Source organism: Streptomyces sp. BV286 (genome assembly GCF_019090165.1).
In the GTDB taxonomy this organism is placed as follows: Bacteria; Actinomycetota; Actinomycetes; order Streptomycetales; family Streptomycetaceae; genus Streptomyces.
In genome coordinates this window covers 1-42,876 of record NZ_JAHRIB010000148.1, presented here as the reverse complement: position 1 = coordinate 42,876, position 42,876 = coordinate 1, and the positions used below count along the sequence as shown (strand labels likewise).

Genomic DNA, 42,876 nt, shown 5'->3' with positions numbered 1-42,876 from the left:
GTCGGGGCCGGCCGCGGCAGGGCGGCCCGGCCGATCGGCGGGCGGGCCGTAGAGACGTTCGGGCCCGCGTAGACGTATGTCGTGGCGGATCTGCTTCCACCCCGGACACGTAGAGAGCGCAGAGGGCTACCGATGACAGAGCCGACGTCAACGACGACAAGGCTGACGGTCGCGCAGGCACTGGTGCGGTTCCTCACCGCCCAGTACTCGGAACGCGACGGAGTGAGGCGCCGCCTGGTCGACGCCACCTGGGGCATCTTCGGGCACGGCAACGTCGCCGGGATCGGCCAGGCACTCCTCGAGTACGGCACGGTGTCCTCCGGCTCCGGGGGAACACCTCCCGGGGGAGGGCCTTCCGGAACCTCGGGCATGCCGTTCCTCCAGGGCCGCAACGAGCAGTCCATGGTGCACGCGGCGGTCGGCTACGCACGCCAGTGCAACCGCCTCTCCGTGCAGGCCGTCACGACCTCCATCGGCCCCGGCGCCACCAACCTGGTCACCGGAGCCGCCCTCGCCACCGTCAACCGCCTGCCGGTGCTGCTCCTGCCCGGCGACGTCTTCGCGACCCGCCCCGCCGACCCGGTCCTCCAGCAGCTCGAAGTCCCGTACGCGGGCGACGTGTCGGTCAACGACTGTCTGCGCCCGGTGTCGAGGTACTTCGACCGGATCACCCGCCCCGAGGCGCTGATCCCGGCCGCCCTCCAGGCGATGCGTGTGCTGACCGACCCGGTCGAGACGGGCGCCGTCACCCTCGCGCTGCCGCAGGACGTGCAGACGGAGGCCTTCGACTGGCCCGAGGAGTTCTTCGCCGAGCGCGTCTGGGCCGTGCGCCGCCCGGCCGCCGACCCGGCGGAACTGGCCGCCGCCGTACGGGCCGTACGGGAGGCCCGGCGCCCCCTGGTCGTCGCGGGCGGCGGCGTCCACCACAGCGAGGCCGAGGACGCGCTCAGGAGGTTCGCCGACCTCACCCGTATCCCGGTCGCCTCCACGCAGGCCGGCAAGGGGTCGCTGAACTGGGACCACCCGGCGGACGTCGGCGGCATCGGTCACACCGGCACGGCGACCGCCTGCGAACTGGCCCGCACCGCCGACCTGGTGATCGGCGTCGGCACCCGCTACACCGACTTCACCACCGCCTCCGGCACCCTCTTCGCCGCCCAGGGCGTCCGCTTCCTGAACGTCAACATCGCGTCCTTCGACGGCCACAAGCTCTCCGGGCAGCCGCTGGTCGCGGACGCCCGCACGGCCCTGGAGGCCCTCACGGAGGCCCTCGCCTCGCGCGGCCACCGCGCCGAACCCGCGTACGTCACCGAGTACACCGACGACAAGGAGCGCTGGGAGTACCGCGTCGACGCCACCTACGAGGCGGAGGACCTGGACATACGGCCCACCCAGCCCCAGGTCCTCGGCCTGCTCGACGAGATCGTCACCGGGGACGACATCCTCATCAACGCCGCCGGCTCACTCCCCGGCGACCTGCATAAACTCTGGCGCACCCGGTCCCGGGACCAGTACCACGTCGAGTACGGCTACTCCTGCATGGGGTACGAGATCCCGGCCGCGATCGGCGTACGGCTCGCCGCGCCCGAGCGCCCCGTGTGGGCGCTGGTCGGTGACGGTACGTACCTGATGATGCCGACGGAGATCGTCACCGCCGTGCAGGAGGGCATCGCGATCAAGGTCGTGATCCTGCAGAACCACGGGTACGCGTCCATCGGCGGCCTCTCCGAGACGGTCGGCGGCGAGCGGTTCGCCACCGCCTACCGCCACCGCTCCGAGGACGGCGCGTACACGGGGCGGCCGCTGCCCGTCGACCTGGCCGCCAACGCCGCCAGCCTCGGCATGCGGGTGCTGCGCGCGAAGACCGTCCGCGACCTGCGGGCCGCCCTCGCCGAGGCACGGGCCGCCGACACTCCCACATGTGTCTACGTGGAGACCGAAACGGCAGACAGAGTGTCGGGCGCGCCCCCGGCCCAGGCCTGGTGGGATGTTCCTGTGGCCGAGACCGCGACCCGGTCGTCGGCGGTCAAGGCACGTGAGCTGTACGAACGGCACGTCTCCACCCGACGCCGCCATCTGTGAAGGAGTTCTTGGTCATGACGAAGATCGTCAACCACTGGATCGGCGGCAAGACCGTCGAAGGCGCGTCGGGTTCGTACGGGCCGGTCACCGACCCCGCGACCGGCGCCGTGACCACGAAGGTCGCCCTGGCGAGCGCCGAGGAGGTCGACGCCGCGGTCGCCGCCGCGAAGGACGCCTACGCGACCTGGGGCACCTCCTCGCTCGCCAAGCGGTCCACGATCCTCTTCAAGTTCCGCGCGCTGCTCGACGCCCACCGCGACGAGATCGCCGAGCTGATCACCGCCGAGCACGGCAAGGTCCACTCGGACGCGCTCGGCGAGGTCGCGCGCGGCCTGGAGATCGTCGACCTGGCGTGCGGGCTCACCGTGCAGCTGAAGGGCGAGCTGTCGACCGAGGTGGCCTCCCGGGTCGACGTGGCCTCGATCCGCCAGCCCCTCGGTGTCGTCGCCGGCATCACGCCGTTCAACTTCCCGGCGATGGTGCCGATGTGGATGTTCCCGCTGGCCGTCGCGTGCGGCAACACGTTCGTGCTCAAGCCGAGCGAGAAGGACCCGTCGGCCGCCCTCAGGCTCGCCGAGCTCCTCGCGGAGGCAGGCCTGCCGGACGGCGTCCTCAACGTCGTCAACGGCGACAAGGTGGCCGTCGACCGCCTCCTGGAGCACCCGGACGTCAAGGCGGTGTCCTTCGTCGGCTCGACCCCGATCGCCCGCCACATCCACACCACCGCCTCCGCCAACGGCAAGCGCGTGCAGGCCCTCGGCGGCGCCAAGAACCACATGCTGGTCCTCCCGGACGCCGACCTGGACGCGGCGGCGGACGCGGCCGTCTCCGCGGCCTACGGCTCGGCCGGCGAGCGCTGCATGGCCATCTCGGCCGTCGTCGCGGTCGGTGCGATCGGTGACGAGCTGGTCGAGAAGATCCGCGAGCGCGCCGAGAAGATCAAGATCGGTCCGGGCAACGACCCGGCATCCGAGATGGGCCCGCTGATCACCGCGGCCCACCGCGACAAGGTCGCCTCGTACGTGACGGGCGCGGCCGCCCAGGGCTCCGAGGTCGTCCTCGACGGCACCGGTCACACCGTCGAGGGCTTCGAGGACGGCCACTGGATCGGGCTCTCGCTGCTCGACCGCGTGCCGACGGACTCGGACGCGTACAAGGACGAGATCTTCGGTCCGGTGCTGTGCGTGCTGCGCGTCGACACGTACGACGAGGGGGTGGCCCTCATCAACGCCTCGCCCTTCGGCAACGGCACCGCGATCTTCACCCGGGACGGCGGCGCCGCCCGCCGCTTCCAACTGGAGATCGAGGCGGGCATGGTCGGCGTGAACGTGCCGATCCCCGTCCCGGTGGGCTACCACTCCTTCGGTGGCTGGAAGGACTCCCTCTTCGGGGACCACCACATCTACGGCAACGACGGCACGCACTTCTACACCCGCGGCAAGGTCGTCACGACCCGCTGGCCGGACCCCGCCGACGCCCCGGCGGGCGTGGACCTCGGGTTCCCGCGCAACCACTGAGCACCCTCGCGTGGCGTCGGGCCGTCCGGATCCCGGGCGGCCCGACGCTCTTCCCGACGTCCGCGCCCCGGCGGGCGCGCGGAGAGGCACCAGGGGAACCGAGGGGCGCGCCACGACGGGCCCGCACAGGGCACCGGTGGAGGCGCCCGAACTCTCCTGCCGCGTACCGCGCCCGCGGTACGCGGCAGGGTACCCGTAGTCCTCTGGGATGCCCCCGGGATCCGCCGGACGGCTGCACCGGTTGTCCGTGGCGGCCCGTACCGTTGGGGCATGGATCTTCGAATGCCCGCACTACGACGAGGGCCGCGACGGTGGATCGCCGCCGCGGCCGTCGTCGTGGTGCTCGCCGGCGCCGGGACGTGGACCGCGGCCGCCTCCGACGAGGCACCCGCGGTGCACCGCACCGACCGGGTTCTCCCCACGGCCGACGGGGTGAGAATCGACACGTCGTACTTCACCGCCGGACCTTCGGGCCGACGGCCGGCCGTCCTGCTGACGCACGGCTTCGGCGGCAGCAAGAAGGACGTACGGGCCCAGGCGGAGGACCTCGCCCGCGACGGGTACGCGGTACTGACGTGGTCGTCGCGCAGCTTCGGCAGGTCCACGGGCAAGATCGGGCTGAACGACCCGAAGGGCGAGGTCGCCGACGTCTCCCGCCTGATCGACTGGCTCGCCGAGCGCCCCGAGGTCGAGCTCGACAAGAGCGGAGACCCCCGGGTCGGCGTCACCGGCGCCTCGTACGGCGGCGCGGTCTCGCTGCTCGCGGCCGGTCACGACCAGCGGGTGGACGCCGTCGCCCCGTCGATCACGTACTGGAACCTCGCGGACGCGCTGTTCCCGAACGGCGTCTTCAAGAAGCTCTGGGCCGGGATGTTCATCAACTCCGGCGGTGGGTGCGACACGTTCGAGAAGCAGCTGTGCGAGATGTACGAGCGGGTCGCCGAGTCCGGGAAGCCGGATGCCGAGGCCGTGAAGCTGCTGGAGGAGCGCAGCCCCTCCGCCGTCGGCGACCGCATCAAGGTGCCCACACTCATCATGCAGGGCCAGACCGACTCCCTCTTCCCGCTCGGCCAGGCCGACGCGATCGCCAAGGCCGTCAGGGCCAACGGCGCCCCGGTGGACGTCGACTGGATCGCCGGCGGGCACGACGGCGGCGACATGGAGACGGACCGCGTACAGGCGCGCGTGGCCTCCTGGTTCGACCGCTACCTGAAGGACGACAAGAACGCCGACACGGGACCCGCGTTCCGGGTCACGCGCACCGGAGGCATCGACTCGACCGACGGCGCCGCCCAGTTGAGGGGCGCGAGCGGGGACACCTACCCCGGGCTGTCGAGCGGCGACCGGCGGGTGGCGCTGAGCGGGCGTGAGCAGGAGTTCTCCAACCCCGCGGGCGCCAGCCCGCCCGGCGTCTCGGCCCTCCCCGGGCTCGGCAGTTCCGGCGGCCTCTCCCAGCTGTCCTCGCTCGGCGTCGGCGTGTCGCTCGACTTCCCCGGCCAGTTCGCGCGGTTCGAGTCGAAGGCCGTGACCGGGGACCTGCGGATCACCGGCTCGCCCACCGTCACGGTGAACGTGAAGTCGACGACCGGCGAGGCCGTGCTCTTCGCCAAGGTGTACGACGTCGGTCCCGGCGGCAGGCAGCAGGTCCTGCCGTCCCAGCTGGTCACCCCGGTCCGGATCGCGACCGGCGAGAGCGGCAAGGACGTCCGGCTCACCCTGCCCGCCATCGACCACGAGGTGCAGGAGGGCCACCGGCTGCGTCTGGTCCTCGCCTCGACCGACCTCGGCTACGCGTCGCCGACGGCACCGGCCGAGTACACGGTCTCCCTGAAGAGCGACCTCGCCGTGCCGACCGCGCCCGGTGTGACGACCGGGGCCGCGTCCCTGCCCGCCTGGGTGTGGTGGCTGCCGCTCTCCGGCGCGCTGCTCGCCCTGGCCCTGCTGGTGACGGGCCGCCGCCGGACCACCGCGGTCCCGCCCGATGAGGCGCTCGCCGAAGTCCCCCTCCAGATCACGGACCTGAGCAAGCGGTACGCGAAGTCGGCGGACCGGTACGCGGTACGGGACCTGTCGTTCCGGGTGGAGAAGGGCCAGGTGCTCGGCCTGCTCGGGCCGAACGGCGCGGGCAAGACCACCACGCTGCGCATGCTCATGGGCCTCATCAAGCCCGACGCCGGCGAGATCCGCGTCTTCGGGCACGCGATCAGGCCTGGCGCCCCCGTCCTGTCCCGGGTCGGCGCGTTCGTGGAGGGCGCGGGCTTCCTCCCGCACCTCTCCGGCCGCGAGAACCTGGAGCTGTACTGGCAGGCCACCGGGCGTCCCTCCGAGGACGCCCACCTGGACGAGGCACTGGAGATCGCGGGCCTGGGTGACGCGCTGTCCCGCGCGGTCCGCACGTACTCCCAGGGCATGCGGCAGCGCCTCGCCATCGCCCAGGCCATGCTCGGCCTCCCGGACCTGCTGATCCTCGACGAGCCGACGAACGGCCTCGACCCGCCACAGATCCGTGAGATGCGCGAGGTCATGATCCGTTACGCGGAGGCGGGCCGCACGGTCATCGTGTCCAGCCACCTCCTCGCCGAGGTCGAGCAGACCTGTACGCACCTGGTCGTCATGGACCGGGGCCGGCTGGTCCAGGCGGGCCCGGTCAGCGAGATCGTCGGCTCCGGCGACACCCTCCTCGTGGGCCTCGCGGCCGACATCGCGGACCCGCTGGTGGAGAAGGTGGCGGCACTGCCCGGCGTCGAGTCGGCGGTGCGGACGGACGACGGACTGCTGATACGGCTGACGGCGCGGGATGCCGCGGCGGCCGGCTCCGACGGCCCCGCCGCCGCTGCCGCCGAGGGCACGCGCGCCGAGACGGGTGTGGGCGACGGCCCCGACGGGTCCGGCGGACGGGCCGCCGTCGGTGTGCTCACCGCGACCGCGACCGCGACCGCGCCCGTGTCCGGCCCGGTGGACGAGGCGGACCCCGCAGCGGTCACCGACGGCTCCGCGGCAGCCGCCCGGCTGCTCGTCGAGCTGGTCCGGCTCGAAGTGCCGGTGGCCTCCCTCGGTCCCCATCGTCGCCTGGAGGACGCGTTCCTGACCCTGATCGGAGGCTCCGCGTGAGCACACTTGTCGAGCGTGCCGAAGTGGCGGACGGCTACCGGGCCGGGCGGACACTGCCGCTGCGGGTCGAGCTGATGCGCCAGTTGAAGCGGCGCCGAACGCTGGTCATGGGGGCGGTCCTCGCCGCCCTGCCCTTCGTCCTGGCCGTGGCGTTCGCCATCGGCGGCCAGCCGGACGGGCGCGAGGGCCGGGTCACCCTCATGGACACGGCCACGGCGTCGGGCGCCAACTTCGCCGCGACGAACCTCTTCGTCTCCGCGGGCTTCCTGCTGGTCATCCCCGTGGCGCTGTTCTGCGGCGACACCATCGCCTCGGAGGCGAGCTGGTCGTCCCTGCGCTACCTCCTCGCCGCCCCGGTGCCGAGGGCCCGGCTCCTGTGGTCGAAGCTCGTGGTCGCGCTCGGCCTCAGCCTCGCCGCGATGGTGCTGCTGCCGGTCGTCGCTCTGGTGGTGGGCTCGGTCGCGTACGGCTGGGGCCCGCTGGAGATCCCCACCGGCGGCGCCCTGTCCGCGGGCACCGCGGCGCAGCGTCTGGTGGTCGTGATCGCGTTCATCTTCGCGTCCCAACTGGTCACCGCGGGCCTCGCGTTCTGGCTGTCGACGAAGACCGACGCGCCGCTGGGCGCGGTGGGAGGCGCGGTCGGCCTGACCATCGTGGGGAACGTGCTGGACGCGGTCACCGCCCTCGGCGACTGGCGCCACTTCCTGCCCGCGCACTGGCAGTTCGCCTGGGCCGACGCCGTTCAGCCCCGCCCCGAGTGGGGCGGGATGATCCAGGGCACGGCGGTCTCCCTGACGTACGCGGTGGTGCTGTTCGCCCTGGCCTTCCGCGGTTTCGCCCGCAAGGACATCGTGTCCTAGACCCCGTCCCGGGCAGGCCCGGCACCACCGGTGTGGATCCTCCGGACACCTTCAGGTCTCCGGAGGATCACCCACCGGTCTCGAGGGCCGCCCACCGTGGCCGCATCGAGATTCATCCGCAACACCTTGGGCCGCTCCTTCCGGCCGCCTCCGCCGTCACAGTCACATACGACGGCTCACAGAGGGCACCGAGGGGACGCACATGAGGCGCACCGAACGGCACCAGGAACAGCGGCCGCACACCCGGGGACGGCGGCGGCGCGCACGCGGCGCGCTCGTGGCCGTGAGCGTCACCGCCGGACTCCTGCTCACCGCGTGCAGCGGCGGGAACAACGACAGTTCGCGGGACCACGGAGGCACCGAGGCGCGCGAGAAGGACGGCTTCCCGGCCCCGGCCCCCGCCCTGCCGACCGCGGGCGGCGACGAGGGCGAGAAGGGCGAGTTCCGCGAGAGCGCGCCCCCGGCGGACTACCTCTCCACCTTCGCCCTGGACGTCGACACAGCCTCGTACGGCTACGCGCGCCGCACCCTGGAGGACGGCCGGCGGCCCGCCCCGTCGACGATCCGCCCCGAGGAGTTCATCAACAGCCTCCGCCAGAACTACGAGCGCCCCGAGGGCAACGGCTTCACGGTCACGATGGACGGCGCCCGCCCGAACACCACCCGGGACCCCGTGTACGACCCGAACAACCCGAAACCCAGGGAAGACACGGACGACCCGTACGAAGGCAACGCGTACGAAGGCAACGCGTACGAAGAGAACGCGTACGAAGACGACCCGTACAAGGACAACCCGTACAACGACGACCCGTACAACAACGACGACGCGTACGACACCTTCGGCGAGAACAGCCAGGACTGGCGGCTCGTCAGGGTCGGCCTCGCCACCCGTGAGCCCCAGGACAGCGGCGAACGCCCGCCCGCCGCCCTCACCTTCGTCATCGACGTCTCCGGTTCCATGGCCGAACCGGGCCGGCTCGACCTGGTCAAGGACTCCCTGGGCGTGATGACGGACCGGCTGCGCGACGACGACGCGGTCGCGCTCGTCACCTTCAGTGACGAGGCGGAGACCATCCTGCCGATGACCCGCCTGGGCGACCGCCGCGACCGCGTCCACGACGCGATCGACACCCTGGAGCCCACCCTGTCGACGAACCTCGGCGCGGGCGTCAGCACGGGTTACCGCACGGCGGTGGACGGCCTGCGCGAGGGCGCCACCAACCGGGTCGTCCTGCTCTCCGACGCCCTCGCCAACGACGGCGAGACGGACGCCGACGCCATCCTCGACCGCATCGCGGACGCCCGCCGCAAGCACGGCATCACCCTCTTCGGGGTCGGCGTGGGCAGCGACTACGGCGACGCCCTCATGGAGCGCCTCGCAGACAAGGGCGACGGCCACACCACGTACGTGTCGAGCACGGAGGAGGCCCGTACGGTCTTCTGCGACGAGCTTCCCCGGAACATCGACCTCACGGCCCGGGACGCCAAGGCGCAGGTCGCCTTCGACCCGCGGACCGTCGAGCAGTTCCGGCTCATCGGCTACGACAACCGTCAGGTCGCCGACGAGGACTTCCGCGACGACCGCGTGGACGGCGGCGAGGTGGGGCCCGGCCACACCGTGACGGCTCTGTACGCGGTGCGCACCAAGCCCGGCGCGACCGGGCATGTCGCCACGGCGACCGTGCGGTGGCTCGACCCGAGGACCCGTGTCCCGTACGAGGAGACGGGCCAGGTCGAGGCCGAGTCGCTCGACCGGCCCCTGTGGAGCACGGGGACCGCGCGGAGCGGCCTCCAGGCCACGGTCGTCGCCGCGTACTTCGCCGACGTGCTGCGCTCCGTCGACGGCCGGCCGAACGCCCTGCCCGGCACACCGCCCCTACGCGACCTGGCCCGACGCGCGGACAGGCTGGCCACCACCACAGACTCCAGGACAACCCGCCAACTGGCCGAATCCATCAACCAGGCAACAACGATCACCAACTGACCCCGGCCCCCCAGGCCCGCCCGTCAGGGGCGCGGGGAACGGCGCGCTCAACCCCCACGCACCCGCACAGAACAGCCGACCCCGCCCGGGGCGCCCCTGATAGGGGCGCGGGGAACTGCGCGACCAGCCCCCACGCACCCGCACACGACAGCCAACTCCAGCCGCCCCCACCCAACAGGCCCGCGGGGAACGGCGCGACCAACGCCACAGGTGGGCCGAACGGCGGCGGGGCCAAATTCCCCGAGCCTGTTGAAATTCCCCTACGCATGAGTAAGTTGACTCTGAAGTAAGTAGGCGTCACCCTCAACGCGAGCCGCCACCGGGAGCCTTCATGGGCATGCGCAAGGACCTCAAACAGGCGAAGAAACGCACCGACCTGGCCGACCGCGCCCAGGTCGAGGTCACCAGGGACGACCGAGGAGTGGTCCGCGAGGCACGTATGCCCGCCCTCGCACCGAGGCCCACCACGGGCAGCACCGCCGACCTGCCCTTCACCAACGCGGCCGAGGCCCCCGACGCCGTGGTCGTCCGCCGCCGTGAGCGCGGCGCCTGGCAGCCGGTGACCGCCGCCGCCTTCGCCCGCGAAGTCACCGCTGTCGCCAAGGGACTGATCGCGGCGGGCCTCGAACCGGGCGGCCGCGTCGCGGTCATGTCCCGCACCCGCTACGAGTGGACGCTGCTCGACTTCGCGATCTGGGCAGCGGGCGGACTGTCCGTCCCCGTCTATCCCACGTCCTCGCCAGACCAGATCGAGTGGATCGTCCGCGACTCCGCCGCCCGTTTCGTCGTGGTGGAGACCGCGGAGAACGCGGCGGCGGTCACGAAGGGCACAGCCGGCCACTCCGAACGCCCCCGCATCTGGCAGCTCGACGGCGGGGCCGTCCCCGAACTGACCGCCCTGGGGCGCGACATCGCAGACGAGGAGGTCACCGAGCGCCGCGGCGCCCTGACCCCCGACACCGTCGCGACGATCTGCTACACCTCCGGCACCACCGGCAAGCCCAAGGGCTGCGTCGTCACCCACGCCAACCTGCACGCCGAGGCCGCGAACACCGTCGAGCTCCTCCACCCCATCTTCAAGGAGGTCACCGGCCAGCTCGCCTCGACCCTCCTCTTCCTGCCCCTCGCCCACATCCTGGGCCGCACCCTCCAGATCTCCTGTCTGATGGCCCGTATCGAACTGGGCCACTTCCCGAGCATCAAGCCCGACGAACTCCGCCCGGCGCTCAGGGAGTTCCGGCCGACCTTCCTGGTCGGCGTGCCCTACCTCTTCGAGAAGATCCACGGCACCGGCCGCGCCACCGCCGAGCGGATGGGCCGCGGCGCCTCCTTCGACCGTGCCCACCGCGTCGGTGTCCGCTTCGCGGAGCGCCACCTCGACAGGTTCCTGGACCGCGGCAAGGGCCCCGGCCCCGGTCTCCTCGCCGCCTGGGCCCTGTACGACCTGCTGGTCTACCGCCGCATACGCAAGGAGATCGGCGGCCGCACCCGCTACGCCATCAGCGGCGGCTCCCCGCTCGACCGCGACCTCAGCCTCTTCTTCTACGCCGCCGGAATCATCGTCTACGAGGGCTACGGCCTCACCGAGACCACCGCGGCCGCGACGATCGTCCCGCCCCTGCGGCCCCGCCCCGGCACGGTCGGCCTCCCCGTGCCGGGCACCGCCGTCCGTATCGCCGACGACGGCGAGGTGCTCATCAAGGGCGGCATCGTCTTCGGCGCGTACTGGAACGACCCGGCCGCCACGGACGCCGTCCTGACCGACGAGTGGTTCGCGACCGGCGACCTGGGCTCCCTCGACGAGGACGGCTACCTCACCATCACCGGCCGGAAGAAGGACATCCTCGTCACCTCGGGCGGCAAGAACGTCTCCCCGTCCGTCCTGGAGGACCGCCTGCGCAGCAGGCCCCCGGTCGGCCAGTGCGTCGTCGTCGGCGACAACCGCCCCTACATCGCCGCCCTGATCACCCTGGACCGGGAGGACCTCACCCACTGGCTGTACGTCCGCGGGATGCCGGCCGACACCCCGCTGTCCGACCTCGTCCACGACCCGCGGATGCGCGCCGACGTCCAGAAGGTCGTGGACTACGCGAACCAGGCCGTGTCCCGCGCCGAGTCGATCCGCGAGTTCGCCCTGGTGGAGGGTGAGTTCACCGAGGACAACGGCATGCTCACCCCGTCCCTGAAGGTCAAGCGCCACGCGGTGACCGCGGCGTACGAGCGGGACATCCGGGAGCTGTACGCGGATTCGGCGCGGACACGGGAACAGCGGGCCACCCACGAGGGGTGACCCGCTGTCCGCGGAGACGGTGAACGATCAGCTGTTGCTGGCGCCGTTGCCCGAGAGCACCGGGATGTTGTCCAGGATGTGCGACAGGGGCTCGTCGCCCTTGGCCTGCGTGGAGTTCTCGGTGCACTGCTGGTTCTGCGGGGCCGACAGGATCGGCACGTCCTGCAGGACGGTGACCGGCACGACGCCGACGAGCGAGGCCAGGTTGGCCTTGACCGGCAGGCCCACACACGGCTTGTTCAGCGAGCCCTGCACGAGGGAGAGCTGGGGGCTCATCTTGCCGTGCGTGGCCTGGTTGCCGTACTTCTGGACGGAGCCGTTGCCGTTGGCGGTGGTGACGCCGTCGTCGTTGCCGATGGCCAGCGCCTGGGGCGCGGCGGCGGCCGACAGACCGGCGACAGAGGCGGCAATGGCCGCGGTCGCCATCAGCTTCTTCATGTTCGTTCCCTTTCGGAGAGTGGCCCCCAACGGAGCCGCATATTCATCAACAGAGCGGTGGACGGTGCGGTTGCGGGGTTTGCCCCGATTGGCCCACAGGCTTTCCTCGGGACCGGAGCTGACGCGCCGCCGTCGACGTGACAGGGGCAGCGGGCCGCCGGGAAGGCCGGCGGCCCGCTGGGTGGTACGGCAGATCAGCTGCCGCTGGCACCGTTGCCCGAGAGCACCGGGATGTTGCTGAGGATGTGCGAGAGGGGCTCGTCGCCCTTGGCCTGCGTGGAGTTCTCGGTGCACTGCTGGTTCTGCGGGGCCGACAGGATCGGCACGTCCTGGGCGACCGTGACGGGCACCAGGCCGACGAGCGAGGCCAGGTTGGCCTTGGCCGGCAGGCCGATGCAGGGCTTGTTCAGCGAGCCCTGGATGAGCGCCATCTGCGGGCTCATGTTGCCGTACGTCGCCTGGTTGCCGTAGATCTGCGCGGCGTGGTTGCCATTGGCGGTGGTGACGCCACCGTCGTTGCCGATCGCCATCGCCTGGGGCGCGGCGGCAGCCGAAACACCGGCGACGGAAGCGGCGACCGCCGCGGCAGCCATAACCTTCTTGATCACTTGCTGGTCCCTTCTGGAGTAACCCCGTCCACCGGAGCGACCTGGACAACTGCGCCCGGCCCGCATAGTTGCTCCGATTCACTCCGATGGCCCATTTGAGGATCCCGTTTGTACGACACATGCGCGCGAGGGTTTCCGTTAATCGCGGATCGCCGAACGGGCCAACCGGGTGACATCTCGAAACCAATCGTGGCGCCTGTGGTTGATGCGGGAGCAGGAACACGCGTGTCTGCCAGGAAAGGAACCGGATAAATGCTCAAGAAGGCAATGGCCACGGCGGCGGTCGCCGCTTCTGTCGTCGGCGTCTCGGCGGCGGCAGCCCCCCAGGCGCTTGCCATCGGCAACGACGAGGGCGTCACCACCGCCAACGGCAACCACGCCGAGCAGGTGTACGGCAATGCCAAGACCCACGGCGACATGAGCCCCCAGGGTCAGCTCGTGCAGGGCTCGCTCAACAAGCTCTGTGTCGGCCTGCCTGCCAAGGTCAACGCCGCTTCGCTCGTGGGCATCCTGGTGCCGGTCACCGTTCTGCAGGACGTGCCGGTCCTGTCGGCCCCGCAGAACCAGCAGTGCGCCGAGAACTCCACGCAGGCCAAGGGCGACGAGCCGATCTCGCACATCCTGGACAACATCCCGGTGCTCTCGGGCAACGGCGCCAGCGGCAGCTGACCGACCGTCGCAAAGAACGCCCGGGTCACCCCGCCGCCGTGCGCGGCGGGGTGACCCGGGCTGTTTGACACTATTTTCTGCTTTGCTTCTCTGCTGTTTCTTCTTTCCATATCGCGCCGGGGGTGTCCGGGGCCGTCGATTGCGCGCCGGGCGTTCGGGTGAATTAACGGAGAGCCGCACTTTCTGTAGTTTCTTCGACCGCCTTCTCCTCGTTCTACAGCCCGCAGGTCATGGTGCGAGCCGTTCAGGGTGGGCTCGTCCGGTTTCGACCGTCACAGGGCATGACCGCAGAGAAAGGGAAGTACGTGAAGCACAAGAAGAGTGCCGTCGTCATCGCCGGCGCGATCATGGCCATGGGCATGGCCGCCCCGGCCTTCGCCGACGCCGAGGCCGAGGGTGCGGCCGTGGGCTCGCCCGGTGTCCTCTCCGGCAACGTGATCCAGGTTCCCGTCCACATCCCCGTCAACGTGTGCGGCAACTCGATCAACGTGATCGGCCTGCTGAACCCGGCGTTCGGCAACGAGTGCGTCAACGACTGACGTCGTAACGCACCAGCCGACCGGCTGCGTCACGCCGGCCTTGGACCGCCTTCCGGTGCCAAGGCCGGCTTTCCCACTTCTACGAGCAGAGAAGACAACGAGATTGCGACAGACCCTGAGCAAGGGAATGGTCGCGGCCGCTGCCGCGACGAGCATCTTGTCCCTGTACGGCTCCCAGGCGTTCGCCGACACGAACGCGAACGGGGTCGCAGCGGACTCGCCCGGCGTGCTGTCCGGCAACAACGTGCAGGCACCGGTGAGCGTCCCGGTGAACGCGTGCGGCAACTCCGCGAACGTGGCAGCCGGCCTCAACCCGTCGTTCGGCAACTCCTGCGCCACCCCTTCGGGCAAGCACAGGAAGCCTGACGCGCCCCGCCACGCAGCCCCGGCCAGCCACGGCTCGGACCAAGGACACGGATCGGACCACGGGTACGGCTCGGGCCACGGCGGTGGCTCGGGCCACGGGTACGGCTCGGACCGTGGATACGGCTCGGACCACGGTGGCGGCTCGGGTCACCACGGATCCGGTCACCACGGTGGGCCGGGGCGCCACGGTGGCGGCTCCTCCACGCACGGCGCCACCCACGGGTCGCCCGGCGTCGGCTCGGGCAACAACGCCGAGGTGCCGGTGGACGTGCCGGTGAACGCGTGCGGGAACACCGCCGACGCGGTCGCCCTGCTGAACCCGTCGTTCGGCAACAAGTGCGGGCACCACGGCGGCAACGGCAATGGCCACGGCCACGGCGGTGGTCCCGGACATGGCCACGGCGGTGGCGACGGACATGGCCACGGCGGTGGCCACGGCTACGGCGGTGGCGACGACGGTGGGCCGAAGGGGTACGGCGACGATGGCGGGCCGAAGGGCTACGGCGACGACGACACTCCGCCGACCAAGCCCCCGACCACGCCGCCCACGAAGCCGCCGACCACCACACCGCCGACGGTGCCCCCCACCACGGTGCCCCCGACGACGGTCCCGCCCACCACGGGTCCGCCCGTCACCGGTCCGCCCGTGACGACGCCTCCGTCCACGACCCCTCCGGGGCCGGGGACCAGGCCGGAACTGCCGCGCACCGGCAGCGAGGGGCTGCTCGCGGCTTCGGCCGCCGGTGCGGGCCTGCTGCTCGGCGGAGCGGTCCTGTACCGACGAGGCCGGGCCGCGTCCCGTCGGTGGTGACGCGCCGGGTGCCGGACGCCACGCGCCCGGCACCCGCGCCGTCAGCGACCCGCCGCCCCCAGCACCCCGCGCCGCTCCCGCGCGCCGGGCACGGGCAGCCGGGCAGGCCCCGTACGGAGCCGGCGCCGCACTCCTCGTACGAGGGTCCGGGCCGTGAACGAGGCGCCGTGCACGAAACGCATGGCCGGGCCGAAACCGGCTGCCGTGACCAGGCCCGCCATGAAGAGGCCCGGCCAGGACGACTCGAACTCCCGCCCCACGTGAGGGGATCCGTCGGGTGACGCGGCCAGACCCTCGCGTACGTCCTCCGTCAGCAGTCCCAGGCGCTCCCGGGTCGCCCTGAACCCCGTGGCGGCGATGACGTGTTCGGTGTCGAGGGACGTCAACTGACCCGCACTGCCCAGCATTTCGAGGCGCACGCCGCCCCGGGACGCGTACGCCGCCGCGACCTCGTGGCCCAGCAGCAGGTCGACGGACCGCTCGACCCGGTCGCGGATCCACCAGGCGCCCGCGGGGCCCAGGGCGGTGGCGGCGATCCGGGCGCGGGTGGGTTCCGGGAGACGGCGGAAGGCCCCGGGGCGTTCCGCGTAGAGCCAGTTGCGCCAGCCGCAGCCCAGCCCGGTGTGCGGGGCGCGGGCCGATTGCCACCAGGGGCGCTCCCAGGGAGGCGGCACGTCGTTCCAGGCGAGCCCGGGGGACCGGACCACGACCCTCACGCGGGTGCCCTGTTCGGCGAGCAGGGCCGCCGTCTCCAGGGCTGCCTGGCCGCCGCCGACGACGGTGACGTCCTTGCCGAGGAAGCGGTCCAGGTCACCGTGGTCGCTGCTGTGGGAGACGTACTCGGGTCCCAACTCCCGGAAGGCAACGGGTACTTCGGTGAAGGGCAGGACACCGACCGCCAGCGCGACCGTCCTCGCGCGGACGGTCGCGCCGTCCGCGGTGACCGCCTCGAAGCCGCCCAGGCAGGGCCGGACCAGCGTGATCGTGCGCTCGTCCACCTCCGGGACCGCATGCTGCGCGAACCACAGTCCGTACGAGGCGAACACGTCGACCGGAATGGGCTCACCGTGCCGCGCCTGCGTGCCCTGCTCCGCGCAGTAGGCGGCCAGGCGCAGGCGGCCCTCCGGGTCCGAGAGGTCCGACGCCCATGGCTCGGACTTGAGGAACATGCCGCGGGGCATGTGGTCCCGCCAGGACGCCATGGGCCGGCCGAACACGCGCAGGCTCAGGCCGGCCGCGGCGGCGTGGGAGGCGATGGACAGGCCGTAGGGGCCGGCCCCCACCACCAGCAGGTCGTACATCAGCGGCTGTTCGCTTTCTCGTCGTCGGACAGGGGGTTCGTGTCGTGGCGTGTCGTCTGCCGTACGACACGCGTGCCGTACGCCGGTGCGGAGGCCGCCCCGCGGACGCGGTCCAGCAGGCGCCGGGCCGCGTGGCGGGACCACAGCGCCCACAGGGCGGCGCCGGGCGCGAGGTCGTCCCGGGCGTGCCAGGCCCGCTCGGCCCCGCCCCGGAAGGCGGCCGTGAGCGGCGCGTAGTTCTCCACCACGAAGGTCCGGCCCGGCAGCGGGACGGGTGCCGGCCGCGGACGGTGGGTCAGGTCCAGGTGCAGGGCCCGCACCACGTCGAGCCCCGCGCCGTCGGCGAACAGCCGGAACTGCGCGCCGGGCCGCGGATTGAAGTCGAGCAGGTGGTACGCGCCGGTCGAGCCGTCGCGGCGGAAGTCCAGGTCGAAGATGCCGCGGTAGCCGAGCGCCGAGGTCAGCCGTTCGGCCAGGGACTGCACGGCCGGGTTCGGCGTCCAGCGGCCGACGGCGGTCAGGCCCGCGGCGCGTGGCCAGGCACGCTGCTTGCGGCCCGGCCCGCCGCCGCACACCGTCCCGGACCGGTCCACGTACCCGTGGAAGAACCAGTCCCGGTCCGGCCCCGGCGGCAGGAACGCCTGGAGCAGCAGCCTGCTGCCCGCCTCCTCGGCCCGCCGGCACAGGGCCTGCGCCTCCTGCGCGGAGCGCAGCACCGCCGTGCTGCGCAGGCCCGAACCGGCGGGCAGCAGCCAGGGGCGGCTCCACTTCGCCACCACCGGCAGCCCGAGCCGCCGGGCAGCCGCGGCCGCCTGCGCGGGACCGTCCACCACCAGCGTCGGTGGGTGCGGGACGCCCGCGGACGCGCACACGGCGGCCAGTTCGGCCTTGTCCGCGACCCGCTCCGGGAGGCCTCGGGGAGCGGGGGGCAGCAGATAGCGGGGCGCGAGTCGGTCCCGCATCCGGTCCACCGCGACGGCGCTCGCGTCATCCATTGGGATCAGCACGGCGGGACGGGCCACCCGCGCGGCCACTCGGCGCAACACCAGGGCGATGTCGGCGGCCGTGGCGTCGGCGGCGGGCGGCGGATGCATCCGGCACACGAATCGGGATCCGCGCACCGGACTTCCGGCGGAGTCGGCGACCAGGTGCACGTCGATTCCGGCCCGGCCGAGGGAACGTACGGCTCCGAGCGTGCCGTGGTGAAAGGGATTCCGGTCGATCCGCAGAAGTACGGCGGGAACGCGGATGTCGAAGGGCGGCATGGGCATATTTCCTTGAGGTCTCTTCGGATTTCTCACCCGTGCGGGTGATGGGGCATTTCTCCGGCGCTCGGCCTCGGTTGGCGCAATTCACATTTATGTGACTGAGTGTCAGTGGACGGTGGAAATGAAGCGCGAGGAGCGGACATGGCCCCACTGCAACGGAACCGAACCAGACGGCTGGCATGCGTCGCCGCCTCACTCACCGCCGGACTCATCGCCTCGGCCGCCCTCGCGCCCGGGACGGGGTACGCCGCGGGCGCGAGGGCACAGGACCCGCCGGTCCCGCCGCCGACAGGTGTCGTGGCACCGATGGCGCCGGTACGACCCCAGCTCCAGAGCCCGGTCCGCAACCCGGCTCAGGACCGGCCCGGGCTGCCGGGGCAGTCGGCCGTGCCCGCCGCTCCCGGACAGACGACCCCGCAGCCCGCGCCGCCGAAGGAGCCCGAGAGGCCGGCCTTCGGCGCCTACCTGGACTACGGGCCGCGCGGAGTGGCCCGGATCGCCCAGCTGAGCAACTGGCTGGGCGGGACCGAGCTGCGCGTCGCGCACACGTATCTGCCGGGCGACCGCTGGAGCAACATCGAGGGCCTGCCCGGGTTCCTCGACGTCTGGGCGGACTGGCGGCGGCAGCAGGCCGACCGGCTGTTCGTCCTCAACGTCCCCATGATGGAGCGCAACGAGGAGGGCGTCTCCGACCGGGAGGTCCGCAGCCTGCTGCGGCGCGGCGCGGCCGGGGAGTTCGACCACCACTTCCGCAAGCTGGCCGAGCGGCTCGTCGAACTGCGGGTGCCCGACACCGTCATCGTGCTCGGCTGGGAAATGAACGGCATCACGTACACCCATCGCTGCGGGCCGGACCCGGAGGCCTGGAAGACATACTGGAACAGGATCGTCACCGCCATGCGGGCGGTGCCGGGACAGAAATTCCGGTTCGACTTCACACCGAACCGCGGCCGGGACGCCATTCCCTGGACCCAGTGCTATCCGGGTGACGACACGGTCGACATCATCGGCATGGATTCGTACGACCAGCCGCGTGGACAGTCATTCGACGAAGCGGTGTCCGAGCCCTATGGACTCCAGGCGCACATCGACTTCGCGAAGTCGCACGGAAAGCCGATTTCCTATCCGGAATGGGGGCTGTTCCGCAACGGCGACAACGCGACGTACATGAAGCGCATGCTCGCATGGCTGGACGAGCACAAGCCGCTCTACAACACACTCACCGACTACTGCCCGCACGGCGTGTGGCAGTGCGAGGACAACCCGAGGGCCTCCGAGATCTACCGGTCCGTGCTCTTCGGCCGCACCGATCCGACCCCGGTGCCCAAGCCGACCGACCCGACACCCAAGCCCACCGAGCCGGCACCCAAGCCGACGGAGCCGGCCCCGGTGCCGAAGCCGACACCCGTACAGCCGCCGAACTGCTCGCCGATCGAGCTCGGTGACTGGGTCGAGTACTGGCTCGGCGGGAAGCTCTGCCTGCGGTTCGACTGGTGGTCGCGCAACCGCTGACCGCGAGACGGCGGCAGGTCGGTCACGGCCTGCCGCCACCGCGTTCCCTCCAGCTGTGGAACCGGTCGAGCAGCTTCTTGCCCCGGCTGCGGGCGGCGACGTCACAGACGGCCGCGGACATCAGCGGTGCCGTCCGCCGCCGGGCCAGCAGGAAACGCTGGTTGACGACCGGCTGGGGGCGCCAGTGGTGCTTGTAGGGCTCGTTGCCGCGCAGCAGGCTCAGGACCCGGCGCCCGCCCGCCTCGGTGTGCTGGGCGCAGGCGTGCAGCAGCATCGTCGCCACGTCCGCCTTGCGCTCCCGCAACTGAGGATGCGCCCCGTACAGGTAGCCGCCCGCCAACTGCCGTGACAGGAGCGTCAGATCGACGGCCAGCACGGTGTCGTCCACCCGGAACTCGGTCACCACCGCGTCCCCGGCACGGACCATCGGCCCCACCGAGCGGACCAGGTGCTCGGCGAACCGCTCCTGCAGATGCTCCGAGGTCACCTTGCGGCCCTGCCACTGGAGGCGGTGCAGCTCCAGCAGCCGGCGCAGCGCCCCGGCCACCTCGTCGGGGCGTACGGCACGGCGTTCGATGCCCAGCGAGGTCAGCTTGCGCAGTTTGGCGCGGGCCCGTTGCTGCGCCTTGGCCGTCGTGAGTCGTCCGATCAGGTCGTCCATCGGCACGGCGGGCAGCTCCAGACACAGGGAGTCCCGCACCTGCCGCCGGGGCCCGCGCCAGCTCGCGTACACCCGCTCCACCGCGCCGCCGGGCCGCACCTCGCGGAAGTCGATCAGCGCGGTGCGGGCGGCCGCGGCCAGCCCGTCGGCGAGGGCGGCCGCCGCGCGGTCACCGCGTTCGCCGTCCTCGATCAGCACGTCCCCGAAGTCGGAGATCGACCCGCCCAGCGGCACGAGGGCCGGCCACGGCTGCCGTACGAGCATCAGCGGGGCGGCGGCCACCAGGTCACCGCCGTCGCGGACGAGCACCAGGCGGAGCCGGCCGGGGGTGCCGTACGAGAGCCACCACGAGTGCAGCCAGGCATGGCTCTGGAACGGCGTCGCCGCGCCGCACCGCCGGTACAGCAGCCCCCACTCCTCGGCGATCCGGCCGAACTCCTCTTCGTCCGTGCACAGTTCCGTCCGCCAGGCGGCGGCGCTCACAGCTGCCCGTGGACGTCGGCGGCGGTGGCGGGGCCCGGCACCGAGGCCGTGGGCGAGGGGTCCGGGGCGCGGCGCGGCCGGACCAGCAGCGCGAGCCCGCCGAGCAGTCCGCCGGCGCTCGCGCCGACCAGGCCGGTCACCGTCGCCGACGCCGAGGACGCCTCGGTGGGCCTCATCGCCCGGGAGAACTGCAGCAGCTCCACATGGGTGCTGTCCTCGGAGTCGTTCGCGTGCCGGGTCAGCGAGCGCGACACGGCGTTGGCGATGTCCGCGGCGAGGTCGGGGCGGGCGGACGTGGCGGTCACGGCGACCATCGGGGCGTCCGGCGAGGTCGCGGTCTGCACGCTCTCGCGCAGGGTCGACACCGGAACGCCCGCCCACACCTGCGCGTCCCCGAGCACCGCGAGCTGCGTCGCGACGCGCCCGTAGGCCTGCGCGAAGCCGAGCGCCGCCGCCGGGTCGGACTGCTTCGTGGGGACGGCGATGACGTAGCTCGTGGCGCTGTACTGCGGTGTCTTCAGGACGCCGTACGCGCCGCCGAGCGTGCCGCCGAGGAGGGCTCCCGCGGCGAGCAGGGACCACGGGGGCAGCGTCCTGGCACGGGCCAGTGCCGTTCCCGGCCGCCCGGTCGAACGGTTGGGGTTGTCGGTCATGAGGAAGTCACTCCCAGGGTTGCGGCCGTGTAGATGTCCATGAGCCGGTCGGCACTGCGGGCGATGCTGTAGTGGTGGGCGGCGTCCGGCGCGGAGCGCGGCCCGGGACCCGCCGCACGGACCTGCCGCAGAGCCCGTACGAACGAGTCGGCGCCGCCCTGCACCCGCCGTGCGAACGGCGCCGCGTCCGGGGGCAGGTCGTCGACGGCCGGGCAGGAGACGTAGAGCACCGGCAGGCCCGCCGCCAGGGCCTCCACGACGGCGAGCCCGAAGGCCTCCTCCGCGCAGGGCGAGGCGAGGACGTCCATGGCTCCTGTCAGCGACGGCAGATCCAGCCCGGCGGGCCCGTCGCCGGATCCCGTGGGGCCGTTCGGGCGTTCGCCCGTGAACAGCACCCGGTCGGCGACCCCCATGTGCTGCGCCGCGCGCCGCAGCACGTTCTCCTGCGGGCCCCCGCCGACCAGCAACAGCCAGACGTCGTCCGGGAGTTCGGCCAGCGCCCGGACGAGCACCTCGAAGCGCTTGCCGGCCGTCAGCCGTCCGACACCCCCGACGACGTACGCACCCTGCGGCAGCCCCAGCCGCCGGCGGGTGCTCTCGCGCTGCTCGGGGTCGAAGCGGAAGCGGGCCACGTCGATGCCGTTCGGCACGACCTCGATGCGCGGTCCGGGCACGCCCCAGCGGCGCAGCCGTTCCGCGACCGTCGGCGAGACCGCGACCGTCGAGCGGCCGAGGCGCTCACTGGCCAGATAGAGCGCCCGGACGCCCGCGGTGAGCCGGCGGCCCTCCATCTGCGAGTCGCCGAGCGAGTGCTCGGTGGCCACCACGGCCTTCACCCCGGCGAGGCGCGCGGCGATCCTGCCGTACACGCAGGCCCGGTAGAGATGGGTGTGGACGAGGTCGTACCGGCCGCCGCGGATCAGGCGGACGAGGCGGGGGAGCGCCGACAGGTCGCGGTTGCCCTCCATGCCGAGGTGGACGACGCGCACGCCGTCCGCGGTGAGGCCCTCGGCGACCGCGCCCGGGTTGGTGAGGGTCACCACGTCGCATGCGACCGGCAGGTTCCGCACCAGCAGGCGCAGTTGCTGCTCGGCCCCGCCGACACCGAGCCCGGTGATCACGTGCAGGGCCTTCACCGGGACGCCTCCGCCGCGTCGGCCGACGGCGTGGGGCGTCGGCGCAGCCGGTTGAGGCGGTACTTCAGCAGCAGCCGCCAGGAGGTGTCGTTCTCACCGATGTGGACGCGCGGGAGCGCGAACGTGCCGGTGAGCGGGCCGGGGTCGATGGCGCACGCGTAGTCGTACCCGGCGGCCCGTACGGCGTCGGCGACCCGCTGGTCGACGGTCCCGTACGGATAGCACAGGCCCCGCACCTCACGGCCCGTCAGCTCGGTGAGCAGGGCGCGGCTGCCCCCGACCTCCGCGCCAAGCAGTGCGTCGTCGGCCAGGGTGAGGTCGACGTGGGTGAGGCCGTGCGAGGCGACCTCGATGCCCTCGGTGTCCGCGAGCCGGCGGATGCCGTCGGCGGTGAGGAGCGGCTTGCGGGGACCGAGCGGGTCCCATTCGTTCGTACCGCCCAGCCTGCCCGGCAGGACGAACACGGTGGCGCCGAAGCCCCGGCGCCGCAGCACCGGGAGGGCGTTGTCGGTGAAGTCCTCGTAGCCGTCGTCGAAGGTGAGCCCCACGAGGCCTCGCCCCTCGCCCCGGGCGCGGGCCGCGAGAAGGTCCGCCATGCTCACCCCGCGCAGGCCCCGGCGGTGCAGCCAGCCGAGCTGCCGGTCGAGTCGGTCGGGCGAGACCGTGATGCGGTACGGATCGTCCGAGCAGTCGCCCACCGAGTGGTACATCGCCACCCAGAGAGGACCGGCCGGGCGTGGGCCGGTGCGGGTGGGGTCGGTCGTGTCAGCGGAAACGGGCATGCGGCAGCCTTCGGGTGACGGAACGGAGGGCGGTACGGAAGGCGGGTGCGACGGCCTGGACGTCGAGCAGCCTCAGCAGCAGGACGTAGACGACGGTGACGGTCGCACCCCCGGTGAGCAGGGCGAGTTCGGGCGGGTCGAAGCGGCTCGCGACGAGGGCACCCGCCACGGCCGCGCAGACGGCCGCGCGGACCGGCTTGGTGAGTTCGTGGACGACCCGGCGGGTCCGGATCCGCACGCTGCGCCGCTCGTTCATGCCGGACAGCAGCAGTGCCGCCGTGACGGTGATGCCGATCGCGTTGGCGGCGGCGATCCCGCACACACCCCAGGTGCCGACGGTCGCGGCACCGATCCACGAGGTGGCGACGATGCCCGCGGTCATCGCCGCCAGCGGGTACCAGGTGGGCCGGCCGGCCGAGAAGTACGTCCGGACGAGCGCGCCCACCAGCGTGTGGCCGAGCAGCCCGACCGAGTACACCCGCATGACGGTGGCCGTCGCCGCGGTGTCCTGGGCGGTGAAGGCGCCGCGCTGGAAGAGGAGTTGGATGATCTGCGGCGCGCAGGCGAAGACGGCCGCCGCGCCCAGCAGCACCATGCACGCGGCGACCGCGGCGTCGCGCTCCACGCGGGTGCGGGCCCGCTCGGTGTCGCCCTCGGCGAGCGCCTGCGCCAGCACCGGGAAGGTGACGGTGCACAGCATCAGCGAGAGGGTCATGGGGATCTGGGCCACCTTCTGCGCGTAGTTCAGGTGCGAGATGGCCCCGGAGGGGAGGTTCGAGGCGAGGTAGCGCTCGATGAGGACCTGTGACTGACGGCAGAGCGCGAACAGCAGGACCGGGGTGATGAGGGCGAGCTCCACGGTGTGCGTCACGGACTGCTTCGCCGCACGCCGGGCGGACCGCTTCGCCGCCCGCCGCGCCGCGCGTCCCGCCGCCCGTTCGCCGGGCCGCTTCGGCACCGGGCGTTCGGCGGGGGCGCCGAGCGGTCCGGAGGCCTTCACCGCGGTGGGCAGCGGCCCTGGTGCGTCCGGGGCGCCGCCGACCTGCCCGGAGGCCGCCGCGGACGCCGCGACTGCCACTGTGACGTCGAGTCGCCCCGAGGCTGTCGCGGTGACGCCGCGTGGCCCCGGGGTCTGCGCGGTGGTGCCGACGGCTTCCGGGGCCTGCCCGGTGCCGTCCTCGACCGTGGCCGTCCGGCGGCGCCCGAAGAGCTGCCGTGCGAGGGCGGGCGTCTGCGCCGCCACCATCAGACAGCCGCCCACCGCGACGCCGGCGGCGGCCGACCGCACGCCCCAGCGGCCGCCGAGGACGAACATCGCCGTGATGATGCCGGTGTTGTAGGCGACGTAGATGGCGGCGGGCGCCAGGAACCGCCGGTGGGCGCGCAGTGCCGCGCTGCAGTAGCCGGCGAGCCCGAAGCTCAGGACGCAGGTCGCCGTCAGCCGGGTGCAGTCGACGGCGAGCCCGGGGTCGGGGAGCCCCGGCGCGAGCCCCGCCACCAGGTACGGCGCCCCGGCCATCAGCAGCGCGGAAGCCCCCACCAGGGCCAGCGCGAGGCGCGGCAGCGTGGAGGCGATGAGCGCGCGCACGGGGTCCCCGCCGGCCCCGCGGGCCCGCCGGGCCACGGCCAGGCTGAACGCCGGGACCAGCACGAAGGCCATCCCGTCCTCGATCAGCAGCGTCGCCGCGACCTCCGGCACGGTCCACGCCACCAGGAAGGCGTCCGTCTCGGTGCCCGCGCCGAAGAGATGCGCGAGCGCCTGGTCCCGGCCCAGGCCGAGCAGCGCGCCCGCGATGGACAGGACAGCGGTGACGAGCGTCGCCTTGGCAAGGAACTTGCGGGTGGGCGGCGCGACCTCGGCAGGCGTGTCGGCGGCGTGTCCGGCGACGGAAGGTGCGGTGCCGGAAGCCGCGGTGCCGGAAGGTGCAGTGCCGGAAGGCGCGGTGGGGGTGGGCGCGACCTCGGGCGAGGGCTCGGCCCAGGGCTCGGCGAGCGGGGCGTCGCCCGGTGTGCCGTCGGCCGACGCGGCGCGGGCACCGGGCAGTTGCACTCCGTCCCCGTCCCCGTTCCCGTCCCCGCCCCTGATCCCGCCCCTGGTCCCAGTGCCACCGCGACCGGCGAGCCCCGCGGACCCGCTCGCGTGCCACGCCGTCCCCGTCCCGGTCGTCGTGTCGCCGTGGCCCGCGGTCCCGGCGGCCCCGCCGTGTTCCCCGGCCGCGGCCCCCGTCCCACGACGGCCCGGCCGAGCCGCCGTTCCCTCACCCTCCGCCCGGGAAGGCGTCACCGTCATCGTTCCCCGGCCCCCTCGGGGGACAGCGCCCACCAGGCGGCGAGGCCGAGGACCACCGCGGTCAGCACGGTCGAGGGGCCCCCGATGTCGGCGTACGCGAAGTCGACCAGCTGCCAGATCAGCAGCCCGCACGCGACCAGCGCGCAGTCGAGTCCGGCCCCTGAGCGCCGAGCGTGAAAGAGCCCGCGGAGCCCGCAGACCAGCAGCGCCAGCCAGCTTCCGGCGAGCGCGAGCAGCCCCAGCAGCCCCTGCTCGCTGAGCACCAGCAGGTACATGTTGTGCGGGGACAGGAGCGGCTGACGGTGGAACCCGGCGCCCGCCCCGTCCGTGTCACTGCCCGAGGACAACGCGAGCGAGGCGTGCCCGTCACGATGGTCCGGGAAGCCCTTCAGTCCCACCCCGGTCAGCGGCTGGTCGCGCCACATGTCGACGGCCGCCGCCCACATCGTGTACCGGTCGGTCACCGACTGGTCCGGCGCGTCCGCGACCTGCGTGATGCTGCTGATCCGCTCCTGGAGCATCGCGGTGCCCACACCGAGCCCGCCCACGAGCACCACCGCGGCCGCCGTCACCGCCGCGAACACCTTCACCGCCCGCCGCATCCCGGCGAGCGCGAGCTGCACCCCGCACGTCACGGCCGTCGCGATCCACGCCCCGCGGCTGAACGACAGCGCGAGCGGCAGCAGCAGCGCCAGCGCGCACACCACCGCCGCGGTCCGCTGCCTCGCGGGCCCGGACCCGAGCGCGAGACCGAGCGCGCACACCAGCCCGAACGACACCACGGCCGCCATGCCCATGATGTCCGTCGGCCCGAAGGTGCCCACGGCGCGGATCTCCTCGCCCATGTACGAGGCACCGGTCCCGGTCGCGTACTGGTGGACCCCGATCGCGCCCTGCCACAGCGCCAGCCCGACCAGGGACCAGGCGATGAGCCGCGCGTCACGGCGGTCGCGGACCAGCAGCATCACCGCGGCCGGCACCAGCACGAAGACCTGCAGATAGCGCACGAGCCCCGCGGCCCCCGCCCCCGGCGAGGCCGCCCCGGCCGTCGCGAGCGCGATCCCGACGACCGGCAGCCCGAGCACGACGGCGGCGGTACGGGACAGGGGGCGCCGCCGGCCGCGTACGAGACGTACCGCGCAGCACAGCACGACCAGCCCGGACACGGCGTCGGCGACGGTGCCGCCGCCGTCCCCGGAGACCGGCAGCGCCAGCATGGCGACGAGGGCGATCACGGGCAGCACGGGAAGGAAACGGCGGGGAGCCGACACCACGGCGGCGGTGAGAGGCGGGGCGGGCAGGACCTGGGTCACCGCGCTCAGCTCCCCGTCGGACGCACGAGCGAGACCGCGGTGCGCAGCAGGATGCAGATGTCCTGCCAGAGCGACCAGTTGTCGATGTACGCGTTGTCGAACCGGCAGCGGTCCTCGATCGAGGTGTCGCCGCGCAGCCCGTGGATCTGGGCGAGCCCGGTGATCCCCGTCCGCATCCGGTGGCGGGACGCGTAACCGGGGTACGTCTGGCTGAACTGGCCGACGAAGAACGGCCGTTCGGGCCGCGGACCGACCAGGCTCATGTCGCCCCACAGGACGTTCCACAGCTGGAGCAGCTCGTCCAGCGAGGTCCGCCGCAGGAAGCGGCAGAACCAGCCCATCTCGTGTTCGTTCGCCACGCTCCAACGGGTCGCGGCCTCGTGCGCGTCGACCGGCCGGTGCGTACGGAACTTCAGCAGGGTGAACGGCTGCCCGTCCTTGCCGATCCGCTGCTGCCGGAACACCACACCGGGCCCGTCGGTGGCCCGCAGCACGACCGCGCACACCAGCAGCACCGGACTGACCATCAGCAGCAGGGCGCCGGACACCAGTACGTCCAGCAGCCGCTTCCCGGCGCTCCCGTACCGCCGCCCGACGGGCAGCCTCCGACAGGCGAACCCGGCGAGCCGGTCCGTCCTCTCGTACGCCGGCGAGTCCGCGTCCACCTCCCACACGGCGCAGCCCGACTCGACCAACGCCCGCAGCAGCGGCCCCTGTTCGACACGCGCCACGGGTCCGACGACGAGCACGTCCTGCACGCCGTTCTGGATGAAAGCCCGCTGGACCTCCTCACCGGTGGTCAGCACGGGCAGTCCCTCACCGCCGCCCGACTCGTCGGCGACGACACCCACCGGCCGTACCCCGCACGCCGGGTGCCGCAGGAAGGCGGCCGCCACCCGCTGCGCGACCGCGGCGCGGCCGACGACCAGGGCGGCACGCGGGCGCCGCAGCAGTGCCCGGCGCCGCCGTCCGTGCACGAGACCGCGGCCCGCGCAGCTCACCAGCGACTGCACGGCGCAGCCGAGGACCAGGGTGCGGGCGGACAGCGCGTGCTCCGGGGAGTACGCCGCGAGCAGCGCCGCCAGCGCACACCAGCTCACCGCGATCCGGCCGCAGACGGCGGGCAGTTCGTCCAGGACGGCGGGTACGGGCGCGGCCCGGTACAGCGACGCGTGCGCGTTCAGCAGCAGCACCGCGAGCACCAGCAGCGCGAGCGGGAGCGGATGGGGCCGGGGCAGCGCCAGGCAGCCGCCGGCCAGCGCGGCGACGGCGTCCACGGCGGGCAGCGGCAGCCGTGAGGCCCGCCGTACGAAGGGCCGCCGGCCGCTGGGGAACCTGAAGCCGCCGGCGGCCTCGCGCGGTGGGATGACCGAGACGGGCGAGAATCCGTGGTCCGTCACCCGCGGCCGGCCGCCGGGGGAGGGAACGGTACTTTCCGCAGTCACGTGTGGATGGACTCCCTGCACTCGGTGTGGTCCACGCCCGTGTTCCGTCCCGTCGGCCAGGTGCCGATCAGTTCGCGGTACACGTCGGCGACGGCCGCGGCCGTGCGCCGGACGTCGTGCGTGGTCGTTACGTGCCGGCGTCCCTGATGGCCGAGCGACTCGCGCAGCAGCGGGTCGAGGAGCAGCTCGGCGACGGCCGCGGCCAGCGCGTCCGGCCGTTCGGACGGCACGAGACAGCGCGGCCCCTGGCCCGGCGGCAGGCTCTCGCGTGCCCCGTCGACGTCGGTGATCACGACGGGCCGCCCGCAGGCCATGGCCTCCAGCGGCGCCAGCGCCATGCCCTCCCAACGGGACGGCAGGACCACCAGATCGGCGGCCTGGTACCAGGGCACGGCATCGGTGACGGCCCCGGCGAACAGCACGGACGCGGGAGCCGCGGCCCGCAGCGCCCGCGCGTCCGGTCCGTCCCCCACCAGCACGAGCCGCGCGTCGGGCACCCGCCGGGTCACCTCGCGCCACGCCTCCAGGAGGACGTCCTGCCCCTTCTGCCGGCACAGCCGCCCGACGCAGACCACGAGAGGCGCCGCCGGATCGACCCCTTCGAGGAGCGGAATCGCGGCGCGTACGGTGTCGACCGGCGCCGGATGAAAACCTGTGAGGTCGATCCCGTTGGGGATGACGCTCCACCGCCCCCGGACCCCGGACCGCTGCCCGGTGCGCCGCTCGGCCTCACTGACGCACACGACCCGCGACGCCCAACGCGCCCCCAGCCGTTCCCAGTTGAGCGCGACCATCCCGGTGATCCCGCCGACGGCCTCGAACGACCAGGCGTGCGGCTGGAACACGGTGGGCACCTGCCCGCGCACGGCGAGCCGCGCCGCGAGCCCGGCCTTGGCGCTGTGCGCGTGCACCACGTCGGGGCGCACCTCCCGCACGATCTGCCGCAGAGCGCGTACCTCCTGCGCGAGCCACGGTCCCGGTGAGCGGGTCGCGTGCCAGTGCCGAACACCGGAGCCCAGTGCCTCGGCCGCCGCGGCGAGGCCGCCGGCCGCCGGACAGACGACGGTGACCTCCGCCCCGGCCGCCAGCTGGGACCGCGCCAGGTCCGTGACCACCCGGGCCACCCCGCCGTCGACGGGCTGGGAGACGTGCAGGACCCGTGGCCGGGGGCCGGTCGAAGACAGTTGCATGCGGGCTTTCCTCGCTCACGGGTGGCGCTCGGAGGGAGCGCGGGGGGAACTCGGGCAGAGGGGAGCAGAGGGGAAGGGCATCAGCGCTTCGCGTCGACGGCGACGAACAGCGCGCCGGCCCAGGCCGCGTCCCGCCGCGACACCAGCCGGAAGTCCAGCCGGTCCCCGCCGCGCCGCAGGCCCTCGCGGAGGTCGAGGACGTCGGAGTCGTACCCGAGCGTGTTCGGATACGCGGGCGTCCGCCCGGGAGCCGTCCCGCTGGGCTCGCTGATCGTCGAGTTCAGTACGTCGTCCCGGGGGTTGGCGCCGTCGGTGAGGGGAACCGCCCGGCCCCGCCCGTCCGACACGGTGAGCGAGTCGCCGGTCCGCCCGCGGTCGCCGTTGTAGGCGACGAACCCCATGCGTCCCGCGGCTCCTTCGGGGAACTTCACACCGCGCATCCGGACGGTCCGGTCGCCGCCCCGGCCCAGCGGGTCGAAGCCGTCCCAGATCGCCAGATGCCGCAGCGGCTCGGACTTCTTCTCGTACGCCACCATCAGCGTCCACCCGCCCCACGCACCGGCCGCCGAGCGCCCCATGGCCACGTTGACCTGCGCCACGGTGTACGCGCCCGCGCCGCTCGACCGCACCAGGGGGGTGACGTCCGCCGAGGCCTGGAAGGCGTCCGCGCCCCGAGCCGCCCGGTGTCCGACGAGGGTGTCCGCGAGGACCTCCTGGTACTGGCCGCCGGGCTCGGCGATCAGTACGCGACCGTTGTCCTTGGGCGGCTTCTGCTCACCGACCCGGAGGTTGCCGCCCCAGTACAGCCGCGCGTACGAGACCCGGGCGCCGGCCGGTAGGCGGACCTCGGCACGGCTGGAGTTGTAGGTGTTCGGGTCGCTGTCGACGTCGATGTAGAACATGTCGAAGGCGTCGTTCGCGACCGCCCTGCCCGCGCGGGCGGCCGGACAGGACACCGCCGTGCGCACGACGGGCCCGCGGCAGGTGATCGACGAATTGGCGGCCCGGACGATCCCGCCGTGCCGGAGCGCGCGGTACCGCTGCGTGAACGGGAGGCTCTGCGCCTCGGCGGCGGCCGGCGTGCCCGGAGGGGCAGGGGCGGCCGCCGCCGGACCGACCGGCGACCACAGCGAGGCGAGGGAAAAGGCACCCACCATCCCACGGCGCAGCAGAAGACCCAGGGAATTGCGCATGACCGGCGTTGCCCTTTCGGGGGGAATTTCGGCGGAAGAGGTTCTGACCCTGCGGACGGACGGACGAGATGCGGACGTCACATGAGTGCCGTCATGACGCCCCGTCTGTTTCAAGCGGCCTGAGGAGGAACGCAACTGTAGCCGCTATCCGTATTTATCGGTGAAACCCGCCAAGTGTGTCGGAATGGTGTGCATACCCCGGGATAACCCCCGAGCCCGCTTCCGGTAACGGCTCGAAGCGTCACTCTTTTGGAGGCACAACCCGCGCCCGTGCCGCGCGTTGATTCCAGAGCCGGGCACCCCGCACGGCTGTTGTTTAGATCCCAAGGAGCACTTCTCCATGTCGCGTATCGCGAAGGGCCTGGTCCTTACTTCCGTTGCCGCCGCCGCCATGGCGGGCACCGCCGGTGTCGCCGCCGCCGACAGTGACGCGCACGGCGCCACCGCCCACTCCCCGGGCGTCCTGTCGGGCAACCTTCTCCAGGTCCCCGTCCACGTGCCGGTCAACGTCTGCGGCAACACCGTGAACGTCATCGCGCTGCTGAACCCGGCGTTCGGCAACGAGTGCGTGAACGACTGACGTCGCAACGCCGTCCCTGACCGGCCGTCCTCCCGCACGGGAGGGCGGCCGGTCTGCGTTGCCCCGAATGGAGGGAAGGGCTGCAAGTACCCCTGGCGGGCCCGGGCATGGCGCCTCACCAGGGACAACGGTCATGACGGCGGGTGCGGGCCGCTGTCGTGCGCGGCCGATCGGTTGCAGGCGGCGGTCACCGATTACACGGTGATCACAAGACCCGACGCACCATCGAAAGGACCCTCCATGCGTGCTCTGCCCGCACGGCGTATCGCGACCTCCGCGCTCTGTGCCACGCTCCTGCTGGGGATCACCGGCCCCGTCGCCGTGGCCGCCGACCACGGCTCGACGAGTGACGCCCGCCCCATAGCGGCCCAGGCGCCGGTGCCCGGAGCGGACGCTCTGCTGGCGCAGGTGAAGAGCCTCGGTGACGTCGGGGGGGTGCTGAAGCCGGTCACCGACCTGCTCGACGCCGTGCTCAAGGCCGACAACGGCCAACTCCCCGCCGCCGACGCGGCCAAGCTCGCGGACGCGGTGAAGGACGCCATCGCCAAGGTCACCGCGGCGGCTCCGGCCGCTCCCGTGGCCCCGCCGGTGAAGACGCCGGCCGAGCCGGCCGTCCCCTCGGCCCCCGCCGTCCCGAACGCGCCCGCCCTTCCGAACGCGCCCGCCGTGCCGGCCCTGCCGGTCGCTCCGCCCGCGGTCCTGCCGGCGCTTCCCGCCGCCCCCGGGCTCCCGATGCCGGAGGCCGCCGACCGCGTGGCCGCGCAGGTCCCGCTCGACCTCAAGGCCGACGCGCTCAAGGCGCTTCAGGGCGCGGTCGATTCCCTCGTCAAGGCGGCCACCAGCGGCGATGTCGCCGCTGTGGGAGCGGCCGCGACGGCGGTCGTGACGGGGCTCGTCAACTTCGTCGCCGCCGTGGTGCTGGGCGGCGGCCTGCCCGCACCGAGCCTGCCGGGTCTGCCCGCGCTGCCCAAGCTGCCCGCGGGCGGGCTTCCGCTGCCGTCCTGAGCGGCCCACGACCGCTGCCCTCCCGGAGCCGGGAGCGGTGGCTGAGGCGAAGCAGTCGCCGTCCCGCCCGTCGGGCCGGCCCGTCACCCGGGCCGGCCCGACGGCTGTTCCCACGTCTTTTTGCACAATCTTTCAGGGATGTCATATGAGGGATCCCATTTGACGATGAGACACCCCCTTCAATCGGGTGGGTTCCAGGAATTTTCGGCGTACGGGGTTTCCGTCCCGAGCGGGGATCGTTGGGCAGGAAGCAGTGCGAGAGCAGGCACGCACGAGGTCTGAGCACTGACAATTCCCTCTGGTGACGCGAGTCACCGAAGAAAGGAACACGATGAAGTCCCTGAAGGCCGCCGCTGTCGTTGCCGGGTCCCTGGTCATCGCTGGTGTCGCCGCGCCCGCCTTTGCCGCCGACCTCACGCCCACGAGCCTCAACGGCGGTCTCGAGTCGGCCCTCGGCGCGCTCACCAACGAGCCGGTGGACGCCATGCCCCTGCAGTCGCAGTCCAGGGCTCTCGACACCGAGAACGAGGACTCCGTGCTCAGCACCGTCAAGGGCGCGACGGAGACCCTGAACGAGGCGGGCGGGCCCACGGGTCTCCTGGGTGGACTTCCTCTGCAGAAGTGACTTCGGAAGAGGCGAAGGGCCGGTCACGCATCACGCGGACCGGCCCTTCGTGTTGTTCTCCGACTATTCGCCGTGTTCCGAATGATCTTCCCGCCCGTTCGACACCGTCCCTCGTTCGTGTGGAGACCCGGACGGAAATCCCCCGGGCGGGTGAGAAAGGGAGCGGACGTATTCCGGCACGTCGATACGGTTCCGCGGTGACCTCAACCTCAAGCGAAACGCGTCCCTTTAACGCCGCGGACCTCGGCACCCTCGTCGTCATGGCGTGGAGCGGCGAACACCCCGACGGGGACATGCCCTTCCTGCTCGCCTACTCCCTCGGTGACGGCAAGGGCGGCCCCGAAGGCTCCACGGCCGCCGTCGAGCAGCTGCTGACCCGCAACGGCCTGCCCATCGGCGACGAGATCGTCGACGGCACCCGGCAGCCGAGCTTCCCCGTCGTCCTCCTCGTCGAGGCCGGGCAGGCCGTCGTCACCATGGCGCACCTCAACGCCCAGTGCACCGCACCGCCGGAGTGGCTCGCCGCGGTCGGTGAACGCGGTTACGCCTACCTCCTGTTCACCACCCGCCCGTGGCCCGAGGCCGAGCCGGGCAAGCCCGTCGCGCCGGAGGCCCTGGCCGCCTTCGCCGGTGACGAGGAGACCCTGAACAACGCGGCGCACGCCCTCGTTCCGGCCCGCAGTCTGCGCGGCTGACGATGCGCACCGCGGGTGCCGGCCGGGCGTTCGCCCTTCTGCTGGTGATCACGGGCGCGGCCGGACTGCTGGCCTCCTGGGTCATCACCATCGACAAGTTCAAGCTGCTGGAGGACCCGGACTTCACGCCGGGCTGCAGCCTGAACCCGGTCGTCTCCTGCGGCAACATCATGAAGAGCGACCAGGCCTCCGTCTTCGGGTTCCCCAACCCGATGCTCGGTCTGGTCGCGTACGCCATCGTGATCTGCGTCGGCGTGAGTCTGCTCGCCGGTGCGGTGTTCCCGCGCTGGTACTGGCTGACCTTCGACGCGGGCACGCTGTTCGGCGTCGGCTTCGTGACCTGGCTCCAGTACGAGTCGCTGTACCGGATCAACTCGCTGTGCCTGTGGTGCTGCCTGGCGTGGATCGCCACCGTCGTCATGTTCTGGTACGTGACGTCGTTCAACGTACGAAATGAATTCCTGCCCGCGTCACCCCGGGTGCGGATCTTCCTCGCCGAATTCACCTGGGTCCTGCCGGTATTGCACCTGGGGGTGATCGGCATGCTCGTGTTGACGCGTTGGTGGGACTTCTGGACGAGCTGAAGATTGCATCCACCGGGGGAATTTTGACCTGATCCTGTTCGCCGGGTCGTTACCCGTTTCGGACGCACCCCCCGAATCCCGAAAGGCCCGTGCCTGAGATGAAGTCCACCACCCGAGGAACTCTTGCCGCCGTCGTCACCTGTGTGGCGGCCGCCGTCGCGACGCCCGCCGTCGCGGCCGACGGGGTCCCGGTCGCCGTACCGCTGGAAGGCGTGGAGAACTCCCTGAACATGGAGATGCCCAGGATCGGTGGGACCGTGCCGCTGCTCATGCCGGGCAGCCCCGACGGGCCGCGGTACGTCGAAGGCCGGCTGCTGCCGGACCGGGCCGTCCCGCAACTGCCGGTCAGCGGCCAGCTGCCCTCGCTCGATCTGCGTACGCCGCTGCCGCGGGTGCTCGGGGACACCTTCGACCACCTCGCCGCCAGCACCCCCACCTCCGACCTGCGCGCCCTGACGCCCGGTGCCTCGCTCGACGCGCCGCTGAGCGCGCCGCGCCCGGACAAGCTCGGCCTCCCGGACCCGAAGCTGCCCGAGGTCGGCATCCTCGCTCCGGTCCTTCAGGCGGCACCGGGGGCGAACCTGGGCCTCGCGCCCGGGCTGTAGGCGACGCGAAACCCGTACGGATGGTGATGGAGGGGGTGGAGAAGTGCGGGTGAGAGGGGTTGAGGGCACGCGGCGGGACGTCCTGAGAGGGGTGCTCGCCGCGGCTGTGACGGCGGCTCTGGCACCGCTCGTCGCGGCGTCGAGGCCGTCACGCGCGGAGCCGTACGTACCCGGCGGGCCGGCCGGTGGCCCGCCGGGGGAGGCGGCCGAGTTCGAGGCGGAGTCCGCCGCCGGGTTCGACGAGATGTACCGCGGGCGCCGCATCCGCGGGTTCAAGGACGCGGCGGACGGCGTGCGCACGGCCGGGGCCGCGCGTGCGGCGCAGGCCGTGCCGTGGCGGGTCACGGTGGACGAGCGGCCGCTGCATCTCATGCGGCGGGCCGACGGCGGCTATCTGACGATGGTCGACCACTACCAGTCGTACCCGACACCGCTGGCCGCCGCCCGCGCGGCCGTGGACGAACTGGGCGGCACACTGCGGCTGCGCGAGCCCGCCGCGGAGGCGGGGCGGGGGGAGGAGCACGGGCATGGCGTACACGCGTAAGAACGTGAGCGCGCTGACGCGTACGGAGAAGCGCAGGCTCGTCGGAGCGTTCCTGGAGATCAAACGCACCGGTGAGTACGACGAGTTCGTCCGCATGCACATCGACCACTACGTGTCGGACGGCGAGGGCGGGCTGCGTGCGGCCCACATGGCGCCCTCCTTCCTGCCCTGGCACCGGCGGTTCCTGCTCGACCTGGAGCGGGCGCTGCGCCGGGTGGACGCCGGGGTGTCCGTGCCGTACTGGGACTGGACGAAGGACCGCACACCCGCCGCCTCGCTGTGGCAGGAGGACCTGCTCGGGGGCAACGGGCGGCGGTCCGACCGTCAGGTGACGACCGGGCCGTTCGCCCGCCGGCACAAGAAGTGGGTCGTCAAGGAGTCGATGACCGACGGCGACTACCTCATGCGTGACCTGGGCCGGCCCCACGACCCGCTCGCCCTGCCCACCGCCGCCGAACTCGCCCGGGCCCTCAAGGACCCCGTGTACGACGTGGCGCCCTGGGACTCCACGTCGGGCCGGGGCTTTCGCAACAGGCTCGAAGGGTGGGGGACCGGACGGGGCAACGACGCCTGGCGCAACCACAACCGGGTCCACCGCTGGGTCGGCGGACACATGCTCGGCGGGGCCTCGGTCAACGACCCCGTCTTCTGGCTGCACCACTCGTTCGTCGACCTGCTCTGGACGCGCTGGCAGAAGCGGCACCAGGGCGCGCGGTATCTGCCCAAGTCGCCGCCAGAGCTGGGCGACCTGCAGCACGGACGGATCGTGGCGCGGCACGAGGAGATGCCGCCCTGGGGTGTGACGCCGGACGAGATGGAGGACCACAGCCGGATCTACCGGTACGTGTGAGGCGCCGGAGCGGGAGATGGTCCGGGCACGTGAAGGCCCCCGGCGGTGTTCTGTCGCCGGGGGCCTTCACGTGGGTGCGGTGGCTCAGCGGCCGTAGCCCTTGGGGCCGTCGTCGAGGTTCGCGCACTTGTTGCCGAACGCCGGGTTCAGCAGGCCGATGACGTTCACGGTGTTGCCGCAGACGTTGACCGGCACGTTGACCGGGACCTGGATGACGTTGCCCGACAGGACGCCGGGCGAGCCGACGGCCTTGCCCGCGGCGTCCGCGTCGGCCATGGCCAGGCCGGCGCCACTGATGACAACGGCACTGGTGCCGAGCGCGACACCGGCTGCCTTCGCGATGCGAGACATCACGTTCTCTCCTTCGAATCGGTGAGCGCGGCAGCATGAACGCGACCGCACTGCCCTTTCAACGCGAAGGCTCACGGCGGGTAACGGTGCTCGGCGGCGCATCATCCACCAAGCTGCTTCATATGGGGTGATAAGTCATATGAGTTGAAGGGGTCTTCGGCCGAGAGACCGAGAACCGGATGCGGAGAGTGTCCGGCCGGGACGGGAAAACCGGATGAGGCCCCGGTGCCCCTCCGCATAGCATCCCCGCGGTGTTCGTACGAGGCGGGCACCTGCCCAGGAGGAAGGGGTGCCCCCATGACCGGTACGGCTCGTACGGAGGCCGGATCGGCCCGCGACGCGGAAAAGGCGATCTTGCGGACCTTCGTGCGCGACGGTCGGCTGACGCGGCTGCCCGCCCGGTGGAACCGCAAGCTGATCGTCCTGCGGCACATTGCCGAGGAGACGTTCCGGCCGGGCGCCGACTACAGCGAGCCCGAGGTGAACGAGAAGCTGCGCGGCTGGTGCGAGGGCGGACAGACCGACCATGTGACGCTGCGCCGGAGTTTGGTGGACCAGCATCATCTGCGCCGCAGCGACGGGGTGTACCGGAGGGCGGACGAGGCCGCCTGAGCCGACCGGCGGCCCGGGGTGAGGGGACCTCACGGGGCGGGACGGTCCCTTTCCCTGATGCCGTCACGGGCACGGGCAGGCGCAGGCGCAGGGGCTGAGCGGCGAGTTGCCGGACCGTGTCACGGGCGGGTGCAGCGGCCCGTCGCGGCGGCGGCCGGGGGGCGGCACTGGAAGCCGTAGTCGTCGGCGCTCGTGCTCAGGTATCGGCCGGTGCAGCTGGTCGGTGTGGTCCTGCCGCGGCTGTCGCAGAAGGTCAGGGCGGCGCGGCCGTCGGTGAAGGGGCCCGGGGCGTAGACGACCCAGTAACCGGGGCGGAGGGACGCGTAGTCGTCGCTGCGGAGGTAGACGGCCTCGGGGACGGTCTGCCGGACAACGGCGAGCCGTTGGTCCCGGACAGCGGTGCCGGAGGCGACCGGTTCGGAGAAGAGCTGGGCGATCCAGCCCTGGGTGGCGGAGCCCTGCGGCTGCGACGGTGTCGGGGTGGGTGTCGTGGACGGCGTCGGCGCGTCCGCGGGCTCCGATGTCCGTTTCTCGGATTGCGAGGGCGAGGCGGCGGACTTCGACGCGCCGCCTCCCGCGGCGTCGCTGTGCTTGGCGCCCGGATCGCGCAGGTTGAGGTACAGGGTGGTCGCGGCCGCCGCGAGGGCGACGACGGTGACGGCGGCAGCGGCGGCGAGCGCCGCACGCCTCCAGGGTCTGGGCGGGCGGTGACTCCGGACGGGCACCGTGAGGGCGCCGACCGGCTCGGCGGGCACGGAGCCACCCGACTCGGACGGTACGGAGCCGCCCGACTCGGGGGGTACGTCGAGGATGCGCGTCGGAGCCGTCGGGCCCGTCGGAGGGGGCGGCAGCGTGGCAGTCGCCGTCGGCGCCGACCACTTCGGCGCCGTACCCGACTCGACCTGGGCCAGCATCGCGTCCAGCCGGGCCGCGTCGGGCCGGGCCGCCGGATCGCGTACGAGCAGGGCCTCGAGTACGGGCGACAGCGGGCCGGAGCGCACCGGCGGGGGCACGGCCTCGTCGAGCACGGCGGCCAGCGTGGTCAGGGCCGTCCCGCGGCGCAGCGGACTGACGCCCTCCACGCACACGTACAGGACGAGACCCAGGGACCAGAGGTCGGACGCCGGATCGTCGTTGTTGCCGCGGATCCGTTCGGGGGCGATGTACTCGGGGGAGCCGATGAGTTCGCCGGTGGCCGTCAGCGCGGTCGAACCCTGGAGCGCCGCGATACCGAAGTCGGTGAGCACGGCGGAGCCGTCGGCACGCAGCAGGATGTTGGCGGGTTTGACGTCCCGGTGCTGGACTCCGGACGCGTCGGCGGCGCGCAGCGCGGCGAGCACCTGCCGGCCCAGGCGGGCGGCCTCCGTGGGGGGCAGCGGACCGGCGTCGAGCCGCTCCTGGAGCGAGACGCCTTCCACGAGTTCCATCACGAGCCACGGGTGCGGGTCGTCGTCGACGATGTGATGGATCATCACCACGTTCGGGTGGCTGACCCGGGCGAGGGCCCGCGCCTCGCGCAGGACCCGCTCTCGGACGGCTTCGGAGGCCGCCGCGTCCTGCCGTACGGCCTTGAGGGCGACCTCCCGGTGCAGCACGCCGTCGCGCGCCCGCCACACCGTCCCCATGCCTCCGCTCCCGAGCCGTCCGATCAGCTCGAACCGCCCGTCGACCACGTCCCCCACTGCGCTCATGGCCACAGGCTAGTGGCGTCGCCCGGCCCCCAGGACGCCGGGCCCGTCGGCGCGGGGCAGCAAAAAAGCCCTCCCGGAGGGAGGGCGGGGAGAGGCGCCCCCGGCAGGACTCGAACCTGCGGCCAAGCGCTTAGAAGGCGCCTGCTCTATCCACTGAGCTACGGGGGCCGGGTGTGGTGGCCTGTGGTGCTGGTGCCCGGATGTGGGCGGGGCTGTGCCGTGCCGGGGACAAGGATAGAGCTCCTGGGTCCCTTTGCCTGGCGCTTCGCCTCCGTGGCTCAATGTGGAGGTTCAGTGAAGCGGTCCTGATAATCGCAGGCAGGTGCGAATCGTGCATCGCTTTTGGCGTCTCACGCCCCGGGTGTTGTGCACTCGTTATGCCTGCGCCCCAGTCGTCCCTTCCGCCCCGTGTGTCCTGTCGGCGCGCAGACATGCCCATATGCTTTAGAAAGCCTCCAAAATTGGGCATTCTTCGCATGTGGTGACCTTGGACGTACGGCCCCAGCTGCTCGACGCACTCTCCGCCCTGCGCGACCGTGTCGCCGCCGCACGCTTCCCGCTGCCCCTGGCGGGGGCTCCACGCGCGCGTGCCAACCGCGACGAACTGCTCGCGCAACTCGACGACTATCTCGTGCCCCGCTTGAGGGAACCCGAAGCACCCCTGCTCGCCGTGATCGGAGGATCGACCGGAGCCGGCAAGTCGACGCTGGTCAACTCCCTTGTGGGGCGGCGGGTCAGTGAGGCCGGGGTGCTTCGGCCCACGACGCGTACGCCGGTGCTCGTCTGCCATCCCGAGGACCATCACTGGTTCAGCGGGATGCGCGTACTGCCCGACCTCACGCGCGTGTGGGTGCCCCAACAGGACGCCGGTGACGATCCGCTGCTGCCGGGTGAGGACGACACGCGCGTGCTGCGGATCGAGACGGCCGACACCCTCCCGCGCGGGCTCGCGCTCCTCGACGCGCCCGACATCGACTCCTTGGTGGCCGACAACCGGGTGCTCGCCGCCGAACTCATCTGCGCGGCCGACATCTGGGTCATGGTCACCACGGCGGCACGGTACGCCGACGCGGTGCCCTGGCATCTGCTGCGTACCGCCAAGGAGCACGACGCCACCCTCGTCACCGTGCTCGACCGGGTGCCCCACCAGGTGGTGTCCGAGGTCTCCCGCCAGTACGGCGCGCTGCTCGCCAAGGCGGGGCTCGGCGAGGTACCCCGCTTCACCGTGCCCGAACTGCCCGAATCCGCCTGGGGTGGGGGGCTGCTTCCGGCCACCGCCGTGGCGCCCCTGCGGGCCTGGCTCGCCCAGCAGGTGCAGGATCCGGGCTCCCGGCATCAGGCGATGGCCCGCACGGCCTACGGAGTGCTCGACTCGCTGAAGTCACGGATGCCCGAACTCGCCAGCGCCTCCGCCGCCCAGTACGCCGCCGCGCTGCGGCTCACCGCGGCCGTCGACGGGGCGTACGACAGCGAGTACACGCGTCTGCGGGGCCGCCTGCAGGCCGGGGCCGTCCTCGCCGGGGGTGCGCTCAAGCGGTGGCGCAGCTACCCGCTGGACTGCACCGCCGGTGAACTGCTCGACGCGCTCGTCGAGAGCCTGGCCGCACTCCTGCTGTGCGCCGTCACCGCGGCCGACGAGCGCATCGACGAGGCGTGGCGGCGCGAACCCGCCGCGTCGGCCCCGGGGCTGACGGACCGGGATCCGGTGCTGGAGAGCGCTGAGCACCGCATCGGGCTGGCCGTACGGCGCTGGCGGCGGATCCTCGAGGAGTACGCGGAGGAGGAGGTGCGCGCCCTGGAGAAGAGCGTCGCACCGGATCCCGAGGTGGTGGCCGCGCTGGTCGCCACCGCGCTCCTGGGCGGCCGGCGGGCGCGGTCCGCGGGCGAAGGGCTCGCCGAGCGGATCGGTGCCCACGGTGCGCTGCGGCTGCGCGACAAGGGCGGCCGGCTGCTCACCGACTACCTCGACAGGACGCTGCACGACGAACGGGAGCGGCGGCTCGCCCCGCTCGACGCCCTCGACGTACATCCGGAACCCCAGGCCGAACTCATCGCCGCGCTGTCCGTACTGCAGAAGGAGAGGTGACCGCGGTGACCGCCGTCACGGACCACACGGATCACGCCGACCAGCCGGGAGACGACGACGAGGGGCGGGAGGGCGAGGGGCGCCCGGAGGAAGGGCGTCCTGACCAGGAGTGCTCGGGTCAGCAGCGCTCAGGTCATCAGCGCACGGCACAGGAGGGCTCGGGCCAGGAGGGCGTGGGTCGGGAACGTGTGAGCGAAGAGCGCCGGGGTGAGAAGCGCTGGGACGGGAAGCGTTCGGGCCGTGGGCACGCGCGCGTGGAGGACGATCCCGTGACCGACCGGAGAAGCGCCCGCAAGAAGGACCCTGATAGGCCTGACAGGCCCGGCAGGAAGGCCGCCCGCAAGGAGAGTGGTGATTCGGGGAGCAGGCGCCCGGGGGACCGTGACGACTCCGAGCGGGTCGCTGCCGCCGACGGCACGGGCGGCGCGGACGACGCCGACGCCGCTGAGTCGGCGGGCGCCTGGGACGACGGGCTGATCGCACGCCGTGTGACCGCCACGGCCGAGGGACAGACCAGGCCCGTACAGGAGACCGTCGTGGACAACAGACCGCCCGTGGTGACCCCCCTCGCGTACGACGGGCCGCTGAGGTCCCGCCTCGACGCCCTGCGCGAACTGGTGGGGCTCTCCCGCACGCGGCTCGACAGCCGGACCCTCGCCGAGGCGGGACAGGTTCTGGACGAGGCAGCGGCGCGGCGCAGGCTCTCGGGGCAGCACACCGTCGTCGCCATCGCCGGAGCCACCGGAAGCGGCAAGTCGCAGCTCTTCAACGCGCTCGCCGGAGTGGCCATCTCGGAGACCGGGGTACGCAGGCCGACCACCGCCGCCCCCATCGCCTGCAGTTGGAGCGACGGCGCGGCCGGCCTCATCGACCGACTCGGCATTCCCGGCCGGCTGCGCCGTCGGCCCCTGCAGAGCGCGGAGGCCGAGGCACAGTTGCGCGGGCTCGTCCTGGTGGACCTGCCCGACCACGACTCGGCGGCCGTCCAGCACCGCGAACACGTCGACCGGATCCTCGCTCTCGTGGACGCCGTCATCTGGGTCGTCGACCCGGAGAAGTACGCCGACGCCGTACTTCATGAGCGCTATCTGCGGCCCATGGCGGGACACGCGGAGGTCACCTTCGTGGTCCTCAACCAGATCGACCGGCTGCCCGGAGAAGCCGCCGACCAGGTCCTCGACGACCTGCGGCGGCTGCTCGACGAGGACGGGATCGCCCTCGGCGAGTACGGCGAGCCGGGCGCGACCGTCCTTGCGCTGTCCGCGCTCACCGGCGACGGCATCGGTGAACTGCGCGAGGTGCTCGGCCATTTCGTGGCCGAACGGGGCGCCGCGGCCCGCCGGATCTCCGCCGACGTGGACGCGGCCGCGGTGCGCCTGTGGCCCGTCTACGCGAACCGGCGGACGGCGGGGCTCAGCGAGGAGGCGCGCGACGAGTTCGCCGACCGTCTCGCCGACGCGGTCGGCGCCACGGCGGCGGGCGAGGCGGCCGAACGCGCGTGGCGCCGCAACGCCAACCGCGCGTGCGGCACGCCCTGGCTACGGCTGTGGCGCTGGCACCAGGACCGGCGCGAACCACCGACCGGACGCCTCTCGGTACGGGCACAGGCCGACGAGGAGGCCACGGCGCGGCAGCGCGTCGAGCAGGCGGTGCGCACGGTCGCCGAGCAGGCGGCCGGCGGACTGCCCGCGCCCTGGGCGCAGGCGGTGCGGGAGGCGGCCGTACGTGGGTCGCAGGGGCTGTCCGAGGCCTTGGACGAACTGGCGGTACGGGCCGGGACTCCCGTCGGGCGGCCGCCGCGGCCCGGATGGTGGCCGGTCGCCGTCCTCGCACAGGCGGCCATGACCATCCTCCAAGTCGTGGGCGGGCTGTGGCTGCTGGGGCAGGTCATCGGGTTCATGTCGCCGAACCTCGGCGTGCCCGTGCTGCTGATGGTCGTCGGCATCGTGGGCGGCCCGGGCGTCGAGTGGGCCTGCAAACTGGCGGCGAGCGGACCCGCGCGACGGTACGGGCTGGAGGCGGAGCGCCGGTTGCGGGAGGCCGCCTCGGGGTGCGGCCGGGCCCGGGTGCTCGACCCCGTGGCGGCGGAGCTGCTGCGGTACCGGGAGGTGCGGGAGCAGTTTCTGCGGGTTACGGGGGTCGGGGT

At 72.7% G+C, this 42,876-nt stretch carries 35 protein-coding genes, 1 tRNA gene and 1 pseudogene; 21 read left to right on the top strand and 16 right to left on the bottom strand.

The features are described 5' to 3' along the window. The first annotated feature begins 132 nt into the window (after positions 1 to 132). From iolD to KUF83_RS23990, 6 genes are all read left to right on the top strand, one after another. Entirely contained in the window at positions 133 to 2,082 is a 1,950-nt protein-coding gene (gene iolD / locus KUF83_RS24015; protein ID WP_217456898.1) for a 3D-(3,5/4)-trihydroxycyclohexane-1,2-dione acylhydrolase (decyclizing), read from the top strand. Between the two features lie 14 nt (positions 2,083 to 2,096). Next, positions 2,097 to 3,599: a CoA-acylating methylmalonate-semialdehyde dehydrogenase gene (gene mmsA / locus KUF83_RS24010; RefSeq protein WP_217456897.1), complete on the top strand. Its 1,503-nt coding sequence runs from the start codon at positions 2,097 to 2,099 to the stop codon at positions 3,597 to 3,599. Positions 3,600 to 3,869: 270 nt separating this feature from the next. Beyond that, complete coding sequence (locus KUF83_RS24005) at positions 3,870 to 6,710, top strand: alpha/beta fold hydrolase (protein WP_217456896.1); 2,841 nt, start codon at positions 3,870 to 3,872, stop codon at positions 6,708 to 6,710. Then, positions 6,707 to 7,570, top strand: coding sequence for an ABC transporter permease (locus KUF83_RS24000; RefSeq protein ID WP_217456895.1), 864 nt, complete (start codon positions 6,707 to 6,709; stop codon positions 7,568 to 7,570). Before KUF83_RS24005 ends, KUF83_RS24000 begins: the two co-directional genes overlap by 4 nt. Before the next feature lie 202 nt (positions 7,571 to 7,772). Next, entirely contained in the window at positions 7,773 to 9,554 is a 1,782-nt protein-coding gene (locus KUF83_RS23995) for a VWA domain-containing protein (RefSeq protein WP_217456894.1), read from the top strand. Between the two features lie 331 nt (positions 9,555 to 9,885). After that, entirely contained in the window at positions 9,886 to 11,844 is a 1,959-nt protein-coding gene (locus KUF83_RS23990; protein WP_217456893.1) for a long-chain fatty acid--CoA ligase, read from the top strand. A 27-nt stretch (positions 11,845 to 11,871) separates the two neighbouring features. Here the strand turns inward: KUF83_RS23990 and KUF83_RS23985 are convergent, their stop codons facing one another. Both KUF83_RS23985 and KUF83_RS23980 read right to left on the bottom strand, forming a co-directional pair. Then, positions 11,872 to 12,282 (bottom strand): rodlin, encoded by a 411-nt coding sequence (locus KUF83_RS23985; RefSeq protein ID WP_217456891.1) that lies wholly within the window; start codon positions 12,280 to 12,282, stop codon positions 11,872 to 11,874. Between the two features lie 194 nt (positions 12,283 to 12,476). Beyond that, positions 12,477 to 12,890: a rodlin gene (locus KUF83_RS23980; protein ID WP_217456889.1), complete on the bottom strand. Its 414-nt coding sequence runs from the start codon at positions 12,888 to 12,890 to the stop codon at positions 12,477 to 12,479. A 252-nt stretch (positions 12,891 to 13,142) separates the two neighbouring features. Here KUF83_RS23980 and KUF83_RS23975 point away from each other — a divergent pair, with 252 nt between their 5' ends. The 3 genes from KUF83_RS23975 (at position 13,143) to KUF83_RS23965 (ending at position 15,275) form a co-directional block, all read left to right on the top strand. Then, on the top strand, positions 13,143 to 13,559 hold the full coding sequence (locus KUF83_RS23975) for a rodlin (RefSeq protein WP_217456887.1): 417 nt from the start codon (positions 13,143 to 13,145) through the stop codon (positions 13,557 to 13,559). 281 nt (positions 13,560 to 13,840) lie between these two features. After that, complete coding sequence (locus tag KUF83_RS23970; protein ID WP_217456885.1) at positions 13,841 to 14,098, top strand: chaplin; 258 nt, start codon at positions 13,841 to 13,843, stop codon at positions 14,096 to 14,098. A 103-nt stretch (positions 14,099 to 14,201) separates the two neighbouring features. Next, on the top strand, positions 14,202 to 15,275 hold the full coding sequence (locus tag KUF83_RS23965) for a chaplin (protein ID WP_254644293.1): 1,074 nt from the start codon (positions 14,202 to 14,204) through the stop codon (positions 15,273 to 15,275). A 41-nt stretch (positions 15,276 to 15,316) separates the two neighbouring features. On the opposite strand, the gene KUF83_RS23960 is transcribed toward KUF83_RS23965, so the two are convergent. Both KUF83_RS23960 and KUF83_RS23955 read right to left on the bottom strand, forming a co-directional pair. Then, the gene (locus KUF83_RS23960) at positions 15,317 to 16,576 is read right to left on the bottom strand and encodes an FAD-dependent oxidoreductase (RefSeq protein WP_217456883.1); all 1,260 of its coding nucleotides are present in this window, start codon (positions 16,574 to 16,576) and stop codon (positions 15,317 to 15,319) included. After that, positions 16,576 to 17,841 (bottom strand): ATP-grasp domain-containing protein, encoded by a 1,266-nt coding sequence (locus KUF83_RS23955; protein WP_217456880.1) that lies wholly within the window; start codon positions 17,839 to 17,841, stop codon positions 16,576 to 16,578. Before KUF83_RS23955 ends, KUF83_RS23960 begins: the two co-directional genes overlap by 1 nt. A gap of 144 nt (positions 17,842 to 17,985) precedes the next feature. Here KUF83_RS23955 and KUF83_RS23950 point away from each other — a divergent pair, with 144 nt between their 5' ends. Continuing rightward, on the top strand, positions 17,986 to 19,356 hold the full coding sequence (locus tag KUF83_RS23950) for a glycoside hydrolase family 26 protein (protein WP_217456878.1): 1,371 nt from the start codon (positions 17,986 to 17,988) through the stop codon (positions 19,354 to 19,356). A 22-nt stretch (positions 19,357 to 19,378) separates the two neighbouring features. Here the strand turns inward: KUF83_RS23950 and KUF83_RS23945 are convergent, their stop codons facing one another. The 9 genes from KUF83_RS23945 to KUF83_RS23905 form a co-directional block, all read right to left on the bottom strand. Further along, positions 19,379 to 20,500, bottom strand: coding sequence for a GNAT family N-acetyltransferase (locus KUF83_RS23945; RefSeq protein ID WP_217456876.1), 1,122 nt, complete (start codon positions 20,498 to 20,500; stop codon positions 19,379 to 19,381). Next, positions 20,497 to 21,153 (bottom strand): lipopolysaccharide biosynthesis protein, encoded by a 657-nt coding sequence (locus tag KUF83_RS23940; protein WP_217456874.1) that lies wholly within the window; start codon positions 21,151 to 21,153, stop codon positions 20,497 to 20,499. The genes KUF83_RS23945 and KUF83_RS23940 overlap by 4 nt, the downstream gene beginning before the upstream one ends. Beyond that, positions 21,150 to 22,289 carry a glycosyltransferase gene (locus tag KUF83_RS23935; protein ID WP_217456872.1) on the bottom strand — a complete coding sequence of 380 codons (1,140 nt, stop codon included), beginning with the start codon at positions 22,287 to 22,289 and terminating at the stop codon, positions 21,150 to 21,152. Before KUF83_RS23935 ends, KUF83_RS23940 begins: the two co-directional genes overlap by 4 nt. Next, positions 22,286 to 23,071, bottom strand: coding sequence for a polysaccharide deacetylase family protein (locus tag KUF83_RS23930; protein WP_254644292.1), 786 nt, complete (start codon positions 23,069 to 23,071; stop codon positions 22,286 to 22,288). Before KUF83_RS23930 ends, KUF83_RS23935 begins: the two co-directional genes overlap by 4 nt. Then, the gene (locus tag KUF83_RS23925) at positions 23,055 to 25,115 is read right to left on the bottom strand and encodes a lipid II flippase MurJ (protein WP_374106149.1); all 2,061 of its coding nucleotides are present in this window, start codon (positions 25,113 to 25,115) and stop codon (positions 23,055 to 23,057) included. The genes KUF83_RS23930 and KUF83_RS23925 overlap by 17 nt, the downstream gene beginning before the upstream one ends. A 242-nt stretch (positions 25,116 to 25,357) precedes the next feature. Then, complete coding sequence (locus KUF83_RS23920; RefSeq protein WP_374106148.1) at positions 25,358 to 26,674, bottom strand: O-antigen ligase family protein; 1,317 nt, start codon at positions 26,672 to 26,674, stop codon at positions 25,358 to 25,360. 5 nt (positions 26,675 to 26,679) lie between these two features. After that, the gene (locus tag KUF83_RS23915; protein WP_217456870.1) at positions 26,680 to 28,119 is read right to left on the bottom strand and encodes an exopolysaccharide biosynthesis polyprenyl glycosylphosphotransferase; all 1,440 of its coding nucleotides are present in this window, start codon (positions 28,117 to 28,119) and stop codon (positions 26,680 to 26,682) included. After that, on the bottom strand, positions 28,116 to 29,309 hold the full coding sequence (locus tag KUF83_RS23910) for a glycosyltransferase (RefSeq protein WP_217456863.1): 1,194 nt from the start codon (positions 29,307 to 29,309) through the stop codon (positions 28,116 to 28,118). Before KUF83_RS23910 ends, KUF83_RS23915 begins: the two co-directional genes overlap by 4 nt. An 80-nt stretch (positions 29,310 to 29,389) precedes the next feature. Continuing rightward, positions 29,390 to 30,502: a DUF3344 domain-containing protein gene (locus KUF83_RS23905; protein WP_217456861.1), complete on the bottom strand. Its 1,113-nt coding sequence runs from the start codon at positions 30,500 to 30,502 to the stop codon at positions 29,390 to 29,392. Positions 30,503 to 30,842: 340 nt separating this feature from the next. Between KUF83_RS23905 and KUF83_RS23900 the strand changes: the two genes are divergently transcribed. The 8 genes from KUF83_RS23900 (at position 30,843) to KUF83_RS23865 (ending at position 35,990) form a co-directional block, all read left to right on the top strand. Beyond that, positions 30,843 to 31,082 carry a chaplin gene (locus KUF83_RS23900; protein ID WP_217456860.1) on the top strand — a complete coding sequence of 80 codons (240 nt, stop codon included), beginning with the start codon at positions 30,843 to 30,845 and terminating at the stop codon, positions 31,080 to 31,082. A gap of 240 nt (positions 31,083 to 31,322) precedes the next feature. Continuing rightward, entirely contained in the window at positions 31,323 to 32,087 is a 765-nt protein-coding gene (locus KUF83_RS23895) for a hypothetical protein (protein WP_217456859.1), read from the top strand. Between the two features lie 331 nt (positions 32,088 to 32,418). After that, entirely contained in the window at positions 32,419 to 32,712 is a 294-nt protein-coding gene (locus KUF83_RS23890) for a hypothetical protein (protein ID WP_217456858.1), read from the top strand. 197 nt (positions 32,713 to 32,909) lie between these two features. Next, positions 32,910 to 33,407, top strand: coding sequence for a DUF5949 family protein (locus KUF83_RS23885; RefSeq protein WP_217456857.1), 498 nt, complete (start codon positions 32,910 to 32,912; stop codon positions 33,405 to 33,407). Positions 33,408 to 33,409: 2 nt separating this feature from the next. Next, complete coding sequence (locus KUF83_RS23880; protein WP_217456856.1) at positions 33,410 to 33,991, top strand: vitamin K epoxide reductase family protein; 582 nt, start codon at positions 33,410 to 33,412, stop codon at positions 33,989 to 33,991. Between the two features lie 98 nt (positions 33,992 to 34,089). Next, positions 34,090 to 34,596: a hypothetical protein gene (locus tag KUF83_RS23875; RefSeq protein ID WP_217456855.1), complete on the top strand. Its 507-nt coding sequence runs from the start codon at positions 34,090 to 34,092 to the stop codon at positions 34,594 to 34,596. A 49-nt stretch (positions 34,597 to 34,645) separates the two neighbouring features. Further along, positions 34,646 to 35,140 (top strand): tyrosinase family oxidase copper chaperone, encoded by a 495-nt coding sequence (locus tag KUF83_RS23870; RefSeq protein WP_308403114.1) that lies wholly within the window; start codon positions 34,646 to 34,648, stop codon positions 35,138 to 35,140. Next, entirely contained in the window at positions 35,124 to 35,990 is an 867-nt protein-coding gene (locus tag KUF83_RS23865; protein ID WP_217456853.1) for a tyrosinase family protein, read from the top strand. The genes KUF83_RS23870 and KUF83_RS23865 overlap by 17 nt, the downstream gene beginning before the upstream one ends. Positions 35,991 to 36,074: 84 nt before the next feature. On the opposite strand, the gene KUF83_RS23860 is transcribed toward KUF83_RS23865, so the two are convergent. Then, positions 36,075 to 36,341, bottom strand: a complete 267-nt coding sequence (locus KUF83_RS23860; protein WP_217456852.1) for a chaplin — start codon at positions 36,339 to 36,341, stop codon at positions 36,075 to 36,077. Between the two features lie 294 nt (positions 36,342 to 36,635). Between KUF83_RS23860 and KUF83_RS23855 the strand changes: the two are divergent. Then, positions 36,636 to 36,953: pseudogene (locus KUF83_RS23855) on the top strand (DUF2087 domain-containing protein); the annotation flags it as partial. A 119-nt stretch (positions 36,954 to 37,072) separates the two neighbouring features. Here KUF83_RS23855 and KUF83_RS23850 read toward each other — a convergent pair. Both KUF83_RS23850 and KUF83_RS23845 read right to left on the bottom strand, forming a co-directional pair. Further along, the gene (locus tag KUF83_RS23850; RefSeq protein WP_217456850.1) at positions 37,073 to 38,644 is read right to left on the bottom strand and encodes a serine/threonine-protein kinase; all 1,572 of its coding nucleotides are present in this window, start codon (positions 38,642 to 38,644) and stop codon (positions 37,073 to 37,075) included. Between the two features lie 95 nt (positions 38,645 to 38,739). Continuing rightward, a tRNA-Arg gene (locus KUF83_RS23845) sits at positions 38,740 to 38,812 on the bottom strand. 310 nt (positions 38,813 to 39,122) lie between these two features. Here KUF83_RS23845 and KUF83_RS23840 point away from each other — a divergent pair. Continuing rightward, a complete protein-coding gene (locus KUF83_RS23840; RefSeq protein ID WP_217456849.1) occupies positions 39,123 to 40,730 on the top strand; it encodes a dynamin family protein in 1,608 nt (535 codons plus the stop codon). A 5-nt stretch (positions 40,731 to 40,735) separates the two neighbouring features. Next, the coding region (locus tag KUF83_RS23835; RefSeq protein ID WP_217456848.1) for a YfjP family GTPase at positions 40,736 to 42,876 on the top strand (2,141 nt) is incomplete at its 3' end.

Coding starts and splice junctions, on each gene's coding strand:
- KUF83_RS23955 (WP_217456880.1), bottom strand. CDS start 17,841: ATGCCGCCCTTCGACATCCGCGTTCCCGCCGTACTTCTGCGGATCGAC.
- KUF83_RS23950 (WP_217456878.1), top strand. CDS start 17,986: ATGGCCCCACTGCAACGGAACCGAACCAGACGGCTGGCATGCGTCGCC.
- KUF83_RS23970 (WP_217456885.1), top strand. CDS start 13,841: ATGACCGCAGAGAAAGGGAAGTACGTGAAGCACAAGAAGAGTGCCGTC.
- KUF83_RS23995 (WP_217456894.1), top strand. CDS start 7,773: ATGAGGCGCACCGAACGGCACCAGGAACAGCGGCCGCACACCCGGGGA.
- KUF83_RS23900 (WP_217456860.1), top strand. CDS start 30,843: ATGTCGCGTATCGCGAAGGGCCTGGTCCTTACTTCCGTTGCCGCCGCC.
- KUF83_RS24005 (WP_217456896.1), top strand. CDS start 3,870: ATGGATCTTCGAATGCCCGCACTACGACGAGGGCCGCGACGGTGGATC.
- KUF83_RS23895 (WP_217456859.1), top strand. CDS start 31,323: ATGCGTGCTCTGCCCGCACGGCGTATCGCGACCTCCGCGCTCTGTGCC.
- iolD (WP_217456898.1), top strand. CDS start 133: ATGACAGAGCCGACGTCAACGACGACAAGGCTGACGGTCGCGCAGGCA.
- KUF83_RS23880 (WP_217456856.1), top strand. CDS start 33,410: ATGCGCACCGCGGGTGCCGGCCGGGCGTTCGCCCTTCTGCTGGTGATC.
- KUF83_RS23990 (WP_217456893.1), top strand. CDS start 9,886: ATGGGCATGCGCAAGGACCTCAAACAGGCGAAGAAACGCACCGACCTG.
- KUF83_RS23960 (WP_217456883.1), bottom strand. CDS start 16,576: ATGTACGACCTGCTGGTGGTGGGGGCCGGCCCCTACGGCCTGTCCATC.
- KUF83_RS23875 (WP_217456855.1), top strand. CDS start 34,090: ATGAAGTCCACCACCCGAGGAACTCTTGCCGCCGTCGTCACCTGTGTG.
- KUF83_RS23910 (WP_217456863.1), bottom strand. CDS start 29,309: ATGCAACTGTCTTCGACCGGCCCCCGGCCACGGGTCCTGCACGTCTCC.
- KUF83_RS23890 (WP_217456858.1), top strand. CDS start 32,419: ATGAAGTCCCTGAAGGCCGCCGCTGTCGTTGCCGGGTCCCTGGTCATC.
- KUF83_RS23985 (WP_217456891.1), bottom strand. CDS start 12,282: ATGAAGAAGCTGATGGCGACCGCGGCCATTGCCGCCTCTGTCGCCGGT.
- KUF83_RS23850 (WP_217456850.1), bottom strand. CDS start 38,644: ATGAGCGCAGTGGGGGACGTGGTCGACGGGCGGTTCGAGCTGATCGGA.
- KUF83_RS23930 (WP_254644292.1), bottom strand. CDS start 23,071: ATGCCCGTTTCCGCTGACACGACCGACCCCACCCGCACCGGCCCACGC.
- KUF83_RS23905 (WP_217456861.1), bottom strand. CDS start 30,502: ATGCGCAATTCCCTGGGTCTTCTGCTGCGCCGTGGGATGGTGGGTGCC.
- mmsA (WP_217456897.1), top strand. CDS start 2,097: ATGACGAAGATCGTCAACCACTGGATCGGCGGCAAGACCGTCGAAGGC.
- KUF83_RS23865 (WP_217456853.1), top strand. CDS start 35,124: ATGGCGTACACGCGTAAGAACGTGAGCGCGCTGACGCGTACGGAGAAG.
- KUF83_RS23860 (WP_217456852.1), bottom strand. CDS start 36,341: ATGTCTCGCATCGCGAAGGCAGCCGGTGTCGCGCTCGGCACCAGTGCC.
- KUF83_RS23940 (WP_217456874.1), bottom strand. CDS start 21,153: ATGACCGACAACCCCAACCGTTCGACCGGGCGGCCGGGAACGGCACTG.
- KUF83_RS23975 (WP_217456887.1), top strand. CDS start 13,143: ATGCTCAAGAAGGCAATGGCCACGGCGGCGGTCGCCGCTTCTGTCGTC.